Raw genomic sequence first — 57,671 nt, 5'->3', positions numbered from 1 at the left:
CGAGCAGCTTAACCTGCTCGATGCAGCTTGCTATCGAGACCCGCTCCGTGTTCAGCACAATATCATAGAGCAGCGGGTCACCCCAGGTAACGCCAAACTGATGCTGCATATTCGCGACATGCGCCGCGTCGCTGCGCCTGATTTCTTCCCGGGCGAATTCCTCGTCCGTATCCAGACGTTCCATCAATAATTTTACCCGTCGTTCGACGGGCGCGCAGACTCGCACACAGACGACATGGGGAATCCGGCGCAACAGATAAGTAGCGCCCCAGCCGCGGATCAGCACATTGCCTTTGGCCGCCAAATCGAGAATTTCCTCGGCTTTATATATTGCCAGACTGCCTTCATCCGTGCTCCAACGCTCCAGCATGCCCGCTTTTCCTTCCAGGAATCGTCGAACCGTGCTTTTTCGCGCGTGCATTTTTTCCGCGACGTAATCAACAACTTCATGATGAACCATGGACAAACCGAGCTGCGCCGCCAGCTCTTCCGCCACGAACATCCCTTGCGAGCCCATCTCATGATTCATTGCGATGACCGGCATAACAGTTCCTCCCGATTACGGATGTCCCCGTGGTTATTCCGCCACTCCTGCACGGCGTTTGACGAAGAGCTTCGCGATGAGCGGCCAGAACAGCATAAACAAAGCGAGGCCGACAATTCCTCCGACCAATCCATTTTCCCAGAAAATGGATAAATCGCCCTGCGACATCAGCATGGACTGACGGAAGGAGCTTTCGGCGAGATCGCCCAGCACGAGCGCTAGCACCAGCGGCGCGAGAGGATAATTCAGTTTCTTGAAGGCATACCCCACGACGCCGAAAACCAGCATGATGGCGACATCGAGTAACGCATTATGTACGGTATAGGCGCCCACAGCGCAGATCACCACAATAATCGGCGCTATGATGCTGAAGGGGACGCGCAGAATGGCGGCCCACCAAGGCACCGTGGTCAGGACCACGATCAGTCCCACGATGTTGCCCAGATACATACTGGCAATCAAACCCCAGACAAAATCCTTTTGCTCGACGAACAAAAGCGGTCCGGGTTGCAACCCCCAAATAAGCAACCCGCCGAGCAGCACGGCTGCCGTGGGTGAACCCGGAATCCCCAGGGTCAGCATGGGCAACAGCGCGCTGGTACCGGCGGCATGCGCGGCGGTTTCCGGGGCCACCACTCCTTCCATTTGACCGGTGCCGAATTTTTCACCATCCTTTGAAAACCGTTTCGCAATGCCGTAGCTCATGAACGAAGCCGGGGTCGCGCCTCCCGGGGTGATCCCCATCCAGCAGCCGATCACCGTGCCGCGGATTGCTGTGAGCCAATATTTCGGTAACTGCGCCCAAGTCTGGAAAACCACCCGGGGATTGATCTTGGCGCGCACTCCCTTGAATTCCAGGCCCTCCTCCATTGTCAGCAGAATTTCTCCGATGCCGAACAATCCGATAACGGCGATCAGGAAATCGAAGCCGCGCAACAATTCACCCGTGCCAAAAGTCATGCGTAGCGTTCCGGTTACCGTATCCAGTCCAACCGCCGCCAGCGCAAATCCGAGCATCATGGCCGCAATGGTCTTGGGCGGTGATCCGCGGCCCAAACCGACGAAACTGCAAAAAGTAAGCAGTTGCACGGCGAAAAATTCCGGTGGTCCGAATTGCAAGGCGAACTTCGCCACCAAGGGTGCCAAGAATGTGATTACGACGACTGCGATCAGCGCGCCGACGAAAGATGAAGTGAACGCGGTTGTCAGCGCCTCGCCTGCCCGGCCCTGCTGGGCCATGGGATGGCCGTCAAAAGTGGTAGCCACCGACCAGGGTTCGCCTGGAATATTAAATAGTATCGACGTAATCGCGCCGCCGAACAGCGCCCCCCAGTAGATGCACGACAACATGATGATGGCGGAAGTGGGAGACATGGAGAAAGTGAGCGGTAACAAAATGGCAACGCCGTTTGCGCCACCCAACCCGGGTAGCACACCGATCAGCACCCCCAATATAATTCCAACAAACATAAACATCACATTCTGCAATGTCAGGGCCACGGCGAAACCGTGCATTAAGTTATTAATCTCTTCCACTGCATTGTTCCCCTCGTGATTGGGATGGCGCTAATATGAAACCCTAATGAAAATTATAATTACGGCACTAAAAAACTATCGCCAAACTGGGAAAAAGTGCGATGCGTTACTTGTTCTATCACGCTCATGTAACCTGTACCTGCGACGATTACCTTATCGACCGCTCACGAACAACTTGACTATTGCAGGCATTACACCGCCCCTCAATGGCTATTCTGATATTTGAAAATCAGCTTCTGCTGTCCAAACAGCCTGATTGTCAGTAACCGAACATGGCTTCAAGCGGTCCTTTGGGTAGCGGTACCAGGAACCAGATCTCGAAGAGTAAAAACATGATTGTCGGCGTCAAGAGGCTCACGGGGAGAATCTTGGATAAGCCGAATTTACCTAGCCAGCGCATGAAGATACCGATGAAGAATGCCGAGGCGACATAGATGCCGACGAAATAAATTGCGATAACAAAAGCCATGGCGGGGAAAAGCACCGACAATACCAGTTTAAATTTTCCCGGGCCGACAAACGCACTGGTATCCGGCTTTTTGCTGAAAAATGTAGTTAAGACGATCCAGGCACTGCACACACAGATGAATAAACCGATGTAGAAGGGGAAATAGCCGGCTCGCGGGCCATCCGGCGCCCAACCGATTCCTACGCGAACACTATCGACAATCACCAACAACCCAAGTAAAAAGATGATGACCCCGACAATGATTTCCGCCCATTTGGTCGAAAGCCCTCCCTTGCCCGAATTGCCGGTACTATCGTTACTGCTATCTTGCATACAAACCCCCATCGGCTCTAATTATTGATAACGCCTCGCAACCGAAGATGATTTGTACGGACGTTAGCACAGTGCAGAGCCGGGTGAGGACAGCTTGGCATCCTCACCCGGCATTACAGCAGTTAGCATTCCTGTATCAGATATTATTTCAGAAAGATCACTCCGCTTATTTTGCGAGGAACCCCGCTGCTTTCATCAGATCCTTGTGAATATCTTCCGCATCCTTCACCCAGTCGGCATATTCTTTACCGGTCATGAATGACTGATTGAACGCGCCTTTCTCCATGAAGCCCTTCCATTCGGGTGTTTCCCTGACCTTCTTGAACAGATTGACATAGTAATCAACCTGCTCCTGGGTGACCCCACCCGGCATAAAGATGCCGCGCAGCATGAGGTATTGCACATCCACGCCGGCTTCCTTACAGGTCGGAATATCATTCCATGACATGGTATCGGTCATTTTATCTTTATAGGGTATGCGTTGGCCGTCAAACACGCACAGCGGACGCAGCTTGCCGGCGCGCCAATGGGCCACCGCCTCGATCGGATTGTTCACGGTAGAATTGACGTGATTGCCGACCAACTGCACCGCCACATCGCCGCCGCCCTTAAAGGGCACATAGGTGAACTTCTTGCCAACAAATTTTTCCAGCGCCACGGTGATGATATTGTCTTCCTGCTTGGAGCCGGTCCCCGCCATTTTGAACTGATTATCCTTGCCGGCCTTGACCGCATCCAGGTAGTCCTTGGCTGTTTTATACGGCGAATCGGCATTGACCCAGAGTACAAATTCATCCAGTGCCAGCATGGCGACAGGGGTTAAATCCCTCCAATTGAAAGGAATTCCGGTTGCCAACGGGGTGGTGAACAGATTAGACAAGGTAATGATGATTTTGTGAGGGTCGCCCTTTGCTGACTTGACGTAGAGGAAACCTTCACCGCCGGCTCCACCCGATTTGTTTATTACCACCATGGATTGATTCATCAGTTTGTGCTTGATGACCACACCTTGGGTCAGCCGCGCCATTTGATCGGCGCCACCGCCGGTACCGGCCGGTATGATAAATTCGACTGTTTTTGTCGGTTCCCAAGCGGCCTGTACGGACAGCGGAAGAGCCGTCAACAACATGGATACGGCTCCAATAAATGCTCCGATCACACCTCTACCGAGTGTTGTAGCTTTATTAATCTGCATTGTGCCTCCTATCGATTGACTTGACGCTCCACTTCTGAAAACAAGCGAAATTGCCAAGGTTATTTGAGGGTCAAACTGTATGCGGTATACAATATATTTTCAAGATTAATCACACGCCCGTCGCGGCCCTCGGTAAACGCGACGGGTCAATCATGACATGTCCCCGTTTTTCGTTCCAGTATTGAAAAAAAAGCATTTTCCCACAGTAATACGCGTTGTTTCCCGTATCGGGCACTTTTATACATTCCCGCAAGGGTTGCTTCTGACTGGCGGCAAATCCCTTTCATCTAAAAGGCTTGGCAGCGGAATATTTGGAAATTAAATTTGAAATCCTTTCGGGGAAAACAGATCAGCTCCTCTGGCAGGCGTGAACATAATTAAGTTCAGGTCAATCACGCTCAAACATATATTCCATCAAGCCGGTCGAAAAAGTGAAGGGTAGCAACCTTGCCTGGCAGCCTGTTTCGTGTCGACGACATGAGTCAGGGGATGTTGGTGTAGGATTGGCCGCGCTCACTAGCTGAAATGGACGTGAATTCAATTGTTACCGTTATACCCCACGAGATTTGTCAGGTTTTTGAGAGGAACTCCACCGTATGTACCAGGCTTCAAATTCCCCGGCGGGCATGGGATGACCAATCAGATAACCCTGCGCCTCATCGCAACCATACTGGCGTAACAAATCCATCTGGGCTGCGTCATCAACGCCTTCTGCAATAACCTTGCGTTTGAGCGAGTGGGCCAAGGAAATAATAACCAGCACAATCGTCAGACTTTCGGAGCTGCCTGCCATATGGGTAATAAATGAACGATCGATTTTAAGGGCATTGACCGGCAACTGGGTAAGGTAGCTGAGAGAAGAATGTCCAGTCCCGAAGTCATCGATTGAAATATTGACACCCATATCACGTATCGCCTTGAGCTTGGAGACGTTTGCGTCAATATCCCGCATGATCAGGCTTTCGGTGATTTCCAGGTCCAGGCCACAATCGCTTTTGTCTCCATGACTTTTGACAATCGCTTCCACGATGGCGGTGAAATTTTTCTGCGCCAGTTGTAGCTGGGAAATATTGACCGCAATCCGGGGAGGTTGCGGCATCCGTGAGCGCCACTCCACGTATTGCGAGGCGGCGCGCTTCATGATCCACTTCCCCACGTCGATAATCAGCCCTGAAGTTTCAAGGGTGGGGATAAATTCAACCGGCGGAACCATTCCGCGGTCCGGGCTGTTCCATCGGAGCAGCGCCTCGACGCCTGATATCCTTCCGTCCGCCAGATTGACCTTGGGTTGGTAATACAACTCAAATTCTTCCCGTTCCAGGGCGCGGCGCATCATGGATTGAAGCGACAACCGGTCGCTCATCCGTGCGTTCAATTCGGCGGTAAAGAACTGGACATTGTTGCGCCCCAGATCCTTGGCGCGGCGGACGGCGGCATCGGCATTCCTCAGTAAAACCGTTGTATCTTTCGCATCATGAGGAAACAGGCTTACGCCGATACTGCAGGTAATGTCAATTTCCCGGTTTTCCAGTACCATGGGTTGGGAGACGGTACTGAGCACTTTTTCGAGTTCTTCCAGAACTTGGGGATGGAACGAGACGGCATCCATGACCCTTTGGAGCACCTTCGGAATGTAATCTTCATTGAGCAGGCCGGTCAGGATCAGCACAAATTGATCGCCGGCCAGCCGCGCCACGGTATCGGTGCTACGGACACAATTGCGGATACGCGTCGCGATGACTTTCAGCACTTCATCCCCGACCTTGTGCCCGACGCTTTCATTGACGAATTTGAAATTATCCACGTCAATCAAGGCGACTATCACAAGGTGATTCTGCCGCTGCGCCAAGGCCACCGCCTGGCACAAGCGGTCCTGTAATAAGTTGCGGTTGGGGAGCTCGGTTAACGGATCGTAATTGACCTGTTTTTCCAGCTGTTCCTCGTAGTTTTTCGTCGCAGTAATGTCATTAAAAACCGCAACCAGGTGTGTCACGTTACCATTATCATCCGGTACCGGGGAAATATTGATGGCCATCCAGAACCAGCTGTTGTCTTTTCGATACCCACGAAGCACGGCATGCCCCTCGGACTGGTCATGGAAGGCCGTCCGCACGCTGTCCAATCCGGGTTGTGTCGAATCATTTCCCCACAAAAGATCAAGACTACGATCAAGCACTTCTCCGGCGGTATAACCTGTTATCTGTTCAAAGGCGGGGTTGGCGTATTCAATCGGATACCCGGGCTTGTTGACTCCCATGATCACAATCGCGTTCACGCTGGCTTCAATGGCACGATGGTGCAATCGCAATTCCGTTCTGGCACGAACCGTTCTTTGTGAAACCAGAAATAACGCCAAAAGCCCGATTCCCGTCGCGATCAGGCTCGCGATTATGATGGACCAACTGTTGATATTTTCCATGCCGTTATCGTCAACGATTACAGCAATAATACGGGTTGACAAAGTGATATCACGGGTAATCTCTGGTTTATCTGGTTCAATCTTGATTCCGCCGAATTAACCCCGTAAGTTTTTGTAAACCGCTGATATCTTCAGTATATACAACCGGATCAGAGATCGACCTCGTTATCAACTAACGGCTGCGTTGGTTCCATGCCGCGCTCGTTTGACCGGCGCACCATTGATTCGGCGCTCCCGGCATTACAATATAGCGATAATTAACACGCCCTCTTTAATTAAGAGTCTGGGGATGACATGACTCATCCGATACGCGTGATGCTGGCCAAAGTTGGCCTCGACGGTCACGATCGAGGAGTGAAGGTCGTGGCGCGGACGTTACGTGACCACGGCATGGATGTCATTTACACCGGCCTGCACCGCACGCCCGAGGAAGTCGTAACCGCCGCGATCCAGGAGGACGTCGACATCCTGGGCGTGAGTGTTTTATCCGGCGTACAACTCACCGTGTTTCCGAAAATATTCAAACTGCTCAATGAAAATGCGGCTGATGACATCATCGTGGTCGCCGGCGGGGTCATGCCGGATGAAGATGTCGTCGCACTCAAGAACATGGGCGTGCGCGAGGTCTTGTTGCAGGATACCCCGCCACGCGCGATTGTCGAAACCCTGTCCCAATTGGTCGCCGAGCGCGGCCCGCGCTAGAGAACGAAAAGCATTCAATGGAATCCTGGAGCTTCCCGCCGAAGTACGACGACGCCTATTTTCCATCCGCGCACAGCCGCTTCTGGTTTCCCAGACGCGAGACCATGCCCGTGGCGGAACGCGAGACTCTGATTCTCGAACGTCTTAAGCAGGTGTGCGCCCATGCTTACCGCCATGCCCCTTTTTACCGGCGCAAATGGGATGATGCCGGGTTTCATCCCGACCAATTGAAATCGCTCGAGGATTTCGAGGAAAAAGTCCCCGTCATCCAGAAAAAGGATTTGCGTGAAGCGCAGACGCGCGCCCCGCACTTCGGCGATTACCTGTGTGTGCCCGAGAGCGATATTTTCCACATCCACGGTACCAGCGGCACTACCGGCCGGCCGACGGTGTTCGCCATCAGCCGCGACGACTGGCGCGCCATCGCCAACGCCCATGCCCGGATCATGTGGGCCATGGGAATGCGCCCCGGAGATACCCTCTGCATCGCCGCGATTTTCAGCCTGTACATGGGCAGTTGGGGTGCACTTGCCGGTGCCGAGCGGCTCGGCGCGAAATGTTTCCCGTTTGGTGCCGGCGTCCCCGGCATGAGTGCCCGCGCGGCACAATGGCTCGCGCTGCTCAAGCCGACCGCTTTCTACGGCACGCCCACCTATGCGCTGCATCTCGCACAAACCGCCGCGGACGAAGGCTTGCATCCACGCGACTTTGGCCTGCAACGCATGTTTTTCTCGGGTGAACCCGGGGCTTCGATTCCGTCCGTGCGCGACAAGATCGAAGAGCTGTACGGCGCAAAAGTGTTCGACTCCGGTTCGATGGCCGAAATGACGCCGTGGATGAATGTGGCCGGAACCGCCGAGACTTCGGGTATGCTGTGCTGGCAGGATGTGGTCTACACCGAGGTATGCGATCCCCAATCCTTTCGGCGAGTACCCTATGGCCAGCGCGGAACGCCGGTTTATACGCATCTCGAAAGAATATCGCAACCGATGATCCGCCTGGTTTCGGGCGATCTCAGCCTGTGGGTGAACGAACCGAATCCCTGCGGCCGTACCTACCCGCGCTTGCCCCACGGCATCTTCGGGCGCATCGACGACATGTTCACCGTCCGCGGCGAAAATGTTTATCCGAGTGAAATTGACGCCGCGCTCAATGAACTTTCCGGATACGGCGGTGAACATCGCATCGTGATCACGCGCGAGGCAGCCATGGACGAGCTGTTGTTGCGTGTCGAAGCCAATCCGAACACGTACTCGCAAGGCGCGGAATCTATTTCACGTTACCGCGCTCAGGTCGCCGCCAAAATTCAGAAGGTGCTGGGGTTGCGCGCCGTGATCGAGGTGGCGGAACCCGGATCGATTCCGCGCACCGATTTCAAGGCCAGGCGCGTGATCGACGATCGCGAAGTGTTTCGCGACCTCCACAAAAAACTTGGAGATACCGGCCGCTGATGACGACTTATACACCCTCCCGGACACTTGTCGAACGCGTGCGCGCTGGGGATACCCGCGCCGTCAGCCGCCTGATTTCGCGCGCCGAGGCCGGTGTGGCGGAAGCCCGCGATGCCTTGGCGGAAATCTACCGCGCCACCGGACGCGCGCATGTGGTGGGCATCACCGGCGTGCCCGGCAGCGGCAAATCAACTCTGGTGGGAAAGATCACACAACGGCTGCGGGCTGACGGAAGCAAAGTCGGCATCGTCGCCGTCGACCCTTCGAGCCCCTATTCCGGGGGCGCCATACTCGGCGATCGCATCCGTATGTCGGAACTCGGCACCGACCCCGGCGTGTATATCCGCAGCATGGCCACCCACGGCGCCACCGGCGGGTTGGCCCGCGCCGCCATGGACGTCGTCGACATACTCGATGTGGCGGGATTCGACACCGTTATCATGGAAACCGTGGGCGTCGGACAGGATGAAGTGGAAATTGCGCGCGCCTCGCATACCACCATCGTGGTATCGGCACCGGGCCTGGGCGATGAGATTCAGGCGATCAAAGCCGGCATGCTGGAGATCGCCGACATTCATGTCGTCTCCAAGTGCGACCGCAGCGATGCCATCCGCACGCTCACGGATCTCAAATCCATGCTGGTTCTCGGTGCCCGGGGCTCCGGGGCCGACTGGCGGGTACCGGTCATTGGTACCAGCGTGGTTTCCGGTGAAGGATTGGATGAACTCGTCGACGCGATCCGGCGACACAAACGCATCGCGTTCGATACCGAAATGGGGCGACTGCGCCAGCGCCAAGTGGCTGAATTTCGCCTGCTTAAAACCGCCGAGGCCATTTTGACCGAACGATTCGTGCAGCAACGGGCGCAAAAAACCGCCGAGTATACGGAACGGTTGCTCACCCGCCGTGACGATCCCTATGCGCTCGCGAGCGCCCTGATTGAAGATTCGCTAAAGACAAATTAGGGGGAATGCAACCATGACCAAGACACTTGATCCCTCGATTCTCGAGCAACTCGAACGCGACATCCGGGACTGGGAACAGCACGAACTGGCCGCCTTCTTGAAGAAACAGGCCGAACGCAAACCGCAATTCTTTACCAACAGCGATATTCCGGTAAATCGTGTTTACACGGCCGCTGATATTGTGGAGGTGCCGGTCGAAGACATCGGTCTCCCGGGACGTTACCCGTTTACCCGCGGCCCTTATCCCACGATGTATCGCAGCCGTTTCTGGACGATGCGCCAGATCGCCGGCTTCGGCACCGGCGAGGACACCAACAAACGTTTCAGGTTTTTAATTGAGCAAGGCCAGACGGGGCTCTCGACGGATTTCGACATGCCCACGCTGATGGGTTATGACTCCGATCATCCCATGAGCGAGGGCGAGGTCGGCCGCGAGGGCGTGGCCGTCGATACGCTGGCCGACATGGAGGCGCTGTTCGACGGCATCGATCTCGAAAACGTGTCAGTGTCCATGACCATCAATCCGACGGCCTGGATTCTGCTGGCGATGTATGTCGTGCTGGCCGAAAAGCGCGGTTACGACCTGAACAAATTGTCCGGGACCGTACAGGCGGACATTCTCAAGGAGTACATGGCGCAGAAGGAATATATTTTCCCGATTGCGCCCTCGGTGCGCATCGTGCGGGACTGCATCACCTACTGCGCCAGGAATATGAAGCGCTACAATCCGATCAACATTTCCGGCTATCACATCTCCGAGGCCGGCGCCTCGCCGGTTCAGGAAGCCGCTTTCACGCTGGCCAACCTCATCGTCTATGTCGAGGAAGTCATCAAGACCGGCATGACCGTGGACGAATTCGCGCCGCGCCTCGCGTTTTATTTCGTGTCGCAGTCGGACTTTTTCGAAGAGATCGCCAAATTCCGCGCCGCCAGGCGCTGTTATGCCAAAATCATGAAACAGCGGTTCAACGCCAAAAATCCGGAATCGATGCGCCTGCGCTTCCACTGCCAGACAGCCGCCGCCACGCTCACGAAACCGCAATTCCAGATCAACATCGTGCGCACCGCGATTCAGGCGCTTGCCGCCGTCCTCGGCGGCTGCCAGTCGCTGCACACCAACGGGTATGACGAGGCATTTGCGATTCCCACCGAGGACGCGATGCGAATGGCGCTGCGCACCCAGCAGATCATCGCCGAGGAAACCAACGTCACTCACGTGATCGATCCGCTGGGCGGATCCTATTACCTGGAATGGCTGACCGCGGAATATGAGAAGCGAATATTTGAAATTTTACGTGAGGTCGATGAGCGCGGCGGTACGATCAAGCTGATCGAGGAAGGCTGGTTCCAGAAGCAACTGGCCGACTTCGCCTACGCGACGGCGCTGCGCAAGGAATCCGGCGACAAACCGGTAGTGGGCGTCAACAAGTTTGTCGAACGCGAGGACAGACTCAACATCGAGATGCACCCGTATGATCCGACCACCGCGACACGCCAGGTCGCCCGTACTCAGCGGGTACGCCGTGAACGCGATAATAAAAAATTGCAAAGTTTGCTGGACAAACTCGTTCACATTGCGCGAGACGAAACGCAGAATATCATGCCGGTCACCATTGAACTCGTCCGCGAAGGCGCGACCATGGGTGACATCGTCGAGCAGCTTAAGACCGTGTGGGGCACCTATCGCGAAACACCGGTATTCTGATAAGCCCAGTCGATAACGGTGATTTATCGCCGCCTGACCTGAGCGGTAAAACCGGCTCCTCGACAGCGCTTCGATTCCCTGGATCATCGTATGAGTGCATGCCGTGGGTGTTCCGGGAACTAGCTGGATGGATCACCTCAGGGTCCGCTCAAGCACTCGAGGTACGGCCGATTCTCGAAATGCGCGATGCCACCGCCAGCAGCGCGCTCATGAACAGCAGGGATTTCTGTGTGAGACGTTGAGGGGTCTTGCTGCGACCCACGAGGTGAAAAACCGTGAATGAAGCGAATATCGCCGTAATTACCGACAGCCCGACAAGCCATGGAATGTATGTCCCAATCATGTGGTGCTAGCGGTCTTGCATATAATCAGTGCAATCGGACGGGTCGATAACAAGATAGAATGTTGACCATTCAATATGCGTTGTTCACCAACCGATAAACGTTAGTGACGGTTTCAATCGGTTAATGTAACTCGGCGCCTCCAAAATATGCTAATAACGTTCCCACCGATAGGCAATGTTCGCCAGCGACGCAAGCATTAAAATCGCTCCCCCGGCCAGCCAATGCACGGTTTAATGGCAATACGGGCGATTATGCCCAGCGCAAGAACGTGATTTAGCACATTCTGTGCCTCTAAAGATACGCTCGCTTTTCCCCCAATGTCGGCAGGAACCGGAAATTCTCACCCGGCTATCCTAGTTGAAAGACCGGATGTTCCATATCTACTTTGACAGCGCCTGTCAGACGCGGGTCTGGACCGTGATATTGTGTCAACTATCCGATAGTAAGGACCCGCCACGTAGCATTCCATGTGACTCGATCACGTGGATTCCGTTGGACAGAAGCGAAACACTCGCGCTGACCCCCAGCCACACACCGTTTCGCTGCGCGACATGCGTGGAGATGGTTAAGGTCAGAGGTTGTTCGGGAGCGTGCAGCGGCGACAAGGCCAATAAGGTGTTATCGCCCATCACGACATGCCGCACGACCCGGCACGCTACGGGGTTTTCCCATTCCCCCTTTGACGGTCGGTCTTTGCGGTGCAATACGATCGAGCCCGAGGGAATAACCCACGATACGTCTGCATCGGCGGCATGGGCCTGTTGCAGGCGCGCCTCCAGCCGCAGTCCATTCCAGTCCAGGATGGTGACAAGCCGCGCCGGCTCGTGCGCTGCGACGCGCGCGGTGAATATGTTTTTCATGGATATAAGTCGCGCCACATCAATCGATGCGGGACGGTTCATGACGTCTTCTGGCGTACCGGTTTGCAGCGTGCGTCCGTGGTACAACACGCACATCCGGTCGGCGAGGAGCGTCGCCTCTGGCAGCGAATGGGTGACGAGTACCACGGGCATCTTCAGGTCCCGCCGCAGGTTGGCGAGTTCCTCGTATAACTTTTCCCGGGTGGCCTGGTCTACCGCTGAAAATGGCTCGTCGAGGAGCAACACATCGGGTTCTCGGGCAAGCGCCCGCGCCAGGGCGACTCGCTGCTGCTGACCGCCTGAAAGCGCATGCGGCAACCTGTTATCGAGACCCGCGAGGTTCACGGCGGATAGCAGCTCATTCGCTTTCGAGAGGCGCGCCGCCGCCGAAACACCCGCGGCCAGCGCCTCCATAATATTCTCAAGCGCGGTTAGGTGCGGGAACAGCGCGTAGCTCTGAAATACGAAACCGTTCTTACGCGCGCGCGCGGGCAAGTCCACGCCGCCTTGGGAATCGAACCAGCATTCGTCCCCAACCCGCACGCGCCCGTTGGCCACACGATAAAGTCCCGCGATGGCTTTCAGTATGGTCGTTTTGCCGCTTCCAGACGGGCCGACCAGGGCCAGCGTTTCACCCGGCGCACAAGTGAAGCGCGCATCCAGTGGGATGGGACCGGGTTGGCGCAGGTCTATTTCCAGCATCGTTGAAGCCTCAGACCCGCGCGCTTCTGCGCGACAGCCGGTTGGTGATGGCCAGCGCCGTGAGCGATAGCATCAACAATATTGCGGACATCAGCGCCGCCGCGTTCATGTCAAAAGCCTGTACTTCGTCATATATGGAGATCGCGATTGTCTTCGTCTCCCCGGGTATGCTTCCGCCGACCATCAGTACGACGCCGAATTCCCCAATGGTGTGCGCGACGGTCATGATTATCCCGGCAAGCAGGCCGGGCCAGGCCAAGGGCAGCTCAATGCGCCACAAAGTCCGCCAGCGCGACAAACCGCAACACGCCGCCGCTTGCCTGACTTCCAACGGAATAGCCTCGAACGACCGCTGCATGGGAATCAGAAAGAAGGGAACGTTGAAGATAACCGCGGCCACCACGAGTCCTGCGAACGAGAACGCCAAGGGGTGTCCGCTAATATTCTCGTACAGCGACCCTATCGGCGACGCGCCACCCATTGCCACGAGGAGATAGAAGCCCAACACGGTTGGGGGAAGCACGAGGGGCAACGCCAGGGTTGCCTCAAGCGCGGACTTGCCGCAGAACTCACGGTAGGCCAACACCCGCGCGAGCGACACGCCTATCGGCAACAGGATGACCGACGTGGTGAGCGCCAGGACAAGCGAGAGCCGGAGCGCAATCCAGTCCATGGCTTAAATTATTCGTCCGGCCGTACGAAGCCGTAACGCTTGAATACCGCCCGGGTCGATGGCTGCTGAACGAAGGTGTAGAACTCCTTCGCCGTATTGCCGGCGCGCTTGAGGAGGACCATCCGCTGTCGCAGGGGCTGGTGCCAATCTTCCGGTATCAGAACGTGCGTGCCCGCCTGGGCAAAGTTGGGCGCCAACGCGAAAGACAGCGCGAAAATACCCGCCTGCACGGAGCCTGACATAGCGAATTGCGCCGCCTGCGAGACGTTTTCACCCAAGACCAGTCGCGGTTCCACCGCGTCCCACAATCCTTGATGCTGCAAGGCCTCGCGCGCCGCGCGGCCGTAAGGCGCGTGCTCCGGATTGGCGATGGAAAACTTTTTGACGCGGCCATCTTGAATCGCCGCACGCAAGTCCGTAAACCGCGCGTCTACTCGGACTGGCGAGCCACGCGGCGCGAACAGAACGATACGTCCATTGGCGTATAGCGCGCCGTCATCCACCGTCAATCCCGCCTTGGCCAAATTGAACACGAAGCCCTCATCAGCGGACAAAAACATTTCAACAGGGGCGCCTTGCCGAATCTGCCGGTAGAAATTTCCCGACGATCCATAAGAGACACGCACCGCTTTTCCCGTCTTGGTCCGGAAGTCCTTTGCCGCCTCGTCAAGGGCGAACTTCAAGTCGGATGCCGCGGCGATAAATGGTCCCTCCTGCGCATGGGCGGTAAGGCACATCGTCAACAACACCGCCAGCCAAGACCGCATCATCGAATCCTCCTGATCAAAATTAGTGGAGTCGGGTGCATGCCCGCTTGCGGGCGAGAAGCTTCTCGAACCGCGTCACATCCGAGGTGATGGCTCTAAGGGCCTTTTGTTCCATGCACCGATACCGCTGCAACACTTGCTTACCGAGAAGGGTCAGCACGGCGCCGCCACCTCGCTTCCCCCCTTTAGCCGCTTTAACCAGTGGGGCACGAAAGTGGGTATTCATGCCGTCCACCAGGAGCCATGCGCGTTTATAGCTCATGCCGAGTTCACGACCGGCCGAACTGATCGAGCCTTTTTGTGCAATCTGTTCGAGAAGCGCGGCTTTCCCCGGTCCGATGGCGATGCCATGCTTGAGTTGCAGACGAAGTCTCGGAGCGATCGGAGTTTTGCGGCGCGGCATTACTAGTTAGGTGTTCGTTAAGAGCGACGATGACAAAAGAGAATGCCATGCGAAGCGATATAGTCAATTAACTATAACGAATGAATCTGCGATCGTCCACAAGTCAGAAAAGCGCGTGCCAGCGCACGGGTTCCTTCGCCATTACCATGGACTAAAAAAGGGCAGGCTTGAGAAAATGTGGTCCCGGTCAGTAAGTTGATTATTACCGTACTACTCCACGTAAAATGTGATGCAGTCGTATGATCGCTCCACCGCCGACCGACAGATTGCGCGTGAACGGAGTGTGCGCCGCAAATGCGGGAATAAATAACCGTTATGTCCGCTGGATAAATTCTTTCACGCCGCCAAGACAACACACAGAACATCATGCACGCCAACATGGATCTTGGCAGCGAAGGTGCCGCCATGGGCGATATCGTCGAAAGACCCCAAACAGTATGGGGTACCTATCGCGAGACACCGGTATTTAAGGAGGCAGTCTTTGGTGGTCTATTCAAATTTCTCGCTTAGCCAGAGTATAATCTGGCTAGACTTACAGAACATTGAGGATTGACAGGTTTTTTCGATCACTCGATCAGGGGTGGGAAAATGGATCTCGAACGGCGAATGAGCGCGCGCAAGCCTGTGAACCAGGAAGTAATGATTATTCACAGCGAAGGCCACCGGCTTTGCCAGATCCATAATCTCAGTCTAAATGGCGCCATGCTCAAAGTAGGTTGGGGCGCGCTCTATCGAGACGTACCGGTTCAAATGACGATCTCGTTACCGGCATCCAAGGAGCGACTGCCCTACCGTCTTTCCGCAAGCGTCGCACGAGTCACCAAGGATGGTACCGCGATAAAATTCCACGATTTAGATCCCAACGCCAAAAGTGCGCTGCAGTTGTATTTACAAGCAGCGCAGTAATCGATTTACTTAATCCTAAGTATTCCCGGTGTTAACTACGACGGTGTGAATCGTGTTATCAAGAAAATGGATAATTCTGCATCCTGAAAGGGAAGGCGTTCTCAACTCGATAGTTACCCGATGAAAAAGAAAATTGATGTCATGGACCTGCGGTGGGGGATGTATATCTCCGAATTGGATCGCCCCTGGCTTGAAACGCCATTCCTGTTCCAGGGTTTTGAGCTTCAGACTCCGCAGGAAATGGACTTGCTCAAGAAGGAATGCAAATACGTCTATATCGATCTCGAAAAGGGTCCCGACGCGCTGCCGACACGCAATCGTGCCGAGTTTGAGTCGCGGATGCGCGCCATTCAGCAGGAGGACGACAACCTGACCCTCAAGGTAAGGCAACTTGCCGATTCAGCCTCGACCATGATTACCCGCCCCGCCTACGAGGATCAGAGCCCGATTGAAAAGGAAATTGTGCGCGCCAAGGAAATCGAGGTCGAAGCCAGGGATACCATGCAGGAGGTTATTGAAAATATCAGAAAAGACAAGGAATTCGGAATCCCGATCGTCACCAAGGTCGTCACCAACATGGTGAATAGCATGCTGAGGAATCCGGACGCCATGGTGTGCCTGACTTACATGCGGAAGATCAGTGACTACACCGCGTTACACAGTATTCGATCTTGCATCCTGGGTATCGCAATAGGACGACATTTGGTCTACACCAAGGAAGAATTGATAGACTTGGGCGTCGGCCTCATGTTGCACGATCTCGGCATGCTGAAGATTCCCAAGCATATCCTCGATAAACCCGCCGGGCTGGAGACGCAGGAATTCGAGGAAATGAAACGGCATGTAGGATGGAGCGTGGTCCTGGTAAACAAAAATGGCGGTCTGCCTCCGCTCGCCATGCAAGCTGTTCAACAACACCATGAACGTCGTGATGGAGCCGGTTATCCGGTGCGTCTGGAGGGGGACAAGATAAGCCAGGCAGGGTTTATCGGTTCGATTGTCGACGTATACGATGCGGTGACAAGCGATCGCAGCTATTCCGGCGGGATATCAGCGGAAGATACGCTCAAGCGCATGTACGAGTGGCGCGAGAAGGATTTTCATCCCCAATTGGTAGAGGAATTCATCCGTTGCATGGGGATTTTTCCCATTGGCTCGCTGGTCGAACTCAGCACGGGGAGCATCGGGGTCGTCATTTCAATCAACCGTGCGCGCCGCCTCAAACCCAAGGTGGCGCTGGTGCTGACCGCCGACAAAACTCCCTACAGCCATAAGATCACCGTTGACCTGATGGACCAGATTGATGCCCATGGCCAGGAGGTCAAAATCGCGCGCGTCCTGCCCGTGGGAACGTATGATATCCACCCCATGGACCACATCATCCAATTATAAAAATATTGATTGTTACCTTGTTTCGAGAGTAAAAATCATCCTCTCGTAAAGAATTAAAAATATCCGCCCCGCGAGCTGGCGGAGAAATTACAATCTCCGGATAATCCTAAGAGCCGCGATTTCTCTCGTCTCCCACACTTAGTCATGACGTATTCGCGCCTGGCTGCCAAAGACCATCCATCCGCGAAAAGCTACCGTTGAGAGTGAAATAGACGTGTTAATGATTGTAAACCGGAAGATATTGGAGGATACCTACTATATACAGATGGGCATACCCGCAAAGGAGTAAGTTAATGAATACGGAAGTGATCCTCGCGGTTCTTCTAGTTTGGTCGGTAGCCGGATTCATGGCCGCCTTGGCATTCGGGAAAGCGATCCGGGCAATCGAATTGACCGATGAACAGCTGCTCCGCGGTACCGGTGGCAACGTGACCTATCTTCGGAAAAAACACCGTCATCCAGCGAATCAACGGTCACATACCGCACGTACGCGTGACGGCTCCGCAAAACGGGTAACCGGATAAATTTCTATTCACCGACTCAGTAAAAAAAGGAAGATTACTTCTTCCAAAAAACACCCGTTCGTCACAAGTACTTCAATCTCCCCTGCTACACTGCCCAAGCCGCGGGTCATTCCAACCAAGCGTGAGTCATTGCTTGGTAACGCTTATATGTCTTTGGCCAAAAACAGCGTCAGTCTGATCGCCATATTCGTGGAGCGTGATCGCACGAGATTCCAGGTCCCGAACGGGATGACCTATGCCGCGAATTTGTCGCGCTGAATGCAATCGAACAGATACTCGGCAAACGGCAGCGCACACGTAAAGGCGGGAGAGACGGCGTTCAGTACGTGCAGTGACCGACAGTCTCCCTCGAATCGAAAGTCCATCTCGAGCTTGCGCTTCGTGATATTGACGAGCTGCGCGCGAATTCCAGGCGGTCCCCAGGTTCGGTAATGCTCCGGCGTCACGCCGGTAACCAGTTCGGACGCCAGCTTGGCCATTTCCGCCTTCGAGGATTTGCGCAGCTCATTGATGGCGAGCGAGCGAAACCCAAAGTCGTTGTGGAACAGCATTCCCAGTTCGCGGCCGACGACTTCGAACAGCTCGGTGAAGGAAAAATTTCCGAGACCGCGATAATGCTCGCGCCAAAAGGCCGGCACCGCTGTCGGCCCGATCTTGATCTTGCCATCGACCGTCACCGTGAAGTGGACGCCGAGGAACGGTTTCTCCACATCGGGAACGGGGTAGATATTCGTTCGTAATGCCCCGGCTGGCTCATCGGAATACAAATAAAGTCCCTTGAACGGCAGAATTCGATAATCCTCCGAGAAGCCGAAGTCACGGGCGATTTTGTCGGCGTACAGGCCGGCAGCGTTGATGACAAAACCGGCGGCAATCGGTCCCCTCGAGGTCAGGATAGCACCAGCGGTTTTTTGCAGATAAGCGGTCTCGGTAAACATAATCACGCCGGCGGCGCGCGCATCGCCGATCAATGTTCGCACCACCTCGGTCGGATCGACCGAGGACGTTGACGGCGAAAACAGCGCTTTCTCGTGGGTTCGGGCACGCGGTTCGATTTCCCTGGCCTCTTTTTCGGTGATCTCATGCACCTCGACGCCGTTTCGCTTGCCGCGTTGCAGCAGCTCGGACAGGCCCGGCAGTTCCGAAGCATTCCGCGCCACCACCAGCTTGCCGCAGCGGTTAATCCGCAACCCGCGTTCGACACAATACTGGGTCAGACGGCGGTTGCCTTCACGCGTGAACCGCGCTTTCAGGCTGTCGGCGCTGTAATAGAAGCCAGCATGCAATACGCCGCTATTGCGCCCGCTCGCGTGACTGCCGCAAACTTTTTCCTTATCGAGCAGGGTTACGGATGATTTTGGAAAGCGCCGTCTTGCCTCCAGCGCCAGCGTGAGGCCGATGATACCGCCACCGATAATCAGAAAATCCGTGGTTTGTTGCATTGGTTAGGACTCCGACTCTTCAACGCGCTTCGGACATGGACATGCACGCGCCATACAGGAGCGACGCGCACGGGCAAGCGCTCAATAGAGACTCTAGCATCTAAAGGACATTCTGACTTGCTCCCATTTCTCAGACCATCGCACGGAACGGATAGCCACGACGGTTGATCAGCCTGGAAGCATTGGAAAATATCAGAACAATTCAGCAACCACGGGAATGAGTTTTTATGTCGCCATCACTTTTAATGGGCGTACTTGTCTTTCTATATCGTCTGACCTGCTAATTTGCGCCGAACCCTGATGATCCGATTCTCGTCACACTCACGACCCAAATAACAAGGCCTCACCTATACTGCCGGGGCCTTATTGATTGTGTTGGCGTTCCCAAGGGGAGTACTCGCGCCATCCATGGCGCTCACCCTTCGGGCCAGCGTCGCTGCGCTCCGCTGTTCCGCACGCGCTCCAAGCGCGTGCTGGTCGAACCCATCGGGTTCAAATCCCGTCGCGTGCGCGACGCAAACAACAAGGCCCCACCTTTCGGGCGGGGCCTTGTTGTTTGCCTTGGCGTCCCCAAGGGGAGTCGAACCCCTGTTACCGCCGTGAAAGGGCGATGTCCTAGGCCTCTAGACGATGGGGACAAAACTGCCGTGAGCAGTGATTCGTGAGTCGTGACCCACGAAACGCTGTTAGTACCCGGCAACTCGCGTCCTTTTCGGATTACCGATCACGAATCACCGTTCACGAAAAATTGGTGGAGCTAGCCGGGATCGAACCGGCGACCTCATGCATGCCATGCATGCGCTCTCCCAGCTGAGCTATAGCCCCTAAATATTTCCCGGGGCAAAAAAACGTTCCTTCCCTGGAGTTTGCCCTGTCGGAGCATGCCTCTGGCTTGGCAAAATCGCTCTCGATATGAATGATGACGTGCCAGCGTGCAAAAGCCATCGTTGGTCGTGTCACAAGGCGCGCTACTTTACTGCCCGTCCACCGACGGGTCAAGCCGTAACCGGTTGTTTCCTTATGTGTTCTAATGCCCTGTCTATCCGCTTCAGTGTTTTCTCGCGTCCAACCAGCATCAGCGTCACATCGATCGGCGGCGACATCGCCCGTCCGGCCACGGCCACGCGCAACGGTTGCGCGATCTTGCCAAGCTTGAGTCCCAGCGATTCGGCAAGCTTCGTCACAACCTCATGAATCGTCGCCGCTTCCCAGCGCGATAACTCGGTTAATTGGTCGCGCAGTTGGCTCAGCGGCTGTTTTGCTTCAGGCTTCAAATGCGAGGCGGCATCCATGGGATCGTACGCGTCAAAATCCTTGTAAAAGAACGCGCTGTTTTGCGCCATCTCCACCAGCGTCCGGGCCCGTTCCCGCTGCGCCTTCACAACCTCCATCATTTCAGGCCCTCCCGCGGCGGGATCAATACCGAGTTTGCCCAAGTGATAGCTCAGATGATGCGCCACGTGTTTCAGCTCGCTATTCTTAATATAGTGCTGGTTAAGCCACATGAGTTTTTCGGGATTGAATGCCGCCGTCGAGCTGTGAACCTTCGCTATGTCAAATAATTTGATCATCTCATCAACGGAAAAGACTTCCTGGTCGCCATGCGACCAGCCGAGCCGCACGAGATAATTGAGCAACGCATCAGGTAAATAACCCGCTTCGCGGTATTGCATCACGCTCACGGCGCCGTGGCGCTTGGACAGGCGCGCGCCGTCCGGGCCCAGGATCATCGGCACGTGGGCGTAAACCGGCGGTTTGCAGCCAAGCGCCTGCAGCATATTCATCTGGCGCGGCGTGTTGTTGAGGTGATCGTCGCCGCGAATGACATGCGAGATATGCATGTCCATGTCATCCACCACTACGGTGAAATTGTAGGTCGGCGAACCGTCAGCCCGCGCGATAATCAGATCGTCGAGTTCGCTGTTTTGAAAAACCACCTGCCCGCGAATCAGATCTTCCACCACCACCGCGCCATCCGGCGGATTCTTGAAGCGCACCACGGGTGGAATGTCCCGCGGGGGCTGGGCCACCCCCGGGCGGCACTTGCCGTCATAACGCGGTTTTTCCTTGCGTGCCATCTGCTCGGCGCGCAGCTTTTCCAGGCGTTCCTTGCTGCAATAGCAGTGGTAGGCCGTGCCCTCCTTCAGCATCCGCGCGATGACTTCCTGGTAACGCGGAAAGCGATGTGTCTGGAAAAACGGTCCCTCGTCGTATTCCAGCCCCAGCCAGGTCATGCCCTGCAGGATCGCGTCCACCGACTCAGCGGTCGATCGCTCGAGATCGGTATCCTCGATGCGCAGGATAAAAGTTCCCCCGTGCTGGCGCGCGTACAGCCAGCAAAAAAGCGCGGTACGCGCGCCACCCACGTGCAGATAACCGGTGGGGCTCGGGGCGAATCGGGTACGGGCGGTCACGGAGCTGGCTCAGGGTTAGGGCGGAAACACAATGGTAAAGAAAAACGATGACAAAATCAGCTCGATTGACGCTCGTTCGCTGCCGGCATTAAACTGGCGCACCTTACCTGAGGATAAAGAACAGAAGACGGAAGATTGAGCCTGTAATCAGAGGACGGAAAACAGAAGACTGTAAAGCTAAGGTCTTTTCAGTCTTCTGTCCCTATCAGTCTTCTGATTCAGTCCTGTGTCTTCTGTCGTCAGTCGTCTGAATAGGGCGATTAGCTCAGCGGTAGAGCACTGCCTTCACACGGCAGGGGTCGCAGGTTCGAACCCTGCATCGCCCACCATCTTTTCAAGCACTTACTTCTATTCAAGCCTGCTGCCGGCCACGGCAGTGCTCGCTACTTCGACCCCGGTATCGTCACCATGTATTCAAGTGGTTAGCAGATCCGAATCCGTCTTCTCACTTTCCACCGTGACCGACACCGCGTTCGCGCGCCATGGTGCCGGGCAGCGCGGCGCGCAGACAGGCGAATTCCCGAATCACACCGCCACATGAGGCGCTGGGTTCAACTTCAATATCGGTAAACACCCGAGTTTGCGGTTAGAATGGGGGGCGTTTCAAGATTAAAGATCAGGGCACGGATTTAGTCTCCGCGAATCTTGCGCATCATTTCCGCTGGTCACCTGTATTTACCTCCTGCAAGCCTGGACTTCAGGCGTCGCTCTGAAAATACGTGAGCGCTTTTGCTTAACAACAAAGCGGTGATTCATGTGTTTAAGATCGCCTATGCCACCGACTTGAAAGCTTCACGGAGACCTCTACTTTGACGGCGAGTAACAGGACTGTCTCCAGGAATTTGCTCTACTTACGAGCCCACTTCCTCGGAAATCGCTCGGTATCTGATTACGCCCGCGACGAGCCGCCGCTGCGATCGGAATTGTTCAGCGCCGACCAGATGGAGCAGCATGGTAAGAATCTCGCTTCCTCGCACACTCTGACTCCGCGGCGAGCCAGGGAACGGCTGTTAACGCGGCTGGCGGAGAACGAACGCATTCTGATTGAAGCCGGTCAGCTGCTTACGGCGGCGGTGACGGCAAACCGCCGGATTACACCGGCCGGGGAATGGCTGCTCGACAACTTCTACCTGATCGAAGAACAGATTCGCACGGCCAAGAGACACCTGCCGAAGGGTTACAGCCGGGAATTGCCACGCCTGGCTCACGGCCCTTCGGCCGGACTCCCGCGCGTGTATGACATCGCGCTGGAGACGATCGCGCACGGCGATGGACGGGTGGACACGGAAAGCCTCCGCCGTTTCGTCGCATCCTACCAATCGGTCACCGCCCTCAAGCTGGGCGAATTGTGGGCCATCCCCATCATGCTGCGCCTGGCCTTGATCGAGAATCTCCGGCGCGTTGCCGCCCGCAGCGCCGCCGGCCGGATCGACCGGAACCTGGCCGATTCCTGGGCCGACCAGATGATCAAGATGGCCGAGAAGGATCCGAAGAGTCTGGTTCTGGTGATCGCGGACATGGCGCGGTCGAGCCCGCCGATGACGACCCCGTTCGTTTCGGAATTTACGCGCCGGCTGCAGGGGCAGAGCCCGGCTTTGGCATTGCCGCTGACCTGGATTGAACAGCTGCTGTCCGAGTCCGGCCTGACGATCGAGCAGTTGGTGCAGTCGGGAAACCAGCAACAGGCCGCCGACCACGTCTCCATCAGCAACAGCATCGGCAGTCTCCGATTCCTGGGCGCGATGGACTGGCGCGACTTCGTCGAGACACTGAGCGTCGCCGAACAAAAACTACGGGAAGACCCCGGCGCCATCTACGGCATGATGGATTTTGCCACCCGCGACCGCTATCGCCATGTCGTGGAGAAGATCGCGAAACAAAGCCGCCTGTCCGAAGCCGAGGTGGCGGAGCGGGCGGTCAAACTGGCGCACGCAGGCGCGGCCCGCCAAGGCGGCGATGATCGAACGGCGCACGTGGGCTTCTACCTGGTCGACAAGGGATTGCGCGAGCTCGAGCGGACGGTGGAGGCGCGCCTTTCCGCCGTCGTGGCGTTCACCAGAGCGGCCGGCCGGTTTCCGTTGCTCCTGTATCTGAGCTCGATCGCGCTGATCACGCTGATCCTCGCCGGGGGTTTGTTGATGCAGGCGCAGGCCAGCGGCGGGCCGGACTGGATGCTCGTGTTGCTGGGTGTCCTTGCGCTGCTGTCCACCAGCCAGCTGGCGGTGGCGCTGGTGAACTGGCTGGCGACGTTGCTGGCAGCGCCGCATCCGCTGCCGCGCATGGACTTTTCCCGGGGGATCCCGCCGGAATCGCGCACGCTGGTCGTGGTTCCGGCGATGCTCGGCGGCGCTCACAACATCGAGGATCTGGTCGAGGCGCTGGAAGTCCGGTTCCTGGCCAATCGGGACGACAATCTGCGCTTCGGCCTGTTGACCGATTTTCAGGACGCGCGCGCTGAAACGCTGCCGGAGGACGCAGCGCTGTTACGGCTGGCGGCGGCGCGCATCGGGGAACTGAATGAAAAGTACCGCGATGCAAACGGCGACACGTTCTTTCTGCTTCATCGACCGCGCCTGTGGAATCCGCAAGAGCGGATCTGGATGGGCTACGAGCGCAAGCGCGGAAAACTGGCGGACTTGAATGCACTGCTGCGCGGGGGCGCAACCGATCGCTTCTCGCGGATTGTCGGTGACACCGGCGCTTTATCGAACGTGAAGTATGTCATTACCCTGGACACGGACACGCAACTCCCGCGCGACTCGGCGCGGGAGTTCGTGGGAAACCTGTCGCACCCGTTGAATCGCGCGCGCTACGATGAAGACCAACAACGTGTCGTTGCGGGTTACGGCATCCTGCAACCACGCATGGGCGTGAGCCTGCCCGGCACGAACCGCTCGCGCTATGCCCGCTTGTACGGGGATGAGCCGGGTATCGACCCCTATACGCGCGCCGTCTCCGACGTCTACCAGGACCTGTGCGGTGAAGGCTCGTTCATTGGCAAGGGGATCTACGATATCGATGCGTTCGAGCGGTCGCTCAAGGATCGCTTTCCCGAGAACCGCATCCTCAGCCACGATCTTCTGGAAGGCTGTTACGCGCGCGCCGGGCTGGTGAGCGATGTGTTGTTGTACGAGGAATACCCGTCTCGCTACAACGCGGACGTGAGCCGCCGGCAGCGCTGGATTCGCGGCGATTGGCAGCTTGCCGGCTGGCTGTTGCCGCGCGTTCCCGGTCCCGGTGCGCGCCGGCAGAAGAACCCGCTGTCGTGGCTGTCGCAATGGAAACTCTTCGACAACCTGCGGCGCAGTCTCGTGCCGGCGGCGTTGACGCTGCTGTTGCTGCTGGGCTGGACGGACTTGTCATCGGCCTGGTTCTGGACCTTGGCGGTGATTGGAATCATCCTGATCCCGTCCTTGATTGCCTCTGCTCTGGAGATGTTTCAGAAGCCGGTCGACGTGCTGCTGGCTCAGCATCTCGCCGCCGTCGTACGCGCCGTCGGCCGGCGCCTCGCCCAGGCGGCTTTTGCGCTCGCGTGCCTTCCCTATGAAGCGGTCTTCAGCTTGGATGCGGTCGTGCGCACGGCGGGACGGATGCTGATCACGCACCAGCGGCTTCTCGAATGGAATCCATCGAGCGAATGGGATCGCGACAGCCATGCGGGCCTCGCCGCCTCTTTCCGATCGATGTGGACCGCCCCGGCGATCGCCATTGGCGCGGCGCTGGTTTTGGTGCTGTCGAACCCGGCCGCGCTGGTCGTGGCGGGACCGATACTGGTCTTATGGCTGGTCTCGCCCGCCATCGCCTGGTGGATCAGCCGGCCACTTCCCCGCCGTGAAGCCAGGCTGACGGCCGACCAGACCTTCTTCCTGCGCAAGCTGGCGCGCAAGACCTGGGCGTTCTTCGAGACCTTCGTCGGCCCGGAAGATCATTGGCTGCCACCGGATAACTATCAGGAGTATCGCGGTCCCGTGGTGGCGCACCGCACGTCGCCGACCAACATGGGGCTAGCGCTGCTCGCGAATCTGTCCGCGTACGACTTCGGTTACATTCCGGCCGGACAACTCATCGAGCGCACGGCACGTGCATTGCGCACGATGCAATCCATGGAACGGCACCGCGGCCACTTCTACAACTGGTACGACACGCTGTCGCTGAAACCGCTGCACCCGGCCTACATTTCGACGGTGGACAGCGGGAACCTCGCGGGTCATCTGCTGACCTTGCGCCCGGGTCTGTTGTCACTACCCGATCGCCCGATCCTGGAGGCGCGATGGTTTGACGGACTGCGCGACACGCTGGGGATCCTGGCGGATGCCGTGGGGGGTGCCACGCCGGCTGCGCTCGCTCCATTTCAGAAAGATCTGGAGTCCGCCGGCGATTCCCGGCCAACCACGCTTTCGGCGGCGCGGCTCACGCTTGACCGGCTGGCGACACGCGCGGAGGAGTTTGCCGGCAGTCTCGATGCTGTTTCTGAAAAGTTGTCTCAGAAAGATAGCGAGCGGGTATCAGCCGAGGAAAGACGGCACGCGGAACCCGAAGTATACAGAGAAGCGCATGACGATTCCGTGCACCACCCGACCCTGGATCACGCCAGCACGGTAATTTCCGAAACGGCTTCTGAGGCCGATGCGAATTGGTGGGCACGGACGCTGGCCCGGCAATGCCGCGCCGCTCTCGATGAGTTGACGTTTCTCGCCCCGTGGACATTACTGCCGGCGGCGCCGAACGGACTTAATGACTTGCTCGGCATCAGCGAAATACCCACGCTGCGCGAAATGGCCAGACTCGCGGAAGAACCGCCATCGACCATCGCGCTACGCATGGGCGACGCGATAACACCCGAACAACGCGGATGGCTGAATGAATCGCGGCCGCTCATTCTCGAAGCCGGCCGCCGCGCCCAGGAGCGGATCGCGGCTGTCGAACATCTGGCATCGCAGTCCGCCGAACTCGCGCACATGCAGTACGACTTCCTGTACGACAAGGCATCGCGTCTGCTGACGATCGGATACAACGTGGATGAGCGGCGACGCGACTCGAGCTCCTACGACCTGCTGGCCTCGGAAGCGAGATTGATAAAATTTGTCGCGATTGCGCAGGGGCAAGTGCCGCAGGAGAGCTGGTTCGCCCTCGGGCGTCTGCTCACGTCCGCCGGTGGCGAGCCGATTCTCCTGTCGTGGAGCGGTTCGATGTTCGAGTACCTCATGCCGCTCCTGGTGATGCCCACCTACGAGAACACGCTGCTCGATCAGACCTGTCAGGCGGCAGTGCAGCGACAGATCGAGTATGGGGGACTGCGCGGCGTGCCGTGGGGCATGTCGGAATCCGGTTACAACACGGTCGACGTTCATCTCAATTACCAGTACCGCGCGTTCGGCGTGCCCGGCCTGGGGCTCAAACGCGGACTGGCGGAGGACCTGGTCGTGGCCCCCTATGCCTCGGCGCTGGCATTGATGGTGGCGCCGGAAGCGGCGTGCCTGAACTTGCAGCGGCTCGCCGATACGGGACTGCTTGGTAAATTCGGTTTCTACGAAGCCATCGATTACACCCCGTCACGTCAACGACGCGGGGAATCGGGCACGGTGGTTCGCTCCTTCATGACCCATCACCAGGGGATGAGCCTGCTCGCCCTGGCCTATCTGCTGCTGGACCGTCCGATGCAGAAGCGTTTCGCGTCGGACCCGTTGTTGCAGGCGACCCTGTTGTTGCTCCAGGAGCGGATACCCAGGGCCACGGCGCTGTTCCCGCACACCGCCCAGCTCTCCGACATTCGACCCACATCCGGCGCTGCGGAGACGCCGATTCGCGTTTTCGACAGCCCCGATACGCCGACACCGCAGGTGCAGTTGTTGTCGAACGGCCGATACCACGTGATGGTCACGAACGCGGGAGGCGGCTACAGTCAGTGGAAGAATCTCGCCGTGACCCGCTGGCGCGAAGACGCCACCCGCGACAACGGGGGCATCTTCTGTTACCTGCGCGACGTGGCGAGCGGTGAACTCTGGTCAACCGCACACCAGCCGACGCTCAAGCGTGCGGACAGCTACGCCGCGATTTTCTCGGAGGGGCGAGCGGAGTTTCGCCGCCACGACCACGACATCGATTGCCATACCGAGATCGTGGTTTCGCCGGAAGATGATATCGAGCTGCGTCGCATCCATATCTCCAACCGCTCCCAATCGCGCAGAACGATTGACGTGACGAGTTACGCGGAAGTGGTTCTTGCGCCCGCGGCCGCGGAAGCATTGCATCCGGCGTTCAGTAATCTCTTTGTTCAGACCGAGATCATCGAACCGCGGCGGGCGATCCTCTGCACGCGCCGGCCCCGCTCCCTCGATGAGTCGGCACCCTGGATGTTTCACCTGATGGCCGTGCACGAGGCGGACATCGGAGAGATCTCCTACGAGACGGACCGCCTGCAGTTTATCGGCCGCGGCAACACCGCCGCCGCGCCCCAGGCCCTGAACGGAACCACCGCGCTCTCGGGCAGTCAGGGTTCGGTACTCGATCCGATCGTCGCGATTCGTTGCCGTATCACGCTCGATCCGGACGAAGCGGCAACGATCGATATCGTTTCCGGCATCGGCGAAACCCGTGACGCCGCCTTGGGCCTGGTCGACAAATACCAGGATCGGCGGATCGCGGATCGCGTCCTGGAACTGGCATGGACCCACGCCCAGGTGGTGCTGCGGCAGATCAATGCCACCGAGGCCGACGCGCAACTCTATGGACGCCTTGCCAGCTCCGTCATCTACGCCAATTCCTCGTTGCGCGCCGACGCCGCCATCCTCGTCAAAAACCGCCGTGGCCAATCCGGCCTGTGGGGCTATGCCATTTCCGGCGACTTGCCCATCGTGCTGCTGCAGATCGGCGACCCGGCCCATATCGATCTGGTGCGCCAACTGGTACAGGCCCACGCGTACTGGCGCCTGAAGGGACTGGCGGTGGACCTGGTGATCTGGAACGAAGACCGTGCCGGTTACCGGCAACTGCTCCAGGACCAGATCATGGGGCTGATTGCCGCGGGCGTCGAACCGCACGCCATGGACCGGCCGGGTGGAATCTTCGTGCGGCCAGCGGAGCAGATATCGGACGAGGATCGCATCCTGATCCAATCGGTCGCGCGCGCCATCATCAGCGACCGTAGCGGAACGCTGGTAGAGCAGATCAACCGCCGTGGCCCGGTGGAAGTGCGCGTTCCGCGCCTCAAACCAACCCGCAGCCACCGCGCCGAACTCCCGGCCGCCACCGGGTTGCCGCGCCGCGATCTGATCCTCTTCAATGGACTGGGAGGATTTACCCGTGATGGGCATGAATACGTTATCATGACCGCGCCGGACCAGGTGACGCCGGCGCCGTGGGTGAACGTGCTGGCGAATCCGCACTTTGGAAGCGTCATCTCGGAGAACGGCCTGGCCTATACCTGGAGCGAGAACGCCCACGAATTCCGTCTCACGCCCTGGCACAACGACCCGGTGAGCGATGCCAGCGGAGAAGTTTTTTACCTGCGCGACGAAGACAGCGGCCATTTCTGGTCGCCCACGCCGTTGCCCAGCCGCGGAGCCGGTTATTACGTGACTCGCCACGGCTTTGGCTACAGCGTCTTCGAGCACGTGGAGGATGGCATTCGCTCGGAGCTCACGGTTTACGTGGACGTGGACACCGCGATCAAGTTCGCGGTGCTGAAAGTGCACAACGAGTCGGGCCAGCCGCGCAAGCTCTCCGCGACCGGTTACGTGGAGTGGGTGCTGGGAGATTTGCGGCCGAAATCGGCCATGCACGTGACCACCGAAATCGACCCCCACAGCGGCGCGCTGTTCGCGCGTAACCCGTACAACACGGAGTTCACCGGTCTGATTGCGTTCTTCGATGTGGACGACACAACCCGGACCGTAAGCGGCGACCGCACTGAATTCATCGGGCGCAACGGCACGCTCGGGAATCCGGCGGCGATGCACCGTTCGCGCCTTTCCGGCAAGGTGGGAGTCGCACTGGATCCCTGCGCCGCGATCCAGGTCGGCTTTGAGCTGGCCGACGGGCAAGAGCGCGAGATCATCTTCAGGCTCGGCCTGGCGGGAAGACGCGGGACGGACGACGCCAGCAAGCTGGTACATCGCTTCCGGGGCTCGGCCGCCGCGCGCGGCGCGCTCGATGCCGTGTACCACTACTGGAACCGCACGCTCGGCGCGGTGCAGGTGGAAACACCCGACCCGTCGCTCAACGTGCTGACCAATGGCTGGCTTTTGTACCAAACGCTGGCATGCCGTCTTTGGGCGCGCAGCGGATACTACCAATCGGGGGGTGCCTTCGGCTTTCGCGACCAATTGCAGGATGCGATGGCGCTGGTGCATGCGGAGCCGCAGCGGCTGCGCGCGCAACTGCTGCTGTGCGCCAGCCGCCAGTTCCTGGAGGGCGATGTCCAGCATTGGTGGCACCCGCCGGCGGGCCGTGGCGTGCGTACGCATTGTTCGGATGATTACCTGTGGCTGCCCCTGGCGACGTGCCGCTATGTGCTGACCACCGGCGACACCGGGGTGCTGGAGGAATCCGTTCACTTCCTCGAAGGCCGCCCGGTCAATGCCGAGGACGACTCTTATTATGATCTTCCCGGCCGCTCCGGCGAGGCGGCCAGCCTGTACCAGCACTGTGTGCGCGCCATTCAGCGGGGACTGCGGTTTGGCGAGCACGGCCTGCCGCTCATGGGCACCGGTGACTGGAACGACGGCATGAATCTGGTGGGCCATCACGGCAAAGGCGAAAGCGTGTGGCTGGGATTCTTCCTGCACACCGTGCTCACGCAGTTCACGGCGGTAGCACGCCTGCAGGATGATCCCTCCTTCGCCGAGCGTTGCGAAGAGGCTGGAGTTCAGCTGCGCCGGAATATCGAGCAGCATGGCTGGGACGGCGCGTGGTACCGCCGCGCCTACTTCGACGACGGCACGCCGCTGGGGTCGGCCGCCAACCCCGAGTGCCAGATTGATTCGATTTCGCAGAGCTGGGCGGTGCTGTCCGGGGCGGGCGATGCGCAGCGCGCACGCCTGGCCATGGAGGCGGTGGATCAGCGCCTGGTGCGCCGCGATCATGCGCTGATTCAGCTTCTGGATCCGCCGTTCGACAAGTCGCCGTTGAATCCCGGCTATATAAAAGGATACGTCCCGGGCGTGCGCGAAAATGGCGGGCAGTACACGCATGCGGCGATCTGGGCGGCCATGGCGTTTGCCCGACTGGGCGACCGCCGGCGCGCGTGGGAACTGTTGGCCATGATCAACCCGGTGAATCATGCCAGCTCTCCGGCGGGGGTGGCGACCTACAAAGTTGAACCGTATGTCATCGCGGCCGATGTCTATGCGGTTACACCCCACACCGGCCGCGGAGGTTGGACCTGGTACACCGGCTCGGCCGGCTGGATGTACCGGCTGATCGTGGAGTCGCTCCTGGGCTTGAGGCTGGAAGTGGACAAACTGCATTTCACGCCGTGCCTCCCGGCGGACTGGAAGGACTTCACGCTGCACTACCGGTATCGGGAGACGGTCTACCACATCGTCGTATCGCAAACGCGCGCCGCCGATGATGCGAAGATCGGCGAGACGAGTATAACGGTGGATGGCGTTGAACGACTCGACAAGACTATTCCCTTGATTGACGACCGTCAGGAACACTCGGTCGAAGTGAAAATTCCGATCACACACGGTTAAACCCCGAGTAACCTGACCACTCCAGCATGCCCGAGCGCCGAAGCTGAAATGCAAAACACGGGTTGCACCCATGGGACGTTGATCGACGACACAAACCTGGTGCTTATTTTCAGGATGAGCCAGTCCACGTGTCAGCGTAGCCTGTCCCCGGCGAATTACAGAAATACGCCACAAGCTCCGTCGATGAGGTTTCCCTCGCCGCCTCGGCTCACGCGGCACAGATGCCGCCCGGCCCGCCGATTCGTCACCATGGGCAACCGGGGCAAGCACCAGGACCATCTCGTCCCCCTTCTCACGCGGGTAGGGAGGCGTCACGCCTGTCACCACCACCGTGACCAAAACGTGACGCGCGCCGGTCCCACCCTGTTCATTTCTGACCATCCGAGTCACGGACGCGCGGAGCCCGGGCGCGTAACGGGTTGATTTTCGTGACTGTGGTTTGAAAAAGTGAGTTTCACACGGCAGGGGTCGCAGGTTCGAACCCTGCATCGCCCACCAGATAATCAATATTTTAGCCTCTTCACTTTTCACCGAATTTCCAATGAGGGGCTACTACAACACGCACAAGACCCCTAATCATGTCATCGACCACCCAGTCATTCATTTAAGGTCTTTACCGCAAGGCGGAATGGGATGAGCTGATGTTCCAGATGGCCTAGAAACAGTTTTTAAAGGCCGCCGAGATCATGGGCCCCGACGTAAATATCCGCGACCGTCTGCTGTATCCTCAGCGGTTGTTGACCGTCAGTTTTCCTTGCCGTCGCGATGAATACTTGGGAGTCGAGACGGTTTTCGGCTATTGCGTGCAGCGCGTACTGACGATGGGACCGACCAATGGCGGTATCCGCTATCACCAAGACGTGAATCTGGGGAAGTGTCGACGCTGGCGATGTGGGAAGTATGTCTGAAGGAGTTGCCGTTGGCGGCTAAGGGTGGTGCGCGAATCGATCCGCAGTCATGTCGCGCCCGGAACTGCAGCGACTCACGCTCCGCTACACGATGGATATCATAGACATGTTCGGGCCCGATCACGACATTCCCGCCGCCGATATGTCCCTGGAAATCGATTTTGCTCCCACTCAGCTCCATACCGCACTGATCGTAGGCGCCCCACCCGGAATGACCAATGGCGATGGCCCCTCGCTAAATGCCCGAAGGGACTAGGTTATTCCACACTGGCTTTACCCGTGGTCGTCACTGGCACGCGTTTTGCTGCTACTTTGTAGATATTGGCCTTAACGACGGTTACGGGCCGTCAAGTCACGGCTTTCAAACGACTGGCCAGCTGTAACCACACCGGGGTGGGACGTCCGAATTCCACGGATTGTGTGTCCTATGATTAAGGTACGGAGGTAAACACATATGAAATTATTCAGCCTTTCAATCTTCCAAAAGATATTGATTGCGATGCTGTTCGTCGCGGTCGTGCCACTATCCGTTATCTGGTATATCAACTACCAGAACACGATCGAGCAGACCACCGACGGCGTAAATCAACAACTTGCCAACGTCTCGGACAAGCTTTCGAGCTTCGTGAACAGCTGGGTCACGATGAACCTTAAAGTCCTGAACCAGAATGCCGCACTCAAGGACATGGTTTCGATGGATAGTGCGCTACAGAATCCGATATTACGGTCGGTGCTCAATGAATATAAGTGGAGTTATCTGGTCTTTACCATGGGGCCTGACGGCATGAACGTCGGAAGAAGCGATGATCTCAAGCCGATCGATTACAGCGACCGGGTTTATTTCAAGGACGTCATAAAAGGCGCCCCCATGGGTAAGCAGGTTATAGTCAGCAGGACCACCGGAAAGCCGGCGGTGATTCTTTCCGCCCCGATTTTTGCCGGGGACGAAACCACCGGCGGGAAAAGAATCGCCGGCGTGATTGCGATAGGCATGTCGATCGCGGAGATGTCGGAAAGAATCACCAACCTGCGGATTGGTCAAACCGGATACGCGTTTCTGCTCGACGAAAACGGCAAGGTGGTCGCGCACCAAAAGGAGGAATACGCGGACAAGAGCACCGACTTCAGCAAGCACGCCGCGTTTGTGCAACGCCCGCAAACCGGTAAAAAGCTGATCTCCTACCGGGATGGCGATAAAGATGTCATCGCGTACGTACAGAAGACTGACCAGGGTTGGACAATGGTAGCCCAGCAGGATTATGACGAGGCGTTTCGCCCGGTTCGAGACGCCAACTGGAACGCGTCCATTCTTTTAATCGCTACTTTGGCAGTGGTAACAATGATTGCGTATATGTTCTCGCAACAGCTCGCCAACCCGATCCGGCGCTTGACACGCATCGCCGACGAAATGAGCCGCGGTCGGACCTTCGCCAAGGTCGCCGAGGCCAGCCGCGGAGATGAAATCGGCGCGCTGGCGGCGGCCATCGATCGTATGGGAACGAGCATCAGGCTGGCGATTGAACGGCTGCGTGCAATACATAAGCAGCCCGCAAACGAACCGCGTCTCAGGGCGGAGAGATAATTGGCAGGAAGAATATGTTGGTTTGCGACGCCGCGAAACCGCATCATAGAACGTGACTGCACAGAATATGGATTGTTTCACGCGCGAAAAACATCACTGCGGATACGCGAGAAGCCAGGCTTTCCTGTCGGATTGCAAACAAGGTAACGGTATGTAGATCCGCGGCAATCTTCGCGACGCGGAGGTGAACATGACAGAACCGGATAAAACCTCGCTGGTTACACATGAAGGTTTCATGCATGAGTTGCAACGCAGTTGTAACGAGAAACGGACAGGTACGTTACTGATCGCCACGAAAGACAACCACCTGGCACGTATCTATCTCGAGAACGGCGTGATCACTTTCGTGTCGTACGGCCTGAAAAAAGGCGTTGAGGCGATCATTCCCATCAAGGAAATCACACAGGCCCGCGTCAAGTTCTCGCAAAAGCAAATCGGTGGTCATCACGGTGAGAAACTTCCGTCAACGGCGGAAATTTTGCACCTGCTTGCCGGCGAACAACGGGCGACGACGACGGCGCGCCTCACTCCGAATTCAATTACCGGCGATCAGATGCCCGGTGTGCTCAAAGTGATTGAATCCGAATTGGTCGAGTTCCTGGGACCGTTGGCGGTAATCGTATGGTCCGAACAACTCGAGCGGTACGGCAAACCAACCAATCCAAGTCAGTTGCAGGCACTCATCGACAATCTCGCCATGGAAATCGGCGATCCGTCAAAAGTTAAACGCTTCCGGCAACAAATCTGGCAGAAAATCGGAGCGGGACAACACTAGGGAAACTTTCTTATAAGAATTTATAACACTTGACCCTAGCGTACTTTTTCCAGCGTCAACCCCCACACACCCACGCCTTTATGTCTGGCGATCTTTTCGAGCGCAGTATATTCGAAGGGTGCATCCGGCAGCGCCAGCGCCCAACCTCGTTCAAGCAGATAGGCGCTTAAATCTTCGCCACTGACCCGGCAGCGCGCCACGATACTGCCGTCCACGTTTTTCATCATTGGCTCGCAGTGAACGAAATCAGCCCCAATCTTGAAATCGAGCGCCAGTGCGGCCCGTGGCGCGCACGTCACGGGCCGCTCGAACAGGCGGCAGGACTGGGCTGTTTGGGGGATGTAAATGCCAAACAGCCGGATGGCACGGCCGTCCACTCTCAACGAGCCATCGTCCTGCACGAACGCGTAACTCGAAATGTCAGTAGCCGAAGCCTTTGTCGCCACTGACAGCGCCAATAAAATGCTCAACGCCGATGCGCACAAAAAAGGAAAAATACCCATGGTTTCCCCGACAAATAACGGTTATAGCCACTAACTAAAGATTTCCCTCTTCCTTCGATAATGATGGACAGCTTATTCCTGAAAAAATTCCGGAGATGGGTGAGTTAGGTCGCTCACGTAACAGCCCTGGGCTCTTTTGCACGAAAAAGTTGGTGCGGAGACTTGATCAGCAATCGTCCTGGTCGGTGTGATCCCGTGCATACGGCGATCCGGGCGGCCATGGTGTTTTCCCTATTTAGATGACTGTCGGGCAGTCAGTCGCCGGCCGGCGGCGATAGCTTTCTCGGGGCGTTGGTGTTCATCTTCATCGTGCTGCTGATCACCGATATACTCGGCTTAACCAATATCTTCCAGTTCGTCAAACATAACCGCTAAACGCGGCGCTTTGCATTTGCCGAACGACTGACGCGCAGACCTCCCGGAGTAATCTGGGCGGTGTTCTGGTTCCGCTCCTGCGGGTTGAGGCCGCGTGGTTCGTCTTGGTGTGGTGAATAGTGGTAGCATTCTTCTCCATACCGAGGAAGTTATCGCACACCGAAGACGGAATTCGAACAACAGGGATCGAGTCACCATGCCGAGTTCACTCCAGGGCCGTCCCATGCGGTTGCTGCTGATCAATCCGAGGTTTCCGGAGAGCTTCTGGAGCTTTCGCTGGGCGCTGGAAAACATCCTGCCCGACAAACGCGCGCTCAACCCGCCGCTCGGGCTGGCCACGCTGGCGGCGCTGTGTCCGCCCGGCTGGCAGGTGGAAATCATCGACGAGAACATCGAAACGGTACCGTTGCATCCGCAGGCGGACATCGTCGGGATCTGCGGCATGGCCGTGCAGTTCCGGCGCCAACTGGAGCTGATCGAATACTACCGCCGTCAGGGCCATTACGTAGTGGCCGGCGGCAGTTTCGCCTCGCTGTGCCCGGAACGCTTCGCGGACCTGGCCGATACCGTCGTGGCCGGCGAGGCCGAATACATCTGGCGTGAATTCTGCCGTGACTTCGAACACAACGCGCCCAAGCCCCGCTACCGGGAGACCGGCGTGGTCAAACTGGAAGACTCGCCGACACCGCGCTTCGACCTGCTCAAGCTGGATCGCTATGTCACCGCGAGCATGCAGTTCTCGCGCGGCTGCCCTTACCGCTGCGAATTCTGCGACATCATCGTCATGTTCGGGCGCCGGCCGCGCACCAAAAGCCTGGAACAAATCGGCCGCGAGCTCGATCGACTGCGCGCCCAGGACATCCACAACGTATTCTTCGTGGACGACAACCTGATCGGCAACCAAAAACTGGCGAAGGCGCTGCTGCGCTATCTCGCGGATTATCAGCGGCGCCACCACTACACCTTCCAGTTCGGCACCGAAGCGTCGATCAACCTGGCGGATGACGCCGGGCTATTGCAGCTGTTTCAGGACGCGAATTTTGCCTGGGTGTTCATCGGCATCGAGTCGCCGGATGAAGCCAGCCTGAAGGAAACGCTCAAGACCCAGAACACCGGGCGCGACATGCTGACCGCCGTACGCGCGCTTTACACCCACGGCGTGGACGTGCTGGCGGGGTTTATCATCGGTTTCGACAACGATACGCTCGACAGCTTCGACAAACAGTACCACTTCATCACCGGCGCCGGCATCCAGGTTTCCATGGTGGGCCTGCTCACGGCGCTGCCGCGCACGCCGCTCTACGAACGCCTCCAGCTGGAAGGGCGGCTGATCGCCGGGGCCGGACACGGCGACAACACCAAGCCGGGCACCAATATCATCCCGAAGCGCATGGGCTACGAGGCCATGGTGCAGAATTATCAGGTGTTGTACCGGCGCCTGTTCAGCGACCACGGCATCGCCCGACGCATCGGCAACAAAATCCGTTATCTCCGGAATCCCGTCTACCGGGGGAATTATTCGCCGCGCCAGCGCCTGGCGATCGTGCGCCGACTGTTCACGCGCGCCCTGCTCGCCGGCGGGCTGATACGGTTGCTCCACATTTTGCGCACGCTGACCGCCGCGCCGCCGCGCGCCTGGCCGCAGGTGCTCGCGGACTGGATCGCGGGGCTGGCCATGCGCGACTATATCGAGCGCCATTTCATGACCGACCGCCACCGGGAGCAGCGTCTGGCTCAGCGCACCGCCGCCATGCTGCACAAACTGTGTGCGGCCGAGGTACATCGCGGTGTGGTCGAAATCGCCAGCCGCGTCGGCGAGGGCGGCGCGCATTTGCAGATCCTGCTGCGCGGATATGTCGGTCGCGCGTTTTTCACGCGCGCCGCGAAACGCCTGGAGAAAATGCTGCACCGCTCCGCCGCCACCGTGTCGCTGCACATCGAAGCACTGCGCGCGGATCAGCAGCGGCAACTCGAGCGCCTGCTGAAGCGTCTCGCCCCCTATGGCGATCGCGTCTCAGTCTGGATCGATGAGCGCGTGCGGCCGCTGGTGCCGATCGACTCCTCGGTATTTCATCTGCTGCTGACGCGCGACGCGCGCACCGGCATCCCCTCGGCTTGAGCGCCGGCCGTGGCGCCGGTTGCGTCGCCATCCATTGATTTCGGCGGCGCCACCGAGCCGGCGTAGAATACCTCGCACTCCCCGCCCGGAAAGAGGTCCCTCCCCTTCTTGAGCAGCTGGCGCGCCGGCCCGGTGAGCGACATGAGGATGTTCGGTTTCTCCACCACCGGTTTCTGGAAGCTGCCAGTTATTTTTTGCCGCACCGTGACGCAACCCTTGGCGTCGATCAGCGCCATGGTTACGTCATCGAATCGCTCGTTGACGAAATCGAGTCTCCCATGGAGGGCGATCCGGTTCCGGTTCGTCGCCATGGCCACATCTCGCGCTTGCGCCACGCCGCGCTCGACCTTCCAGTCGGAGACGAGCGTCCGGATCTCGCTGCGGCCCTCCGATCCTTGAAAGAGGCTGGCGAAGTCGTACCCCTTGGTGACCGCCAGTCCGAAGGGTCCGGCGAAGAAGAAGGCGCCCACGTCCACGAGGTTGAAGTTCTGACTGGACTCAAACCGGGACAGCACCCGGTCGAGGTCGATGCCGTCGAGCGTGAGGTTCTCGCCCCGAAGGGAGGCCTCTCCGTCCGCGGTCTGCTTCATCTCGTTCACTGTCTTTCCCTGCAGTGACAGGTTCGCGGTGAAATCCATCGGACCTTCCGCAACCTTCCGCGGCGACAGGGTCTTGAGGAACTCCTCGCTGCGGAACTGCGGCAAAGCGTAGCGGACCTGGTAACGGGGCACGCTGCCCGAAAAGTCCGCCTGGATACCTCCCGACCCCTGCGCGCCAAAAATACGCATCGTGACCGGTTTGAGTTCGAAGGTGCCATGCTTCCCGTTAGCCGTGAATTTCAAATCGGATACCGTGAAGTCATTTTTCCGGATCTCGCCGCAGGCGAGTTGTGCGGCGAAAGAAAGCTGCTTCATAAGATCCGGTCTTTCCCCACCCGAGAGTCGCAGGCGGCGCAGGTCCAGGTTGCAGTCTCCGGCCTCGAATCCTTGCCCGGATTGTTTGTCCGTGTAGACGAGAATCGCGTCCGAAAGAATAAGCTTTGCCAGATCCAGAGCAGGTAACACGGCTCCGGCCACCACCACCGGTTGCTCGAAGTTGAACTTGCCGTCGTGGTCCCGCTCGATAGAAATTCTGGGCTGTTTCAGTGCGATCTTCCCGATCCGGATTTTCTTTTGGAGCAGAGGAAGTAGATCGATGCTAAGGCTGGCTTGCTTCGCGGAGACGAGGTTCGTTCCCCGATTGCGGATGTTCACGTCCTGCAGCGTGACGTGCAGATCCGGGGGGAAACCGATTCCCATCCGACCACCGACACTGACATCCATCCCCAAAGCCCCCGAGGCGGCGGCTACCAATCGGGGCTTGTAGGCATTGGCGTCGACAAAAAGCAGCAGGGCCAGCGCGATCAAGACGAGCAGACCAACGAACCCGCCGACGGCGAACAGGATGACTTTAAGTGCTCTAGACATTGACCTGATCCAGCCTCATGGAAATTCTATCAGTACCTGGCTCAAACGGCACAACCGCCGGCACCACCTCGTGAACCGTGATGAGCTTGGCAAACGGATAACCCGCATGAGCCCCACCAAACGCTCAATATCTTCTTCCCTAATGTGTTCTAGCATGTAAATTGGATTGGCGAGCTCTGGTTCGACTCCGTCCCAGGGTCATCCGGCCGGTAACTACAACCGTGACCAAAAAGTGACGCACTTCAGTCCACTCCTGTCCACCTCAGTCACGGACGCGTGGAGCCGGCACGCGTAAGTGGTCGATTCTCGTGACTCTGGATTTGGGAAAGGGGATTTACACGGCAGGGGTCACAGGTTCGAACCCTGCATCGCCCACCATTTACGACATCAGAAAACCACGCGACCCACCCGAGCGGCGGAGTGGGCATTACTCACCCACGTGCAGTAATTGACCACGTACCCGCGCGATGTTGAAGAAAGCCAGGAAAGAAAAAAATCCGGCAGCAAGATAAATCACATTCAACCCTGCTGCTTTCAGCAGCAAGTCGGCACGAAATGTGTGGTCTACCACCACGGCGCGCATCCCTTCGAAAACGTGGCTCGACGGCAGTATCGCCGCAACATATTGCAGCCAGTCAGGCAAGGTGTCGATCGGATAATACACCCCGCTGACGGGCTGCACGGCAAAGATGGCGATCCAGGCCATGCTCTCCGCTCCCAGGCCGTAGCGCAGCACGATACCCGACACGAGCAGGCCGATCGACCAGCCCATGATGATAAGGTTCACAAAAAAAGCGAGCAGCGGAAGACCCAGGCTGAAGACAGAGAAATGAAACATCGGGATGGCGATCAACGCCGCGCCGCCCACGCCGATGAGCGTACGAATCAGGCTCATGCTCAGCAGCGCGCAAGCCAGCTCCGTCGGACGCAACGGGCTCACGAAAAGATGCCCGAGATTGCGCGACCACATCTCTTCCATGAACACCAGCGACACGCCGAGCTGGCTGCGAAACAGCACGTCCCACAGCAACACTCCCGAGAGCAATACCCCGGAGGCCTGCGCAATCCACGAACTGTGATTGACCAGAAACAGCGTGATGAAGCCCCACAGGATCATCTGCACCGTCGGCCAGTACATGAGTTCTAGAATGCGCGGGCCGGAACTGCGTAATAGATACGTGTGTCGCAGTATCAGCGCGTAAATGCGCCGCAACGAGGGCAGGAAGCCAGTGTGCTGGCGCATGCCTACGTTCATTTGTCCGCCGTTTGATTTTGATCGAGGGCGATTTCCAGGTGGCGCTCGCGGGCGATGTCGATGAACACCTCTTCCATGTTGCGCCGGCCGTAGCGCGTGAGCAGCTGTGCCGGCGGACCGCGGTCAACCAGCTTGCCGGCCCGCAGCATGATCACGTCATCGCACAACCGTTCCACCTCCGACATATTATGCGAGGCAAGCAGAATCGTTGTGCCGGTGCGTTTACGAAACGACTCCAGCAAGCCGCGTACGTAATCGGCCGTGTCCGGATCAAGCGAGGCGGTCGGTTCATCGAGCAACAACAACTCCGGCTCGTTCAACAGCGCCTTGGCCAACACCACGCGCGTCTTTTCGCCGGCTGACAGTTGCCCGTAAGGCCGCCCCAGGAAACGCCCAATCTGGAGTTCTTCGGTCAGGGCATGAATGCGCGCGCTGAAATTGATAATTCCGTAGAGGCGAGCATAAATCGTGAGATTTTCACGGACCGTCAACCGTCGCGGAAGATCGACATAGGGCGATGAAAAATTCACGCGCGGCAAAACCCGATAGCGGTCGCGCAGCATATCCACGCCAAAAATGGAAACGCTGCCCGAGGTGGGCAACAGCAGGCCGAGCAGCATGGACAGGGTCGTGGTCTTCCCCGCGCCATTACCGCCCAGCAGCGCGGTGGTCGAATGCGATGCCACTTCAAAACTGATGTCGTCAACGGCCATGACTTGACCGAAATACTTGCAAAGCCGGGAAACGGAAACAACGGATGAGGACATGAAAGTGCAGATTAACTCAGCGCGAATGACTTGTCAGCTTGCGTTTGTCCCCTTCCCTTTTTGAAACAGAAAAGGTCGCCATGCAGAAACGATAAAGGGACTTATTTCACAGGCGGACTTGTCTCGAATTTCTTCCACACGCACTGCCCGCCGCTTTTCTTGTCGAGCTCGTCGAGCCAGTCTTGATGTGCGGCAAGCTCTTCGGCGCTAGGCGTGATCACCGGCAACTTCGGGCGTCTGGAATCGAGACGGCGGATGTCCGTCGCCGTCACCGTGGAAGTTGCCGATTTGAGCGGGCTGTGCGTGTCCTCGAACAGCCCGGTCTGCCCTCCGGTCATGGCGAGATAAACGTCTGCCAGAATCTCGGCGTCGAGCAGCGCGCCGTGCAGCGTGCGGTGAGAGTTGTCCACTTTGTAGCGCTTGCACAGCGAATCCAGGTCGTTCTTCTGGCCCGGGTGCATGTTGCGCGCGAGTTTCAAGGTATCCAGCACCGAGCAGAAATCCTCGATGCGCTGCGGACTAGCGCCGTTCGCCATCTGAAACAGTTCGTTATTCAAAAAACCGATGTCGAACGGCGCGTTGTGAATAATCAGCTCCGCGCCTTTGATGAATTCGAGGAAATCCCGGGCGATATCGGAAAATTTCGGCTTGCTCGCCAGCTGCTCGTTGGTGATGCCGTGCACTTCCATCGCCCCCGCATCAATCTCCCGTTCCGGATTGATGAATTGCTGGTAACGATTATTGCTCGCCCGCCGATTGATCAGCTCGACACAGCCGATTTCAATGATCCGGTGGCCTTCGGCAGGCTCCAGACCGGTGGTTTCCGTATCGAGAATTATCTGGCGCATGTTCCTTTATCCAGCATCAATCCGTCGATGGAAGGAGTTGCGACAAGGCTGAAATCAGTTTCGGAATATCTTCCCGAATAGTCTTATACAACAGTTCATGATCGATCTGCCCGTATTCATGGGCCAGGATATTTCTTTGACCAATCATGTCGCGCCATGGAATTTCGGGATGCTGGGCCTGATATTTCGGAGATACCCGGCGCGCGGCTTCCCCGATTATTTCGAGTGTACGTTCCACGGCGCGGCAGCGGATTTTGTCCTGTTTGAACGTTTTTACGTCCATTGCTCCCAGAATTTCAACAGCCTCCTTGGCCGCCTCCAGCATATCCCACAAATAAGCGGCGTCCTGGCCTTCAAGCGCCATAGATAGGCTGCAAATCTTTCAGGATGGATTTTCTGCGGTACGGGTTACGCAAAATGCTGGGCGTGGCCACATCAACCGGCCGCTGATTAAATAAGACCGACAGCTCGCCTTGCAGTTTAAGCAACCCGGAAAACGACGGTTCTTTCCCCGGTTCGAACTCGACAAGCACATCCACATCGCTGTCCGGCCTGAAATCCTCGCGCAAAACAGAACCAAACAGAGACATGCGGAGCACGTAGAACCGCCGGCAAATCTCGGCAAGCTTCTCGCGAGGAAAATTGATGTGAATCTGGCCCATGGTATGCAATTTCCGTTCTTCGCCCGTGATTATAGCCGCACGGGTTGTTAAATCCTCAACACATTCTCGCCCTGCTCATTTGATACACTCTCCGCAGCCGATTTCAATAATCCGGTGCCCTTCCACGGGCTCCAGCCCGGTGGTTTCCGTATCAAGTATTATCTGGCGCATTTAACATACTCATAGGTCAATGAATCTTGTCGTTCAAAAGAGCTTCGATTGAGTAGACAACGTTATCAACTGTTAACAGTACTACTCTTTTTATTTCTGTTTCTCCATCTCTCTTGAAATACCCGTTCTCACGAACAAGGAATTCTCGATTATCCACAGATCCTTTCATTTCAACTATGACAATTTTGTTGTTTTTATGTCTCTCTATACCTTTTATCACCCACCTTGCTAGCAAATTTGACACTGGGTCAATACCGACCCCTGCTCGTGATGATTCGTAAGCAGCTTCATCTATCTTTGGTTCTCTCTCGTGTATCTCAATCAGAAGATATGACAATGTTACTTTTCTTGAGGCAAGCTTAGATCCGAGTTTTTCTTGTAATCTCGCTTTTAGAATCGCTGGAACGGGCGGTGTAAAATTTTTATCTCCAAGAACAGTTACTGATTTATTTTCTTCAGGTAACTTTGCGGTCTCCAAACCGCCTTGGCGGGCATCAATAAATGCAAAATTCGTCACACCGGAATCACTAATTCCAAAATTAATAGTACCTACAGAGGCACAAGAATAAAGGACCAGAATTATGCAGCCTAAGAGAATGCGAGCCATGTTATCCTAATGATATCACTCTGTTGTTTATTTAATTTATTCGGGAATTCCATGTTATTTATTTTGTAACATTAATCATAATATTTCTTCAATCGCTCTGTTTGCTAATTGATCTGCCCTCTCGTTTTCCTCATGTCCGCTGTGCCCCTTGATCCACTTCCAGTGAATGCGGTGCTTGTGCGTCGCTTCTTCGAGGCGCTGCCACAGGTCCTGGTTTTTCACTGGCTTCTTGTCCGCGGTCTTCCAGCCGCGGCGCTTCCAGCTATCCAGCCATTCGGTGATGCCTTTTTTCACATACTGCGAGTCGGTCGTGATGGTGACATCGCACGGGCGCTTCAGGGCTTCGAGCGCCTGGATCGCCGCCATGAGTTCCATGCGGTTGTTGGTGGTTTCGCGCTCGGCGCCGTAGAGTTCCTTCTCGTGATCGTCCTTGCGCAGAATCGCGCCCCAACCCCCGGGGCCGGGGTTGCCGCGGCAGGCCCCGTCGGTGAAGACCGTAACTTTATCCAAGTCGTTTCACACGCCGGGGATTAAAGGGCAGCACGATTCCACGAACCGTGGGTTGTGTCGCGACCCGGCCGGCGATGCGCTTTGTTTTCCAGCTTACCGGCAATGGCGTCACGCCCAGAACACGCTTTTTTGCGACGACGAGATACACCGCCGCCATCATCGGCCACCAGCGGTCACCCATTTTGTCGAGGAAGTGCAGCCGGTGCATGACGCCCTCATTTTGCACCGGCGGACGATAATAGAGCATCATTCCGTGCGTGGTGTCGAAGTCGAGCAGCTCGAGCCAGTCCTTGATGCGCGACAGGCGGAAAAATTTACCGCACCAGGGCGCCATTCGTGGACGGCGCGCGATGAAACGGCGAAATCCCCAAAAACTAAGCGGGTTGAAACCCAGAATCACCACGTTCCCCTCGGGGCGCAGCACCCGGCTTACCTCGCGCAGGACTTGATGTGGATCCTGGCAGAAATCGAGGGTGTGCGGGAGCATCACCACATCGGCACTTTTTGTATCGAGCGGGAGGGCCTCGGGTAAACTGCGTATCGTGCAGCGGTTGGCTATTCCGTTGTAATCGAGCAGGATGCGCGTCGGGGCACTGCAGGCATCCATCAGGTCGAGTTTGCCGATATGCCCAAGTTGCGCCACCACCGTGCCATAGAGTCCCGAGAGCACAGCCCGCAAGTGATGCGCCTCCAGCGCCTGCAATGACCGCCCGAGCGGAGATTCGAACCACTCGCACAGTTGCCGACGCTGCATGCTACAGGTATCGTTCTCCTTCATTGACCTTCTCCCGGCCTCACTTCAAACTGTGGTGATGACATCAGTTTTACATGCCTGCGCATTCAAGGACAACTATATCTGGTTAATCCGCGGGCAATCACCCGACAAGGTCGCCGTCGTTGATCCCGGCGATGCCGAGCCTGTTTTGGCTGAAATACACAAGCGGCATTTGACTCCCGTGGCCATTCTCTGCACCCACCATCATGCCGATCACGTGGGGGGCGTGGAAAATATTCTTAAACATTACTCCTTTCTTCCGGTATACGGCCCGGCGCGCGAACGCATTCCGGCCGTCACCTATCGGCTCAAACACGGTGATCACGTTAAACTGCCCAAGCTCGGACTCGAATTCGACGTGCTCGACGTCCCCGGACACACCGCCGGACACATCGCTTTTTTCGGCGCCGGTATGGTGTTTTGCGGAGATACGCTGTTCTCCGCCGGATGCGGAAGACTCTTTGAAGGCACCCCGGAACAAATGCACGTCTCGCTCGCTAAATTTTCCGCCCTGCCGGAATCCACGGAAATGTATTGCGGTCATGAATATACCGAAGCCAATCTGCGTTTTGCGCTCGCCGTCGAGCCGGACAACGCAGACATGCACGCGCACCTCCAGGAGGTGCAGCAACGACGCGCCGAAAATCTGCCTACCCTCCCCTCGACGATCGGCCTGGAGCGGCGCATTAACCCGTTTCTTCGTTCAGGCCAGGCTGCCGTACGCCTTGCCGCTGAAAAACACTGTGGACACCCGCTCAATTCCGAGGTTGAGGTGTTTGCCGCGATCCGCCGATGCAAGGATGGTTTCAAGGGATGAATGGTCATCCATGGCATCTTCCGACGAAATAACCCTGACATGGGGTAATGCGGTATGGACAAACGCCATGATATTGAATTTACTTAAAATATCCCTTGCAAGCGGTTGACGTTGCTATTCTAGCCACATACTATTTGACGCGCATGGAACAAGAAAAAAGCAAAAAACAGATCCTGTCCGTTGTCCTTTATCTGGCGCTCGCCGGGTGTGCGACAACTTCCAGCGAAGCTCCCAAAAAGGCGCAGGAAACTGCGCCTTTCATGGCTACGTCCCAAGACAACCCGGTTGTTGAGGTCGCCAAAGTCGTGGATCCGACGCCCGCGCCGGAGGCCGCTCCGATACTTCCAGCACATGTGCTTCCCGCAGACGAATCGCCCGCAGCAACTGTGGCGCCGTCAGAAACGCCGGTTGCGGAGGCAATACCGGAGTATCCCAACATTTGGGCCAAGATTCGTGAGGGTTTTTCCATGGCAACGCTCGACAGCCCACTGGTCGAGCGCGAGCGACAGTGGTTTATCAACAATCCCGAATACATGCAGCGCATGATGGAGCGTGCGCGGCTCTATCTTTACTACATCGTCGATGAAGTGGAAAAACGCGGCATGCCGATGGAAATTGCGTTATTGCCCGCGATTGAAAGCGCCTATAAGCCCTACGCCTATTCCCGTGCCCGCGCGGCCGGCCTATGGCAATTCATCCCGTCAACCGGACGGCTCTACGGCTTGAAGGCCAATTGGTGGTACGACGGCCGGCGTGATGTGCAGGCCTCGACACAGGCGGCACTCGATTATCTCGAGAAGCTTTATAACGATTTTGACGGTGACTGGCACCTCGCGTTGGCGGCGTACAATGCCGGCGAAGGCAAGGTCATGCGCATGATCAAATACAACGAGCGCAAGGGGAAACCCACGGATTTTCAGGACTTGAAACTAAAACGCGAAACCATGCACTACGTGCCCAAGCTCATGGCCATGGTCAGCATTGTCGCGAACCCGGACAAATACGGAGTGCAGCTGGCCGATATTCCCAACGAACCCTATTTCGCGCGTGTCGAAACCGACTCGCAAGTCGATCTCGGTGTTGTGGCCAAGCTCGTGGATATGCCGGTGGACGACTTGCATAAGATCAATCCCGGGTACACGCGTTGGGCTACCCATCCCAATGGGCCGCACCATTTGCTGGTGCCGGCCGATAAAAAAGACGCGCTGGTCGAAGGCCTGAACAACCTGCCGGATGATGAAAGAGTTCAATGGCGTCACCATATCGTCAAACGCGGCGACACCTTGCACGACATCGGACGGCGGTATGGTGTAAGCGTCCAGGCGCTCCGGGTTGCCAATAATCTGCGCAGTAATTTGCTCCGCCGGGGACAGGATCTGCTCATCCCGATCCCGGCCAATGGCAATGCAAAAGTTATTCGCACGGCCTATCTCAATTCCGGCGTACGCGACGTCCCGCCTGGAGAACCCGTCATCCACCGCGTGCGCCGCGGTGAGACATTGTGGAGTATCTCCCGCCGTTACAACGTCCTGGTCCAGCAGCTCACGAAATGGAACCTGATACACGCCAATGATATTCTGCGTCTCGGGCAAAAGCTGAAAATCTGGACCAGCGGCGGCCCAACCGCCTTGATCGAATTTTCCACGCCCAACAGCTAACCAAACAAGCAACGCCACGGAACACGCCGCTGAAACGTGGCTAGTCGCATTATTTCCCCTTGCGGGGTTTTTCCTCCGAATACAAGTGACAGTGCGTTTCGTGGACGCCATCCGTTCCACGGCCTCTGTTACTCCCTGCGCGGACAACCCGTTTTACCGTCCCGAAGCGCGTGACTTCAGGATAAGTCTCGCGGCAAATCGGCATGACATGCGGGCAACGCGGATGAAAGTGACAACCGGCGGGCGGATTACTCGGTGACGGCATGTCGCCCTGCAACCGGATAATCGCGCGGCGGTTTTTCGGATCGATCTCAGGTACAGCCGATAACAACGCCTCGGTGTAGGGATGTTTCGGGTTTTGCAATACCTCGTCCACGGGCCCGCGTTCCACGATTCGACCCAGATACATGACGGCCACTTCATGCGCGAGGTATTCCACGACGGAGAGATTGTGCGTGATGAACAAATAACTCAATCCCAGATCGTCCTGCAATCGCTTCAGTAAATTCAACACTTGGGCCTGCACCGACACATCCAGTGCGCTGGTGGGTTCATCGCAAATAATCAAGTCCGGCTCCACCGCCAAAGCCCGCGCGATGCTGATGCGCTGGCGCTGACCGCCTGAAAACTCATGCGGATAACGTTGTCCCGCATCCCGCGGCAATCCAACTTGTTCGAGCAGCTCAGCCACTTTTAACTGGCGATCCTCACAATTCGTCCCTATTCCCTGGGCGCGCATCCCTTCCTCCAGAATCTCGCACACCAGCATGCGCGGGTTGAGAGAAGCGTAAGGATCCTGAAATATTATTTGAAAATGCCGGCGCAACGCGCGCAATTCATTGTCTGCCATCCGTGTCAGCTCCCGGCCGTTGTACTCAACCTGCCCCGCCGTGGGTCGCACCAATTGCAGGATTCCCTTGCCGACTGTGGTTTTGCCGCACCCGGACTCACCCACCAGTGCCAGCGTGCGGCCGCGCGCGATCTCAAGCGATACCCCATCGACTGCCTTTACATGACCCACCACTCTCTGGAACACACCACGGTATATCGGGAAATGCACCTTCAGGTCTTTCACTGACAGCAAGGTTTCACCGGTCTGTTTCGCCGCCGTGCGCCTTTTATTGATTGTTTTACGCGGGGTCGTGGCACCCGGTGGATGCGCTACGGATTCATCGTAAAGATGGCAGAGCACGCCCCGGCCGCTTTTGAATATCCACGCAGGGACTTCCTCGCGGCAGAGATCCCAGGCATGATCGCACCGATCGGCAAACCGGCATCCGTGGAATGACTGCCGCAGCGACGGGACACTGCCGGTAATGACATCCAGTGCCGCGCCACGCTGCATTCGCCCGGGGATGGAGCGAAACAGCTTGCGCGTATAGGGGTGCTGCGGTTCCGCGAAGAACTGTTTGCGCGGGGCAGATTCCACGATCTGGCCCGCATACATCACGGCAATTCTGTCGGCCATCTCGGCTACCACGCCCAAATCGTGGGTGATGAGCAGGATCGCCATGCCGGTTTTCTTCTGAATCTCCTTGAGCAAGGACAGAATCTGCGCCTGAATCGTGACATCCAGGGCTGTGGTGGGTTCATCGGCAATCAACAGGTCGGGCTCGGTCGCCAGTGCCATCGCAATCATCACGCGCTGTTTCATGCCGCCGGAAAGCTGAAACGGATATTCATCGTAACGCCGCGCGGCATCCGAGATACCGACGGCCCTGAGCAGTTCGGCGACTTGATTTCGTTTTTGCCTGCGCGTGAGTCGTTCCACGCCCGGAATGGCTTCGCTGATCTGTTCGCCCACCGTCAACACCGGGTTAAGCGAGGTTTGCGGTTCCTGGAAAATCATAGCCAGTTGCTTTCCGCGGATGGCGCGCATGTCACGCTCGGGGAGGGCCAGCACATCCTGATCACCCAACCACACGCTCCCGTTTACGATACGTCCCGCCGGCTGCGGAACGAGCTGCAGCAGCGACAGCGCGGAAATGGATTTTCCGCAGCCGGACTCGCCGAGCAAGGCCAGCGTCTCGCCGGGTTTAATAACGAAGTCGATGCCGTCCACCGCGCGCACCGTGCCCTCGGGGGTGTTGAACCAGGTTTTGAGATTTTCGACCTCGAGCAATTTTTCTTTGCTCATGGTGTCACCTCAAGCCTTCGCAGGTCGAGCGGGCTTCGCCCGCGCATACTTGTGGGTGGTTGACCCACGGAAATCTTATGTGTGCGCTCCGCGCACGATTCAAAAGCGTAATTGCGGGTGGCTCCGCCCCTGCACCCTGGGTGACTTTCTTTGCTCGTGCAAAGAAAGTCACCAAAGAAAACACGTCCCACGAATGGCGCGACACCTTCCCTGCGCTTCTCGCCGGTCCCGGCGCGAGGCTCGGGCGCGCCATACGGGGTGGAAAAAACACCCATGCCAAGGATTGAGGTGGGTGACTCCCCTCCCCGTAGCGCGCGCCAAGTACCGCAGCCCCAGCGGGAGCAGTTAAGCGAGACCGTGTTCGAGCCCGAGGCGCGTTTCCTAGCGCCCGGCGAGTTGGTCGAGCGCCCGGTGGGGCGAGGAACGGAGGAGGATGTCGCGCGCTCCGGGGTGTGTTTCTTTTGGTTACTTTTGGCCGGCGCGTTCCCTGGCGGGGGCCCTGCGGGCGCGCTGTGCGCGCCCAATTTTGCTCCCGGCAAAATTGTCTTTGCACAAGCAAAGACAAATTCGACAGGATCGAATTTGGACAGGCGAAGCCTGCCCGAAGGGCGAGGACCAGGGATGGTCCGAGTCCAAAGTAACCTGCCGTGGGTCAGCCACCCACAAGTAATATGCGGCCGCAGGCCGCTCGACCCAAAAATATCAATAAAACACCTCACTTCCGTAACCTAGGGTCAAAGGCATCGCGCACCGCATCGGAGAACAGGTTCGCCGACAGTACCAACCCGAACATGAACACGAACGCCGAAACCAGGCTCCACCATACCAGCGGGTCGCGCGCCATTTCGAGCCGCGCGCTGACAATCATGTTGCCCCAGCTGTTCATGGTCGGGTCCACACCGACACCAACGTACGACAACACTGCTTCGGCCAGCACCAGTCCACTGAAATCCAGAACCACGGTAATGAGAATGATGTGCATGACGTTGGGCAGCACATGTCGCGCCATGACGGAAATATGGCTAGAGCCCAGTGCCAGAGCGGCCTGAATGTAATCCACTTCACGCAGCTTGAGCGTCTCGCCGCGCAACAGGCGGCACAGGCTGGTCCAGCTGGTGACACCGAGTATCAGGCACAGAAACAGCAATCGGATGTCCGCGCGCTCGGTGGTGCTGGTGAACGAATCGGGATGGGTTTCGATATACAGCTGCAAACTCAGAATGGCAGCGGCGATCAGGAGCACGCCGGGAATCGAACTCAACGTGGTGTAAACGTATTGGATGACATCATCCACCCAGCCGCGGAAATAACCGGCCATGATGCCGAACACCGCGGCAAACGGGAGCATGACGAGCGTGGTGAGCGTGCCGATTACCAGGCCGGTGCGGATGCTTTTCAGGGATTTGTAAAACACATCTTGCCCAACCTGATCCGTACCGAAAATATGATAGTAAAGCGACAAATAACCGGCATTCCCCGCCAGGACAATCAAAACACCCAGGGTGACAAGTACGGTCCGCCACGGGAAATAACCATCACCGTGCACCAATCTTCGTGCAATCTGCGTTAACGGCTCTCGCGGTTTACGCCAAAAGAACATGAAGCACGTCACCAGCAGCAGCCACGCTCCCACCGCCACCAGTGTCGCCGTCGCGGCACGCCGGGTGATATCTACGGTGCGCTCGCGGGGCCCCTCCAGATGCGCGCCGCCATGAAGCAAGCGCGGGTATTCCCGGGCATGCCGTCCGTCAGGATACTCTACTGTTTCCTTGGAGTAGGCCTGGATCGCAAACGGCGCGGAATAAGTTTTTTCCGTGCGTGCCCGCAATGGCATTGCAACTTTGTCCAGCAGGCTCAGCACCTCATTGGAAAATATCGCTTCACCCGAATTCTGCCTGTCCAGCAATGGCCGGAAATGGATGGAATCCATCAGACCGATGACCACATATGCCATCAGGATGACCAGCGACGCCATGGCCATGGGGCGGCGCCCCACCTGCCGCCAGGGCACGCGCAGGTGCTCATGCCGCAAAGTAAAAACAATGAACGCCAGGATGGTTCCGATCAATACAAATATCAGTAAATCGGTCCACAGAATTTCGGGCTGAAATGGCATAAACGTTATTCCAGTCGCACGCGCGGGTCTACCAGCGTGTAGGTGATGTCGGTCAGAATCAGGCCCGCGATGTACAGCACCGACCCGAGAAACACCATGGCACGCACGATGGCGAAGTCCTGTGAATTGATGGCGTCGATGGTGTAACTGCCCAAGCCGGGTATGGCGAAGAAGGATTCGAGAATCAGGCTGCCGGTGAACAGCAGCGGGATGACCACGACCACGCCGGTGAGAATCGGGATCATCGCGTTCTTGAGCACATGGCGGAACAGCACGCGCAGTTCCGACAGGCCCTTGGCACGCGCGGTGCGAACATAATCCTTGTTGATTTCCTCAAGAAAAAACGTGCGGTACAGCCGCGTGCTGGCGCCGATACCGCCCACCACGCCGACAATAACCGGAAGAATCAGAAATTTGACGGCCTCGAGCCCCACGTCATATCCCGATATGGGTACCAGCTGCAGCAACATGCTGATGAGAAACTGTCCGCCGATGACGTAGAAAAGTGACGAAATGGACATCATGACCACGCACAAGACCACACCGCTCGTGTCGAGATAGGTGCCGCGGAAAAATGCCAGCAACATGGCAAAGGTGACGTGTACCAGGATACCGACGAGGAAAATCGGCAAGGCGATAGCCAGGCTCGGCCACATGCGCTGGTAGATGTCGTAACCGATATCCCGGCCCTGGTCGGAGCGGCCGAAATCAAACACGAATAATTTCAGCGAGTGCTGGAAAAATATCGTGTCAGTGAATTTCTCCGCGCCGGCGGCGCCGGCGTTATAGAATCGCGGCTTGTCGTAGCCGTGATCCTCTTTCCATTTGACGATGGCCTCGGGAGTCACACGCTTAACGCCCAAATGCAGAAGCGCCATGTCATCCGGACTGTTGACGAAGAAGAACAGCGCAAAAGTGAGCAGGTTCACCCCGATCAGGATCGGGATGGCATAGAACAGACGGCGGATGATATAGGCGATCATCGGCCTTGCGCTTGGCGCTCGCGCCGGCGGTAAGTGAGCACCGCCGGCACGGCACCTGCCACCAGCACCCCCAGCACCAGGGCCATGGGCCAGATCACCGGGCGGTTCCAGGCCGCGCGCAGTTCGGCTCGCTTGTCCGGATCGAGACGGCTGTATTTCAGCGTATTATTCGCCATGTTGTGGGGCTTGGCGTTGGACATCCAGGCATGCTCGAGCAAAAACTGCTTGGGGTGCATGCCCCACATCCACGGTGCATCGCGACGCGCGATGTCAATCATCTGATCGATGATCGCCTGCCGCTCGGGCGAGTTCTCCATATTCTTCATCCGCTCGAACAAACGGTTGAATTCCGAGTTGTCGTAGTTCGCGGCGTTCTCGCCGCCGTTCCCGACCTTCTTATTCGGCCCATAGAGCAGGAACAAGAAATTCTCCGGGTCCGGATAGTCCGCGTTCCAGCCCCAGTCGAATATTTGCGCATCGCCTTTGCGCATCTTTTCCTGGAAACGGTTGTAATCCGTGGCGCGCACCACCAGCTGAATGCCCAGTTTCTTGAATTGTTTGAGCATCCAGTCGAGCTGAGCCTTGCGTTCCGGGCCCGTGGCGGGTGTTTCGTAATTGATCGAGAGCGGTTTGCCGGTCGCGGTGTCCACGCCGTTCGGATATCCCGCTTCGGCAAGCAGCGTACGTGCGAATTCGATCGGCTTGCGCCGCGGTTTGTCGTCCACCCAGTCGTAGACGTAAGGATTAATGCCAGCGCGGCCTTCACGATAACCGAAAATGCCCGGCGCCAGCGGCCCCTGGGCGGCAATGCCGCGACCGTTTTCGAAGATGGAAATCTGTTCCTCGAAATCGACCGCGATCGTAATGGCCCGACGCAGCTTGCGCGCACGCTCGGTATAGCCGCCGACAACCGGGTCGAGTATGTTGAAGCCGAGGTAATAGGTCGAGGCGGCGACACTGGTCAGAAGCCGAATACCCTTTTGCTTCATCGCGTCGCTTATCTCGGCGTCACCCTCGCCGGTGAATCGGATGGCCTGGTCGAAGCCTTCCGGTTGAACGCCGGACCGGTCGTAATATCCCTGCAGGAATTTGTTCCAGCGCGGAATGCTTTCCTTGTCGAGACTGAACACGATCTTGTCGATGAAGGGCAAACGCCGGCCGGCATCCCGCAACAAACCGGCCGGTCCGTCCCCCGGCTCGCCTTCGGTTGGATAAGGTTCCTCGTGGTAATTCGGATTGCGCTCCATCACCATCTGGCGGTTGGGATTATTGACAGTGAGCATGTAGGCGCCGCTGCCGACCGGGTACCAGTCGAGCGTGAGATTCTTCTCCGCCATGCCTGGCTGCGAGAAAAACCGGTCCACTTCCGGCGCCATCGGGGCGAAAAACGGCATTGCCATCCAGTACAGCAGTTGCGGATACTTGCCATGTATTTTTACGCGATAAGTATAGCGGTCTACGACTTCCGCGCCGGTCAGCGGGTATTTTCCAAGATCGAGATAAATGCCTGAATCGCGCCCGGCGGCGATTTTGTCGTAAGCCTGCTTCAGGGTCACGGCGTAATCTTTCATTCCCACGATGTAATCATTCATGACGCTCAGGATTGGGGAATGCAGCTTGGGATGTGCGAGGCGCTTGATCTGGTACACGTAGTCGGCGGCGACCAGCTCGCGCGTTCCGGTCTGGGGGAAATCGCCTATCGCGCGCGTTTGATCAAAATCTTGCGGGTTGAGTTCATGGTAAAGATACCGGCCGTCGGCATCATGCGCGAATGCCGGATGCGGTTGATAGAGAATGCCGGGGCGAATCCGGATTTCATAAACACTGTAGGCAATCTTTGCGACCGGGGCGTTGCGGGGGAGTTGCCGCCCCTTTTTATCGAGATAAACCGGAGTGGGAACGGAGGTCGCTGTGAGTGGAACGAGCGTATAGGGACGTTTGAGATAGTGATATTGAAACGGCGGTTCGTAGATTTGCGCGATAAAAAGATACTCGTTTGAGCTGTAGGCACGCGCAGGATCGAATGTTTTCGGCCGTTCTCGGAAAGCGGAGTAAAGAATGTTCTTCCTTTCATCTTCCTCCGGATACGGGTTGTTCCAAGAAGCAATCGCCGTAGTGGAGAAAAGGATCAACACCGTTATCAAGACCTGTCGCAAAGCGCCGGGCCGTTTCATATAATTTCTATCCAAGCTCCTCACTGTCCTCGCGCCGGTGAAGATACCGGTGTGGTCGTCAATATATCAAATTCTTTGCGCTCACCCCTCTTCCCGCGAACACGAATTTTCGCTACTGTAACGGCTGATTACGCTGGATGCCTGCGTTATAACAGGTTTCTCCAGTTCCAGGCTTTTGACAATAAGGGTGGAGAACATCATATGGGATTTCTCGCAGGCAAGCGGGCATTGATCGTGGGCGTCGCCGGAGACAGGTCCATCGCCTGGGGCATCGCCAAGGCCATGCATCGTGAAGGCGCCGAGATCGCGTATACCTACCAAAATGACAAATTAAGGGAACGTGTCGCCAAGCTGGCGACACAGACCAATTCCGATATCTTGATACCCTGCGATGTATCAAGCGATGAGCAGATCGAAGCGGTGTTTTCACACCTTGATGATTATTGGGACGGTCTCGATATCATCGTTCATTCGGTCGCATTTGCGCAGCGCGAACAACTCACCGGGAATTTCGTGGATGTCACCACGCGCGATGGATTCCGCATCGCGCATGAGATCAGTTCGTACAGCCTGACGGCGCTCGCCAAGGCCGGCCGCGCCATGATGCAGGGACGACAGGGGGCTTTGTTGACGCTGTCGTATATCGGCGCGCTGCGTTCAGTGCCAAACTACAACATCATGGGGCTCGCCAAGGCAAGCCTGGAAGCGAATGTGCGTTATCTCGCCCAGGCTCTCGGTCTTGAAGGAATTCGCATCAACGCCATTTCCGCCGGCCCCATCCGAACGCTGGCCGCCGCCGGTATTTCTGATTTCAGAAAACTTCTCGACTACAACGACAAGATGGCGCCGCTGGGACGCGGCGTGACCATTGACGAGGTGGGAAATGTTGCGGCGTTTTTGTGTTCCGACCTGGCTTCCGGCGTCACCGGAGAGATTACCTATGTCGACGCCGGTTTCAATACCGTTGCAATCGGACTCAATTACGGCAAGCTCCTCGAATAATTCATCTTCTAGAGCTGATCGGAATAAATCTTTATCTTCGCTTTTTGCCTTAACCCGGCACGATAATTCGAATAATATTCGTCGCCACGAAGCACAGTAAGCAATGATTTTGCCTGCTCGTACAGTGCGCTGGGCGGCTTGCCTGATGGTGCGCGCACTTGCAGGATCGCCATCACGGCATAGCCTTGGTCTCCCAAATCAACGAAATCGTAAACGGGTTTTCCGTTTTCAGTCCGTGGTGCGCGAAAGGCGGCGGTCGCAACACGTGTCTCGGTGCCGGCGCTTTGTTGTCGGGTGATAATTCTCGGCGCCTGATATTTAAATCCATGTTTTTTTGCCAACGCCCCAAGCGATCCATTCGCACGCAATGCCTGCAACCATTCATCAGCCAGTTGGCGTGCGGCTTGATGGCCACGTTCTTGCTTCAGGTTTCGTTCGATTTGCGCGCGTACATCCGCTAACGGCTTGCGGCCCGCCGGCTGCCGTTCAAGGACCCGGACAGCCGCTATCGTATCGGTGCTGACTTCAATGGCATCGCTGTTGCGAACCTGGCTCAACACATCCGGATCGAAGGCGGCCTGCACCACTTTGGGATTAGCCGCAATACCCGGACCACCGGATCGCGTGAACCAGTCGCTCTTCTGGATTTCCAGTCCCAGCGCCTTGGCGGCCGGTGCCAGGCTATCGGGCTGTTCGTAAACAAGGTTGCGGAATTTCTCCGAAAATTCGAAAAATTTTTCCTCACCCTTCCGTTTTCGCGCAAACTCGATCAGCTCCTGGCGAACCTCGGAGAGAGATTTGCGCTTTTCCGGAGTCAGGGACGTAAGTTTTACCAAATGGTAACCGTACGAGGTGCGCACGGGTTTGCTGATTTCACCGGGTTTTAGTGCATAGATAACGTCTTCGAGTTCTTTCGGCAGCACGCCGCGCCGAATTTCGCCCAGATCGCCTTCCTGCGCGGCCGTAGCGCTATCCGTAGAATACTTTTTCGCCAGCGATGCAAAGTTATCTTTGGCGCGGGCCTGGCTGGCAATACCCTCGATTTTCGCGAGCGCTTGCCTAGCCATGTCTTCCGCCGCCTCGGAAGGCAGAGAAATCAGGATATGGCTGGCACGACGCCTTTCAGGTGTAACGTATCGGGCAGCCTCTTCGGTATAAATCCTTTTGATGTCTTCATCGCTGGGTCGATATTCCTTATTCAGATTGCTTGCCGATAACAGCAGATACTCAATGCGGACCTTTTCGGGAATCTGGAACAGATCGGTACGACTGGAATAATACTGCTCGATCTCCCGCGCACTGACCGGTGCGGCAGGCATCAGTGAATCAGGATTGATCACGGCATAGGCCACCTCCCGCTCCTGCATCAGCAGACGGACGATCTCCCCCAAATCGGCATCGGTAACGATGGCGCTCTGGCTCAGGCCGGCCTGGATTTGACCGGCAAGTCCTTCGTCGCGCAAGCGCGCCTCGAAATCGCGAATGTTCAGGCCTTCACGCCGCAGGGTGGCCTCATACAGCACCGTGTCAAACCTTCCATCACGCTGGAAAGTCGGCAAAGTATGAATCAGATCAGCCAGTCGCGCGTCACCAAGCCGGTATCCCTGATCCTGAGCTTGTTTCGCCAGCAAGGCCTGATCAATCAGGCTGTCGACAATCAGCCGCTTGAATTGCGGGCTGTCAAGCGTCTTGGGATCCACGCGATCACGCAGACGATCCAGCGCACGGCGGTAGGTCGTCTGGCTTATCTCGATGCCATCGACTTTTGCCACGTTAATCGTTACGCCGGTGTCAAAATAAGAGTTGACCCCCCACAGCGCGAACGGGATCACAATCAATATCACGATGAACGAGGCGATGATGCCCTGGGTTTTTTCACGGATCGCGGTTAGCATCGAGTGGCTGTTTAGCGGCGCATCAAATATTTCGGGAATCGGGTATTGTAATTAGCAACGGGCGAGATTTTTATCCTCGCCCGGCACATGTGTGTGGCGGAGCGGACGGGACTCGAACCCGCGACCCCCGGCGTGACAGGCCGGTA

The 57,671-nt window shown here is 57.2% G+C and carries 44 protein-coding genes, 3 tRNA genes and 1 pseudogene (1 of these 48 running past the window's edge); 17 read left to right on the top strand and 31 right to left on the bottom strand.

Features of this window, described 5'->3' with window-relative positions:
* The 5 genes from WD823_RS05480 to WD823_RS05460 form a co-directional block, all read right to left on the bottom strand.
* A protein-coding gene (locus tag WD823_RS05480) for a cytidylate kinase family protein (protein WP_368428470.1) crosses the window boundary here: on the bottom strand, positions 1-544 show its 5' portion. 287 nt of this gene lie to the left of the window's left edge; the window shows 544 of its 831 coding nt (coding positions 1-544); it begins with the start codon at positions 542-544; its stop codon lies off the left edge, out of view.
* 33 nt (positions 545-577) lie between these two features.
* Positions 578-2,080, bottom strand: a complete 1,503-nt coding sequence (locus tag WD823_RS05475) for a tripartite tricarboxylate transporter permease (RefSeq protein ID WP_368428469.1) — start codon at positions 2,078-2,080, stop codon at positions 578-580.
* Between the two features lie 259 nt (positions 2,081-2,339).
* Entirely contained in the window at positions 2,340-2,873 is a 534-nt protein-coding gene (locus tag WD823_RS05470; RefSeq protein ID WP_368428468.1) for a tripartite tricarboxylate transporter TctB family protein, read from the bottom strand.
* A 154-nt stretch (positions 2,874-3,027) separates the two neighbouring features.
* Positions 3,028-3,990, bottom strand: a complete 963-nt coding sequence (locus WD823_RS05465; RefSeq protein WP_368428543.1) for a Bug family tripartite tricarboxylate transporter substrate binding protein — start codon at positions 3,988-3,990, stop codon at positions 3,028-3,030.
* Between the two features lie 616 nt (positions 3,991-4,606).
* Entirely contained in the window at positions 4,607-6,475 is a 1,869-nt protein-coding gene (locus tag WD823_RS05460; RefSeq protein ID WP_368428467.1) for a putative bifunctional diguanylate cyclase/phosphodiesterase, read from the bottom strand.
* Positions 6,476-6,769: 294 nt separating this feature from the next.
* Between WD823_RS05460 and WD823_RS05455 the strand changes: the two genes are divergently transcribed.
* From WD823_RS05455 to WD823_RS05440, 4 genes are read left to right on the top strand one after another with little or no spacing between them, the layout of a single operon-like run.
* Positions 6,770-7,177 (top strand): cobalamin B12-binding domain-containing protein, encoded by a 408-nt coding sequence (locus tag WD823_RS05455; protein ID WP_368428466.1) that lies wholly within the window; start codon positions 6,770-6,772, stop codon positions 7,175-7,177.
* A gap of 17 nt (positions 7,178-7,194) precedes the next feature.
* Positions 7,195-8,628, top strand: a complete 1,434-nt coding sequence (locus tag WD823_RS05450; protein WP_368428465.1) for a phenylacetate--CoA ligase family protein — start codon at positions 7,195-7,197, stop codon at positions 8,626-8,628.
* Entirely contained in the window at positions 8,628-9,593 is a 966-nt protein-coding gene (gene meaB / locus WD823_RS05445) for a methylmalonyl Co-A mutase-associated GTPase MeaB (protein WP_368428464.1), read from the top strand. The genes WD823_RS05450 and meaB overlap by 1 nt, the downstream gene beginning before the upstream one ends.
* 13 nt (positions 9,594-9,606) lie before the next feature.
* Entirely contained in the window at positions 9,607-11,298 is a 1,692-nt protein-coding gene (locus WD823_RS05440) for a methylmalonyl-CoA mutase family protein (protein WP_368428463.1), read from the top strand.
* Positions 11,299-11,446: 148 nt separating this feature from the next.
* Here WD823_RS05440 and WD823_RS05435 read toward each other — a convergent pair whose 3' ends face one another.
* The 5 genes from WD823_RS05435 to WD823_RS05415 form a co-directional block, all read right to left on the bottom strand.
* The gene (locus WD823_RS05435) at positions 11,447-11,641 is read right to left on the bottom strand and encodes a hypothetical protein (RefSeq protein WP_368428462.1); all 195 of its coding nucleotides are present in this window, start codon (positions 11,639-11,641) and stop codon (positions 11,447-11,449) included.
* Between the two features lie 429 nt (positions 11,642-12,070).
* On the bottom strand, positions 12,071-13,204 hold the full coding sequence (locus WD823_RS05430) for an ABC transporter ATP-binding protein (protein WP_368428461.1): 1,134 nt from the start codon (positions 13,202-13,204) through the stop codon (positions 12,071-12,073).
* Positions 13,205-13,214: 10 nt separating this feature from the next.
* Complete coding sequence (gene modB, locus WD823_RS05425) at positions 13,215-13,877, bottom strand: molybdate ABC transporter permease subunit (protein WP_368428460.1); 663 nt, start codon at positions 13,875-13,877, stop codon at positions 13,215-13,217.
* An 8-nt stretch (positions 13,878-13,885) separates the two neighbouring features.
* Positions 13,886-14,647, bottom strand: coding sequence for a molybdate ABC transporter substrate-binding protein (gene modA, locus WD823_RS05420; protein ID WP_368428459.1), 762 nt, complete (start codon positions 14,645-14,647; stop codon positions 13,886-13,888).
* Between the two features lie 19 nt (positions 14,648-14,666).
* Entirely contained in the window at positions 14,667-15,047 is a 381-nt protein-coding gene (locus WD823_RS05415) for a winged helix-turn-helix domain-containing protein (RefSeq protein ID WP_368428458.1), read from the bottom strand.
* Between the two features lie 588 nt (positions 15,048-15,635).
* Between WD823_RS05415 and WD823_RS05410 the strand changes: the two genes are divergently transcribed.
* The 3 genes from WD823_RS05410 (at position 15,636) to WD823_RS05400 (ending at position 17,869) form a co-directional block, all read left to right on the top strand.
* Entirely contained in the window at positions 15,636-15,953 is a 318-nt protein-coding gene (locus WD823_RS05410) for a PilZ domain-containing protein (RefSeq protein ID WP_368428457.1), read from the top strand.
* A 120-nt stretch (positions 15,954-16,073) separates the two neighbouring features.
* Positions 16,074-17,345 carry an HD-GYP domain-containing protein gene (locus tag WD823_RS05405; protein ID WP_368428456.1) on the top strand — a complete coding sequence of 424 codons (1,272 nt, stop codon included), beginning with the start codon at positions 16,074-16,076 and terminating at the stop codon, positions 17,343-17,345.
* A 293-nt stretch (positions 17,346-17,638) separates the two neighbouring features.
* Positions 17,639-17,869 (top strand): hypothetical protein, encoded by a 231-nt coding sequence (locus WD823_RS05400; RefSeq protein ID WP_368428455.1) that lies wholly within the window; start codon positions 17,639-17,641, stop codon positions 17,867-17,869.
* Between the two features lie 233 nt (positions 17,870-18,102).
* On the opposite strand, the gene lhgO is transcribed toward WD823_RS05400, so the two are convergent.
* The 4 genes from lhgO to gltX form a co-directional block, all read right to left on the bottom strand.
* A complete protein-coding gene (gene lhgO / locus WD823_RS05395; protein WP_368428454.1) occupies positions 18,103-19,311 on the bottom strand; it encodes an L-2-hydroxyglutarate oxidase in 1,209 nt (402 codons plus the stop codon).
* Between the two features lie 562 nt (positions 19,312-19,873).
* A tRNA-Glu gene (locus tag WD823_RS05390) sits at positions 19,874-19,949 on the bottom strand.
* A gap of 111 nt (positions 19,950-20,060) precedes the next feature.
* A tRNA-Ala gene (locus WD823_RS05385) sits at positions 20,061-20,136 on the bottom strand.
* Positions 20,137-20,306: 170 nt separating this feature from the next.
* Complete coding sequence (gltX, locus tag WD823_RS05380) at positions 20,307-21,725, bottom strand: glutamate--tRNA ligase (RefSeq protein ID WP_368428453.1); 1,419 nt, start codon at positions 21,723-21,725, stop codon at positions 20,307-20,309.
* Positions 21,726-21,979: 254 nt separating this feature from the next.
* Between gltX and WD823_RS05375 the strand changes: the two genes are divergently transcribed.
* A tRNA-Val gene (locus tag WD823_RS05375) sits at positions 21,980-22,054 on the top strand.
* 116 nt (positions 22,055-22,170) lie between these two features.
* Here the strand turns inward: WD823_RS05375 and WD823_RS05370 are convergent.
* A complete protein-coding gene (locus WD823_RS05370) occupies positions 22,171-22,299 on the bottom strand; it encodes a hypothetical protein (RefSeq protein ID WP_368428452.1) in 129 nt (42 codons plus the stop codon).
* 367 nt (positions 22,300-22,666) lie between these two features.
* Between WD823_RS05370 and WD823_RS05365 the strand changes: the two genes are divergently transcribed.
* From WD823_RS05365 to WD823_RS05350, 4 genes are all read left to right on the top strand, one after another.
* Complete coding sequence (locus tag WD823_RS05365; protein ID WP_368428542.1) at positions 22,667-31,420, top strand: glucoamylase family protein; 8,754 nt, start codon at positions 22,667-22,669, stop codon at positions 31,418-31,420.
* 686 nt (positions 31,421-32,106) lie between these two features.
* The gene (locus WD823_RS05360; RefSeq protein WP_368428451.1) at positions 32,107-32,328 is read left to right on the top strand and encodes a Glu/Leu/Phe/Val dehydrogenase dimerization domain-containing protein; all 222 of its coding nucleotides are present in this window, start codon (positions 32,107-32,109) and stop codon (positions 32,326-32,328) included.
* A gap of 454 nt (positions 32,329-32,782) precedes the next feature.
* On the top strand, positions 32,783-33,910 hold the full coding sequence (locus WD823_RS05355; protein WP_368428450.1) for a cache domain-containing protein: 1,128 nt from the start codon (positions 32,783-32,785) through the stop codon (positions 33,908-33,910).
* Between the two features lie 190 nt (positions 33,911-34,100).
* The gene (locus WD823_RS05350; RefSeq protein ID WP_368428449.1) at positions 34,101-34,685 is read left to right on the top strand and encodes a hypothetical protein; all 585 of its coding nucleotides are present in this window, start codon (positions 34,101-34,103) and stop codon (positions 34,683-34,685) included.
* A 35-nt stretch (positions 34,686-34,720) separates the two neighbouring features.
* Here WD823_RS05350 and WD823_RS05345 read toward each other — a convergent pair whose 3' ends face one another.
* Positions 34,721-35,155 carry a thermonuclease family protein gene (locus tag WD823_RS05345; RefSeq protein ID WP_368428448.1) on the bottom strand — a complete coding sequence of 145 codons (435 nt, stop codon included), beginning with the start codon at positions 35,153-35,155 and terminating at the stop codon, positions 34,721-34,723.
* Between the two features lie 276 nt (positions 35,156-35,431).
* Between WD823_RS05345 and WD823_RS05340 the strand changes: the two genes are divergently transcribed.
* Complete coding sequence (locus WD823_RS05340; protein WP_368428541.1) at positions 35,432-35,563, top strand: PA2779 family protein; 132 nt, start codon at positions 35,432-35,434, stop codon at positions 35,561-35,563.
* Between the two features lie 223 nt (positions 35,564-35,786).
* Complete coding sequence (locus WD823_RS05335) at positions 35,787-37,682, top strand: radical SAM protein (RefSeq protein ID WP_368428447.1); 1,896 nt, start codon at positions 35,787-35,789, stop codon at positions 37,680-37,682.
* Here the strand turns inward: WD823_RS05335 and WD823_RS05330 are convergent.
* From WD823_RS05330 to WD823_RS05285, 10 genes and pseudogenes are all read right to left on the bottom strand, one after another.
* The gene (locus WD823_RS05330) at positions 37,634-39,148 is read right to left on the bottom strand and encodes an AsmA family protein (RefSeq protein WP_368428446.1); all 1,515 of its coding nucleotides are present in this window, start codon (positions 39,146-39,148) and stop codon (positions 37,634-37,636) included. The two genes, WD823_RS05335 and WD823_RS05330, sit on opposite strands and share 49 nt — an antisense overlap.
* A gap of 427 nt (positions 39,149-39,575) precedes the next feature.
* Positions 39,576-40,391 (bottom strand): ABC transporter permease, encoded by an 816-nt coding sequence (locus WD823_RS05325; RefSeq protein ID WP_368428445.1) that lies wholly within the window; start codon positions 40,389-40,391, stop codon positions 39,576-39,578.
* 8 nt (positions 40,392-40,399) lie between these two features.
* Complete coding sequence (locus tag WD823_RS05320; RefSeq protein WP_368428444.1) at positions 40,400-41,170, bottom strand: ABC transporter ATP-binding protein; 771 nt, start codon at positions 41,168-41,170, stop codon at positions 40,400-40,402.
* A 101-nt stretch (positions 41,171-41,271) separates the two neighbouring features.
* On the bottom strand, positions 41,272-42,018 hold the full coding sequence (gene dnaQ, locus WD823_RS05315) for a DNA polymerase III subunit epsilon (protein WP_368428443.1): 747 nt from the start codon (positions 42,016-42,018) through the stop codon (positions 41,272-41,274).
* 16 nt (positions 42,019-42,034) lie between these two features.
* On the bottom strand, positions 42,035-42,382 hold the full coding sequence (locus WD823_RS05310) for a DUF86 domain-containing protein (protein WP_368428442.1): 348 nt from the start codon (positions 42,380-42,382) through the stop codon (positions 42,035-42,037).
* A complete protein-coding gene (locus tag WD823_RS05305; RefSeq protein WP_368428441.1) occupies positions 42,372-42,680 on the bottom strand; it encodes a nucleotidyltransferase family protein in 309 nt (102 codons plus the stop codon). Before WD823_RS05305 ends, WD823_RS05310 begins: the two co-directional genes overlap by 11 nt.
* A gap of 87 nt (positions 42,681-42,767) precedes the next feature.
* Positions 42,768-42,851 (bottom strand): annotated as a pseudogene (locus WD823_RS05300) (exonuclease domain-containing protein); the annotation flags it as partial.
* Positions 42,852-42,867: 16 nt separating this feature from the next.
* On the bottom strand, positions 42,868-43,458 hold the full coding sequence (locus tag WD823_RS05295) for a hypothetical protein (RefSeq protein ID WP_368428440.1): 591 nt from the start codon (positions 43,456-43,458) through the stop codon (positions 42,868-42,870).
* Positions 43,459-43,533: 75 nt separating this feature from the next.
* Positions 43,534-43,968, bottom strand: a complete 435-nt coding sequence (gene rnhA, locus WD823_RS05290; RefSeq protein ID WP_368428439.1) for a ribonuclease HI — start codon at positions 43,966-43,968, stop codon at positions 43,534-43,536.
* Positions 43,961-44,746 carry a class I SAM-dependent methyltransferase gene (locus WD823_RS05285; RefSeq protein WP_368428438.1) on the bottom strand — a complete coding sequence of 262 codons (786 nt, stop codon included), beginning with the start codon at positions 44,744-44,746 and terminating at the stop codon, positions 43,961-43,963. Before WD823_RS05285 ends, rnhA begins: the two co-directional genes overlap by 8 nt.
* Positions 44,747-44,780: 34 nt before the next feature.
* Here WD823_RS05285 and gloB point away from each other — a divergent pair, with 34 nt between their 5' ends.
* Together gloB and WD823_RS05275 are read left to right on the top strand one after the other, a co-directional pair.
* Positions 44,781-45,560, top strand: a complete 780-nt coding sequence (gloB, locus tag WD823_RS05280) for a hydroxyacylglutathione hydrolase (RefSeq protein ID WP_368428540.1) — start codon at positions 44,781-44,783, stop codon at positions 45,558-45,560.
* A gap of 143 nt (positions 45,561-45,703) precedes the next feature.
* Positions 45,704-47,218 (top strand): transglycosylase SLT domain-containing protein, encoded by a 1,515-nt coding sequence (locus WD823_RS05275; RefSeq protein WP_368428437.1) that lies wholly within the window; start codon positions 45,704-45,706, stop codon positions 47,216-47,218.
* 49 nt (positions 47,219-47,267) lie between these two features.
* Here the strand turns inward: WD823_RS05275 and WD823_RS05270 are convergent, their stop codons facing one another.
* The 4 genes from WD823_RS05270 to WD823_RS05255 all read right to left on the bottom strand — a co-directional run bounded on the left by WD823_RS05270 (position 47,268) and on the right by WD823_RS05255 (position 54,628).
* On the bottom strand, positions 47,268-49,355 hold the full coding sequence (locus tag WD823_RS05270; RefSeq protein ID WP_368428436.1) for a dipeptide ABC transporter ATP-binding protein: 2,088 nt from the start codon (positions 49,353-49,355) through the stop codon (positions 47,268-47,270).
* A 715-nt stretch (positions 49,356-50,070) separates the two neighbouring features.
* Positions 50,071-51,471, bottom strand: coding sequence for an ABC transporter permease (locus WD823_RS05265; protein WP_368428435.1), 1,401 nt, complete (start codon positions 51,469-51,471; stop codon positions 50,071-50,073).
* 5 nt (positions 51,472-51,476) lie between these two features.
* Entirely contained in the window at positions 51,477-52,454 is a 978-nt protein-coding gene (locus WD823_RS05260; RefSeq protein ID WP_368428434.1) for an ABC transporter permease, read from the bottom strand.
* Positions 52,451-54,628: an ABC transporter substrate-binding protein gene (locus WD823_RS05255; protein WP_368428433.1), complete on the bottom strand. Its 2,178-nt coding sequence runs from the start codon at positions 54,626-54,628 to the stop codon at positions 52,451-52,453. Before WD823_RS05255 ends, WD823_RS05260 begins: the two co-directional genes overlap by 4 nt.
* 201 nt (positions 54,629-54,829) lie before the next feature.
* On the opposite strand from WD823_RS05255, the gene WD823_RS05250 reads away from it, so the two are divergent.
* Positions 54,830-55,630: an enoyl-ACP reductase gene (locus tag WD823_RS05250; protein ID WP_368428432.1), complete on the top strand. Its 801-nt coding sequence runs from the start codon at positions 54,830-54,832 to the stop codon at positions 55,628-55,630.
* 8 nt (positions 55,631-55,638) lie between these two features.
* Here WD823_RS05250 and WD823_RS05245 read toward each other — a convergent pair whose 3' ends face one another.
* Entirely contained in the window at positions 55,639-57,525 is a 1,887-nt protein-coding gene (locus WD823_RS05245) for a SurA N-terminal domain-containing protein (RefSeq protein WP_368428431.1), read from the bottom strand.
* Positions 57,526-57,671: the final 146 nt, after the last annotated feature.

The sequence above is a fragment of the Sulfuricaulis sp. genome (genome assembly GCF_040901545.1).
In the GTDB taxonomy this organism is placed as follows: Bacteria; Pseudomonadota; Gammaproteobacteria; order Acidiferrobacterales; family Sulfurifustaceae; genus Sulfuricaulis.
This window is presented reverse-complemented; position numbering and strand designations above follow the sequence as displayed.

Coding starts and splice junctions, on each gene's coding strand:
- WD823_RS05470 (WP_368428468.1), bottom strand. CDS start 2,873: ATGGGGGTTTGTATGCAAGATAGCAGTAACGATAGTACCGGCAATTCG.
- WD823_RS05465 (WP_368428543.1), bottom strand. CDS start 3,990: ATGTTGTTGACGGCTCTTCCGCTGTCCGTACAGGCCGCTTGGGAACCG.
- WD823_RS05460 (WP_368428467.1), bottom strand. CDS start 6,475: ATGGAAAATATCAACAGTTGGTCCATCATAATCGCGAGCCTGATCGCG.
- WD823_RS05455 (WP_368428466.1), top strand. CDS start 6,770: ATGACTCATCCGATACGCGTGATGCTGGCCAAAGTTGGCCTCGACGGT.
- WD823_RS05450 (WP_368428465.1), top strand. CDS start 7,195: ATGGAATCCTGGAGCTTCCCGCCGAAGTACGACGACGCCTATTTTCCA.
- meaB (WP_368428464.1), top strand. CDS start 8,628: ATGACGACTTATACACCCTCCCGGACACTTGTCGAACGCGTGCGCGCT.
- WD823_RS05440 (WP_368428463.1), top strand. CDS start 9,607: ATGACCAAGACACTTGATCCCTCGATTCTCGAGCAACTCGAACGCGAC.
- WD823_RS05435 (WP_368428462.1), bottom strand. CDS start 11,641: ATGATTGGGACATACATTCCATGGCTTGTCGGGCTGTCGGTAATTACG.
- WD823_RS05430 (WP_368428461.1), bottom strand. CDS start 13,204: ATGCTGGAAATAGACCTGCGCCAACCCGGTCCCATCCCACTGGATGCG.
- modB (WP_368428460.1), bottom strand. CDS start 13,877: ATGGACTGGATTGCGCTCCGGCTCTCGCTTGTCCTGGCGCTCACCACG.
- modA (WP_368428459.1), bottom strand. CDS start 14,647: ATGATGCGGTCTTGGCTGGCGGTGTTGTTGACGATGTGCCTTACCGCC.
- WD823_RS05415 (WP_368428458.1), bottom strand. CDS start 15,047: ATGCCGCGCCGCAAAACTCCGATCGCTCCGAGACTTCGTCTGCAACTC.
- WD823_RS05410 (WP_368428457.1), top strand. CDS start 15,636: ATGGATCTCGAACGGCGAATGAGCGCGCGCAAGCCTGTGAACCAGGAA.
- WD823_RS05405 (WP_368428456.1), top strand. CDS start 16,074: ATGAAAAAGAAAATTGATGTCATGGACCTGCGGTGGGGGATGTATATC.
- WD823_RS05400 (WP_368428455.1), top strand. CDS start 17,639: ATGAATACGGAAGTGATCCTCGCGGTTCTTCTAGTTTGGTCGGTAGCC.
- lhgO (WP_368428454.1), bottom strand. CDS start 19,311: ATGCAACAAACCACGGATTTTCTGATTATCGGTGGCGGTATCATCGGC.
- WD823_RS05365 (WP_368428542.1), top strand. CDS start 22,667: ATGGAGCAGCATGGTAAGAATCTCGCTTCCTCGCACACTCTGACTCCG.
- WD823_RS05360 (WP_368428451.1), top strand. CDS start 32,107: ATGGGCCCCGACGTAAATATCCGCGACCGTCTGCTGTATCCTCAGCGG.
- WD823_RS05355 (WP_368428450.1), top strand. CDS start 32,783: ATGAAATTATTCAGCCTTTCAATCTTCCAAAAGATATTGATTGCGATG.
- WD823_RS05350 (WP_368428449.1), top strand. CDS start 34,101: ATGACAGAACCGGATAAAACCTCGCTGGTTACACATGAAGGTTTCATG.
- WD823_RS05335 (WP_368428447.1), top strand. CDS start 35,787: ATGCGGTTGCTGCTGATCAATCCGAGGTTTCCGGAGAGCTTCTGGAGC.
- WD823_RS05330 (WP_368428446.1), bottom strand. CDS start 39,148: ATGTCTAGAGCACTTAAAGTCATCCTGTTCGCCGTCGGCGGGTTCGTT.
- WD823_RS05325 (WP_368428445.1), bottom strand. CDS start 40,391: ATGCGCCAGCACACTGGCTTCCTGCCCTCGTTGCGGCGCATTTACGCG.
- WD823_RS05320 (WP_368428444.1), bottom strand. CDS start 41,170: ATGTCCTCATCCGTTGTTTCCGTTTCCCGGCTTTGCAAGTATTTCGGT.
- dnaQ (WP_368428443.1), bottom strand. CDS start 42,018: ATGCGCCAGATAATTCTCGATACGGAAACCACCGGTCTGGAGCCTGCC.
- WD823_RS05310 (WP_368428442.1), bottom strand. CDS start 42,382: ATGGCGCTTGAAGGCCAGGACGCCGCTTATTTGTGGGATATGCTGGAG.
- WD823_RS05305 (WP_368428441.1), bottom strand. CDS start 42,680: ATGGGCCAGATTCACATCAATTTTCCTCGCGAGAAGCTTGCCGAGATT.
- WD823_RS05295 (WP_368428440.1), bottom strand. CDS start 43,458: ATGGCTCGCATTCTCTTAGGCTGCATAATTCTGGTCCTTTATTCTTGT.
- WD823_RS05285 (WP_368428438.1), bottom strand. CDS start 44,746: ATGAAGGAGAACGATACCTGTAGCATGCAGCGTCGGCAACTGTGCGAG.
- gloB (WP_368428540.1), top strand. CDS start 44,781: ATGACATCAGTTTTACATGCCTGCGCATTCAAGGACAACTATATCTGG.
- WD823_RS05275 (WP_368428437.1), top strand. CDS start 45,704: ATGGAACAAGAAAAAAGCAAAAAACAGATCCTGTCCGTTGTCCTTTAT.
- WD823_RS05270 (WP_368428436.1), bottom strand. CDS start 49,355: ATGAGCAAAGAAAAATTGCTCGAGGTCGAAAATCTCAAAACCTGGTTC.
- WD823_RS05265 (WP_368428435.1), bottom strand. CDS start 51,471: ATGCCATTTCAGCCCGAAATTCTGTGGACCGATTTACTGATATTTGTA.
- WD823_RS05260 (WP_368428434.1), bottom strand. CDS start 52,454: ATGATCGCCTATATCATCCGCCGTCTGTTCTATGCCATCCCGATCCTG.
- WD823_RS05255 (WP_368428433.1), bottom strand. CDS start 54,628: ATGAAACGGCCCGGCGCTTTGCGACAGGTCTTGATAACGGTGTTGATC.
- WD823_RS05250 (WP_368428432.1), top strand. CDS start 54,830: ATGGGATTTCTCGCAGGCAAGCGGGCATTGATCGTGGGCGTCGCCGGA.
- WD823_RS05245 (WP_368428431.1), bottom strand. CDS start 57,525: ATGCTAACCGCGATCCGTGAAAAAACCCAGGGCATCATCGCCTCGTTC.